Source organism: Pseudomonas sp. SK2 (assembly GCF_016772395.1).
GTDB classification, from domain to species: domain Bacteria; phylum Pseudomonadota; class Gammaproteobacteria; order Pseudomonadales; family Pseudomonadaceae; genus Aquipseudomonas; species Aquipseudomonas taiwanensis.
The window spans coordinates 3,483,510-3,541,180 of the sequence record NZ_CP061944.1 but is presented as its reverse complement, the minus strand read 5'-3'; the positions used below and the strand labels follow the sequence as shown (position 1 = coordinate 3,541,180).

The following is a 57,671-nucleotide window of genomic DNA, read 5'->3' as shown; positions in this document are numbered from 1 at the left end:
GGACCTTACCGCCAGCGGCGTTGGCCCTGACGTGCTGGTCGGCGTGGCTGCCGAACGCAGCCTGGAAATGGTCATCGCCCTGCTGGCCATCCTCAAGGCCGGCGGCGCCTACGTGCCGCTCGACCCCGAGTACCCCCAGCACCGCCTGGCCTACATGATCGAGGACAGCGGCATCGAGCTGCTGCTGACCCAGGCTCATCTGCTCGCCACCCTGCCGGTTGGCGATGCGTTGCGCGTGCTGACGCTGGAAGGGTGTGCCGAGCTGCACGAAGGCGTCGAGCTCGGCGACCCCCAAGTCGTGCTAAGCCCTGAGAACCTTGCCTATGTGATCTACACCTCCGGCTCCACCGGCAAGCCAAAAGGCGCCGGTAACCCCCACCGTGGCCTGGGCAACCGGCTGTACTGGATGCAGCAAGCCTACCCACTGACGGCCCAGGACTGCGTGTTGCAAAAGACCCCGTTCAGCTTCGACGTGTCGGTGTGGGAATTCTTCTGGCCGCTGATGACCGGCGCGCGCCTGGTAATGGCGGCGCCTGGCGATCATCGTGATCCTGCGCGTCTGGTAGCACTGATCGAGGCGCAGCAGGTCACCACCTTGCACTTCGTCCCCTCCATGCTCCAGGCCTTCATGCAGCATCCTGAGTTGTCCGGCTGCGCCAGCCTGCGACAGATCATGTGCAGTGGCGAAGCGTTGCAGGTCGATGCCCAGCAGCGGGTATTCGAGCGCCTGCCTCAGGTGGGGTTGTACAACCTCTATGGTCCGACCGAGGCGGCCATCGACGTCACTCACTGGACCTGCCGCGACGAAGGTGCCGACACCGTGCCCATCGGCCAGCCCATCGCCAACCTGGCCACCTATGTGCTCGACGGTGAACTGGCACCGGTGCCGGTTGGTGTGACTGGCGAGCTGTACCTGGCCGGTACTGGGCTTGCCCGTGGCTACCACCGCCGCCCGTCCCTGACCGCCGAGCGTTTCGTGGCCAGCCCGTTCGTGTCCGGTGCACGCCTTTATCGCACGGGCGACCTGTGCCGTCAGCGCGCTGATGGGGTCATCGAGTATCTGGGCCGCAGCGATCACCAGGTGAAAATGCGCGGTTTGCGCATCGAACTGGGCGAGATCGAATCGCGACTGCTGGAGCAACCGCAGGTTCGCGAGGCCGTGGTACTCGCCGTCGACCTCAATGGCAGCAAGCGTCTGGTCACCTACCTGGTGCCCAGCGACGCCAACCTGCTGAACGATGTGCAGGCACAGCTGGAGTTGCACGAGACGCTTAGCCAGGCGTTGGCGCGTGACCTGCCGGACTACATGGTGCCGACCCAGACCTTGGTGCTGGCGCGCATGCCGCTCAGCCCCAATGGCAAGCTCGACCGCAAGGCTTTGCCGCGCCCGGATTCCAGCGCAGGCGCTGCTGCCCAGGTGGCGCCGCGCAACGCTCTGGAAGCCAGCCTGGTGCAGATCTGGCAGGACGTATTGGGGCTGGAGCACGTCGGTGTCACCGACAATTTCTTTGCCCTGGGCGGCGACTCGATCATCTCCATCCAGTTGGTCAGCCGCGCGCGTCAGGCGGGTCTTGCCTTCAGCGCCAAGGACCTGTTCCAGCAGCAGACCATCGAGAAACTGGCGCTGTGCTGCGACTGCCGTGACCCGCTGGCGGACACGCAAGCCCCGGCGTTGGTGCTGCATGACCTGAGCGAGGCGCAAGTGGCGGCGTTGCCGATCGAGCATGGGCGAGTCGAGGCACTCTACAGCCTGTCGCCGATGCAGAAGGGCATGCTGTTCCTAGGCCTGAACACCCCAGAAGCTGACCTGTACGTCAATCAATTGAGCATCCCTGTGCAGGGTCTGGATGCCGAGCGATTCGCCGCCGCCTGGGCCGCCGTCAGCCAGCGTCACGCGGTGCTGCGCACGGGCTTCCTGTGGCAGGACCTGGAAGCGCCGCTACAGTTCGTCATGGCCGAGCTGCCGGTACCGTTGACCCGCTACGACTGGCGCAGCGAATACGACATCGAGACGCGAGTCCAGGCGCTGGCCGAGGCCGAGCGCAAGCGTGGCTTCGCCCTCGAGTCACCGCCGTTGCAGCGCCTGGTACTGGTGCGCACTGGCGAGGACAGCCATCAGTTGATCTGGACCTATCACCACATCCTCATCGACGGCTGGAGCACTTCGCAGCTGATGGGCGAGGTGCTGGCCCACTACGCTGGGAAGTCGCTCGAGCCGGTGGTCGCCTATGGCAACTACATCGCCTGGCTGCGCGCCCAGGACGCCGACGCTGCCGAAGGCTTCTGGCGCCATCAGTTGGCGCGACTGGACGAGCCGACCTACCTGGTCAACGGCTTCCCGGTGCAACCAGCAGGGCAGGGCCATCATGCGCTGTACACCCGCCTGGATGCCCCCGCCACCGAGCGGCTCAAGGCGTTCGCCAAGGCCCAGCAGGTCACCCTCAACACCCTGGTGCAGGGCGCCTGGCTGTTGCTGCTCAGCCGCTACAGCGGGCAGCGCACCGTGGCCTTCGGTGCCACCATGGCCGGTCGTCCGGCGAGCCTGGCACACAGCGAGCGTATCCTTGGCCTGTTCATCAACACCTTGCCGGTGATCCAGGAAATTGCGCCAGGCCAGTCGGTCGGCCAGTGGCTGCGCGCGTTGCAGGACTACAACCTGGAGATGCGCGAGTTCGAATACACACCGCTGAGCGACATCCAGCGCTGGTCGGGCCGTGGGGGCCAGTCGTTGTTCGACAGCATCATCGTGTTCGAGAACCAGCCGGTGGATCGCACCCTGCGCGAAGGGAGCGGCGAATCGCTGCGTTTCGGCGACCTGCAAAGCGCGGGTGTCACCAACTTCCCGATGGACCTGATGGTCACCCTCGAAGAAGGCCTGGTGATCGAATACATGTACATGCGCGAGCACTTCAGCGAGGCGGCAGTGGCGTCGATCCGGGCCAACATGCAGGGCTTGCTGACACGGCTGGCCAGCGACGCCGATCGCTTGCTTGGCGAGATCGGCCTGCCCGAAGGCACGGACCAGCTCGCTGCGACCCGCATGCCAGCGCCGTCGGACGAGCCGGCCTTCGTGCCTGTGCACCAGCGTATCGCCCAGTTGGCCCTGAGCCAGGGACAGCAGCCGGCGTTGCGAGTTGGCGAGCAGGTACTGAACTTCACCGAGCTCGACCGCCGTGCCAATGCCCTGGCCCATGCGCTGATTGCCCGTGGCGTTGGCTCCGAGATCCGCGTAGGCGTGGCGATGCCGCGCAACGCCGGGCAGGTGATCGCCTTGCTGGCGGTGCTCAAGGCTGGCGCGGCGTATGTGCCGCTGGATGCCAGCTATCCGCGTGAGCGCCTGGAGTACCTGATCCACGACTCGGGCATCGCCTTGCTGCTGAGCGAGTCGTCTTTGCTGCCGCGTTTGCCGGTGCCCGCGACGCTGCAGGTGCTGAGCCTCGATACCCTGGCACTGGACGCACAGCCGCACACGGCGCCGCAGGTCGAACTGCACGCCCATAGCCTGGCCTATGTGATCTATACCTCCGGCTCTACCGGCAAGCCCAAAGGCGTGGCGGTCAGCCATGGCCCGCTGGCCATGCATTGCCGGGCCATCGGCGAGCTGTACGAGATGAGCCCGCAGGACTGCGAGCTGCACTTCATGTCGTTTGCCTTCGACGGTGCCCATGAGCGATGGCTGACTACCCTGACCCATGGCGGCAGCCTGTTGTTGCGCGACGACGCGCTGTGGACGCCGGAGCAGACCTACCAGGCGATGCAACGCCACGGGGTCACCGTGGCTGCGTTCCCACCGGCCTACCTGCAACAGCTGGCAGATCATGCTGAGCAGGCCGGTCACCCGCCGGCGGTGCGGGTCTACTGCTTCGGTGGCGACGCCGTGCCACAGTCCAGTTACGACCAGGCGCGCCGCGCTTTGCAGCCGCGCTACATCATCAACGGCTATGGCCCGACCGAAACGGTGGTGACGCCACTGCTGTGGAAGGCGGCCGAAGGCCAGGCGTGCGACGCGGCCTATGCGCCGATCGGGCGCTGCGTCGGGGCGCGGGTCGGGTATGTGCTCGACCAGGACCTTAACCCATTGCCGGTCGGCGCTGCCGGTGAACTTTACCTGGGCGGCGAGGGCCTGGCCCGTGGTTACCTGGACCGTGCCGGACAAAGCGCCGAGCGTTTCGTCGCCGACCCGTTCGGTGGCCCCGGCGACCGTCTGTATCGCACCGGCGACCTGGTGCGCCAGCGCGCCGACGGCGTCTACGACTACCTGGGCCGTATCGACAACCAGGTGAAGATTCGCGGTTTCCGCATCGAGCTGGGCGAGATCGAGGCGTGCCTGCGCCAGGTGCCGACCGTGGCCGATGCCGTGGTGGTGGCCCGCGAGGGGGGAAGCGGCAAGCAACTGGTCGCCTACGTGGTGGCGGGCAGCGGTCAGGCAACGGGCCTGGGCGAGACACTGCGGGCGCAACTGCAGCGCAGCCTGCCGGACTACATGGTGCCTGCCCAATGGGTGGTGCTTGAGCGCTTGCCACTGACCCCCAACGGCAAGGTCGACCGCAAGGCGCTGCCAGCACCTGAATCCGTGCGCCAGGGTGATGACTTCGTCGCGCCACGGACTGAACTGCAAACGGCCCTGGCCGAGATCTGGCAAGCCGTGCTGAAAGTCGAGCGAGTCGGCCTGACGGACAACTTCTATGACCTGGGCGGTGATTCGATCCTGAGTTTGCAGGTGATCGCCAAGGCGCGGCGCCTGAAAGCGCTGGGGTTGAACCTGAAGCTGCGCGACCTGGTGCAGAAGCCGACCATCGGCCAGCTGACGGGGGCAGGCGACAGTGCCTCGGCGTCGCCGCTGCTGACCCTCAACAGTGCTGTCGAGCAGGTGCCGCCGTTGTTCTGCGTGCACGCAGGATTCGGCACTGTGTTCGACTACGAGCCGCTGGCCCGGCGCCTGAATGGCAAACGCACGCTGGTCGCCATCAGCAACCGCATGCTGCTCGATGCGCAGTGGCAGGACGACTCGCTGGAGAGCATGGCGCGGGACTACGTCACTTACCTGCGTCAGGCCCAGCCCCAGGGACCTTATCACTTGGCCGGTTGGTCGCTGGGTGGGACCCTGGCGTTGTTGATGGCGGCCGAGCTTCAAGCGCAGGGCCAGCAGGTGGCCTTCGTCGGTTTGCTCGACAGCTTCGTGCCGTCTGCCCGCCACGGCGAGCACGACGACTGGCTGGAGGACTTGCAGTCCTTCGCCGGGGTGATGCTGCCAGGTGTCACGGTACCGGCCACGGACGGGCCAGAAAGCCCGGAGACCATTCGCCGGCTGATGGCGCAGATGGTCGTCCAGCGCGACGGCAGTGAGGCGGCCCGGTCGGCCTATGCGGCGTTGGGCAGTGACGAGCTGGCCAATGTGTTCGTGGTGGCCCGCAAGCTCAAGCAGTTGTCGGTGCAGTTGCCGCGCTGCCGCGAAGTGGGGGTAGAACCCGTCAGCTGGTGGGTGCCGGGTCGCGATGCCGAGCGTCAGGCCCTGGCGCAGCAGATCGGTCAGCCGTTGGCCGGTGACGTGCTGCCGTGCGGGCATTTCGAGATCCCCCGTGAGGCAGCCTTGCTCACGGCGCTCGAAGATGCCCTGGATACCCTGACCTTGCCCGTTACGCTCTGCTGACCCTTTCCTTTTTCCTCTCAACCGCCGGTCGTGCCTTGCGCCGACCGGCCTGGAGCATTCCCATGTCCCTGAACCCTGATATCGCTGCCTACCTGCAGCTGGTCGAAGCCGGCCGCGCCGAAGGCAAGACGTTGGCGATGCACGCTGCCAGCCCTGAACAAGCCCGCGAAGCGTTCGACCAATCGTCATTGTTGATGAGTACGGGCGGCGACGACCTTGAGCACATCGAGGCGTTGCAGATTCCCGCCCGCGACGGCACACCGCTGCACGCGCGGTTGTACAGTGCCCACGGCATCGACCGTGAGCGCCTGCAGCCTGGAGTGTTGTATTTCCATGGTGGTGGCTACGTGGTCGGCAGCCTGGACTCCCACGATGCCCTGTGCCGCACCCTGGCAGCGCTGTCCGGGTGCGTGGTGCTGTCGGTGGCCTACCGGCTGGCGCCGCAGTGGCGTTTTCCAACCGCGGTGCACGACGCACTGGATGCCTGGCACTGGTTGCTGGACCAGGGCGCCAGTATCGGTATCGACGGGGAGCGCCTGGCCATCGCCGGTGACAGTGTCGGAGGCAGCCTGGCGGCGGTGGTGGCCAATCACGCGCCGGTGGCGCCATGCCTGCAGGTGATGATCTACCCGGTCACCGATGCCAGCCGCTGGCACGCTTCGGTTCAACGCTACGCCACTGGCCACTTGCTGGAGGCCGACACGTTGGAGTGGTTCTACCAGCAGTACCAGCGCAGCGCCGACGACCGCTTCGACCCACGCTTCTCGCCGCTACTGGAAGCACCTGAGCGGCTGCGCGTGCCGGCGTTGCTGTTGCTCGCCGAATGCGACCCGCTGTTCGATGAAGGCCGCGCCTATGCCGCGCACCTGCGCGCAGCGGGAGTCGAGGTGCAGGAGCGGGTGTACGAAGGCATGACCCATGACTTCATGCGCATGGATGCATTGGTGGACGAAGCGCAGGAGGCGCTGGAGGTGATCGCCGAGGCGTTGCAGCGGCGGTTGATGCATGTCGGTTAAGGTTCAAGAGGGCTGCTTTGCAGCCCATCGCTGGCCAAGCCTGCGATGGGCCGCAGGGCGGCCCCGAAGGGTTCAAGCGTTGATCAGAACTTGGCGCGCAGTGCCAGGTTGAAGTTGCGCGGTTCGCCGTAGAAGTTCCAGTAGTTCGGGTTACCGAGGGTCTGGTAGTACTTCTTGTCGAATACGTTATCCAGGTTGTACTGGACTTCGAGGTTCTTGTTGATCTCGTAGATCGCGTGCAAGTTGGTCAGGTGGTAGGCGTCCTGCTGGATCTTGTAGGTCTCGCCGACCTCGGTCTGGGTCATCTTGCTCTGCGCATAGAAGCTGCCGCCCACACGCAGGTGGTTGAGCGCGCCTGGCAGGCGGTAGTCGGTGGCCAGCTTGAACAGGTGACGTGGCGAGGCGGTGTTGAAGTCTTCGCCCTTCTGCTCGCCGCCGATGTACTTGGACTGGGTGTAGGTGTAGCCCGCGGACAGGTTCCAGTCCGGCAGGATCTCGCCGTTGAGCTCAAGCTCGATACCCTTGTTGCGGACCTTGTCGGAGGCGCGGTAGCAGCCGTCGGGGCAAATGGTTTCAGCGACCAGTTCGGCACGGCCGGTCTGGTCAGCCTGGAAGATTGCGATGGAAGTCTGCAGGCGCTTGTCGAAGAATTCGCCCTTCAGGCCGATCTCGTAGTTGCTGCCAGTCATCGGCTTGAGCATGCTTCCGTCGGCAGCCTGATTGTCTTGCGGCTTGAAGATTTCGGTATAGCTGGCGTAAGCCGACCAGTTTTCGTTCAGCTCCTGAATCAGGCCTGCGTATGGCGTGACTTCGCCACTTTTGGAGAAGTGGCCATGGTCACTGTCTTCGCGGATGCCATTGGTGTCGGTCAAGGTGTCGAAGCTGTACCAGCTCAGGCGGCTGCCGAGAATGAACTTCGTGGTGTCGGTCAGGCTGAAGCGGCTGGCGACATAAATACCTTTCTGTTCCTGGGTACGGTTGTACTTCCACTGGTTGACGTTGAGGTTTTCCGGCTTTGGCGGGTCGAACGCACCGAGGTTGTTCATGTCGACGATGTAGCGGTAGGTGGCATCGCGTCCACCATGGTAGTCGAAGTCGTCCTTGTTCCAGTTACCGCCGACGATCAGGTCATGCTGGCGACCAAGCAGCTGGAACGGACCGGTGAAGTAGCCGTCGATGCTGGTCTGGGTGTCGTCGTAACGAAACAGGCGAGGGTTGAGGGTATACAGGTCGGTGCCACCGCCAGGGAAGGTGTAGTTGCCCAGGAAGTCCGACTTGGCCCACATCTGGTTGACGGCGATCACGCCTTTCCAGCCGTTGTCGAAGGTGTGCTGGACATCGGCGAACAGGGTGGTGTTGCGCTTGTCCAGGTGGTTCCAGTCGCCGGTCAGCGAGGTGGAACGGGAGATTGGGTAGAACTCGCCGTTCTCCTTGGTCGGCAGGCCCGACCAGTCGTAACCGGAGTTGCGTTCTTTCTGGTAGGTGAAGCCGAAGGTGGCCACGGTCGACTCGTCCAGGTCAGCCTCCAGGATGCCGTAGAACAGCTGGTTTTCCTTCTGGGCGGTGTCCAAGTAGCTGTTGGCATTGTTGTACGAGATCACCGAGCGGCCACGCAGGGTACCGGCTTCGTTCAGTGGCGAGGACACATCGACCATGGTCTTGTAGTTGTCCCAGGAACCGACTGAGGTTTCGATCAGGGCCTGACGCTCGGCAGTCGGGCGCTTGCGGATCAGGTTGATGGAGGCCGAGGGGTTGCCCGCGCCTTCCATCAGGCCAGTGGCGCCGCGCACGATCTCCACGCGGTCGTAGATGTCGGTGTTTGGCTTGGATTGGGCATCCATCGAGTAGGCGTTGCCGATGTTGGTCGGTACGCCGTCGATCTGCAGGTTGTCCACCGACTGCCCGCGAGCCTGGTAGATCGAACGCTCACCGCCGTTCTTGACGATGGTGATGCCAGTGGCGTTCTTCATCACGTCGTCGAGGTTCTGCATGTTCTGGTCGTCCATGCGCTGGCGGGTGACGACGGTCACGGACTGCGGCGTTTCACGCAGGGACATCGGCAGCTTGGTGGCGGTGCTGGAGCGGCCGGTAGCGTAGGCGTGGGTGCCCTCGGTGGTCTCGCCCAGGGACGCGCCACTGATGTTGGTCGGTGCCAGTTCCAGATCGGCGCTGTTGCCCTTGCGCAGCAGGATCACCTGCGGGTTGCCCTGCAGGGTGAAGGTCATGCCGGTGCCGCCCAGCAACAGGGACAGGGCGCGGGCCGGTTCTGCGCGTTGTTTCACCGCCTGGCTGGTGAGTCCGCTGACGTCATCGGGGTTGAACAGGATCTGCATGTCGGCCTGGCGACCGAATGTTTGCAAGGCGCTGGCCAGTGACTGGGCCGGGATGTCGAAGCTGGCTTCCTGGGCCTGGACCTGGGCGGCAATGGGCAGTGCAAGGAGCAGGCCGAAGCGAGGCAGAGGCTTGAAGCGCAGGGTGCAGCGCATGACGAGGCTGGCGAGGCTGAAGGGTTTGTGGACGGGCGACATTTCAAATGCTCATGTAAGTGAACGGCAGATTTTTTGGTTGTTGATAAGAAGACGCATTCAGCGACAAATTCCGGAAAGAACCTGTCGCTGTTTTTTCTTGTCGTCTCAGGCCGGTACGGGGGATGAGCTCACTTTGCCGCTGTGCATCCTCACCAACTGGTCCGCTACATCGAAGTAGCGGTCGTCGTGAGAGATGACGATGATGGTCTTGCCCAGCCGTTTCAGGTCGGGCAGCAACTCGGTGTAGAAAATGCGGCGGAAGGTCGGGTCCTGGTCTGCCGCCCACTCGTCGAACACCAGTACCGGGCGCTCTTCTAGCCAGGCATTGATCAGGGCCAGGCGCTTGCGCTGGCCGGTCGACAGGTCGGTGGTGGTGAAGCTGCCGTCGCGCACGCTGACCTTGTGGCCGATCTCCAGGCGTTGCAGGTAGCGGTTGGCGTCGTCGGGGATGTGCAGGTCGCCTTCGACCACGTCGTCGAACAGGTAGTAGTCGGCGAAGATGGTGGTGAACAGCTGGCGGTATTCGTCGCGGTTGCTCGGGTCTATGGCCTTGCCGTTGAGGCGGATCTCGCCCTGGTGCGGGGCGTATAGGCCCAGTAGCAGTTTGATCAGGGTCGTCTTGCCGCAGCCGTTCTCGCCGACGATGAAAACGATGTCGCCTTGCTCGATGCGCAGGTTGACCGGACCCAGGCGGAACGGCTCGCTGCCTTCGACCGGCGGGAAGGCGTAGCCTACGTTGAACAGTTCCAGGCTGTGCACCGGCTCGGGCTTGCTGGCCTTGGCGTCGAGCAGCAGGTGCGGCTCGGGCGAGGAGAACTGCTCGGACAGCTGGGCGACGCGGGCGAAGGCGACCTTGGCGCGGCTGACGATGGGCAGGGTGCCGATCAGGTGTTCCAGCGGGCCTTTCATGTACAGCAGCACCAGCACGAAGCCGCTCATCACGGTCTTGTCGTCGCTGGGCCACAGCGACTGCAGCACCAAAGCCATGCCGATGACCACGAAGAACAGCATCGAACCGAAGGTCTTGGCCACCACGAAGGTGTTGATGGCTTTGATCTGGGTCTTGCAGATGAAGTCGGCGGTGGCCTGCACGCCCTGGCTGAACATGCGGTTGCGGCGAGGACGGTGGATGCGCAGTTCCTTGGCGCCTTCGGCGATGGCGCTGTAGTTCTTCTGCAGGGTGTCCTCGGCTTCACGGGCGGTGGCGAAGCCACGACCGCCGCTGGTCTGGGCGACGAACTGGGCGGCGCTGCCGATGGCGATGGCCACCACCATCAACAGGAACATTGGCCAGGACAGCATGGCCAGGTAGCCCAGGCAACCGAGCGTCACGGTCATCGAGATGGCCAGCGGGGCGAAGGCGAAGGCGAAGTCGCTGATGGTGTCGACATCGTGGGTCAGCACAGGGATCAGGCGATGGCTGCGGTAGCGCTCGATCTGCTCGATGGGGGCGGCGAGGGTTTTCTCGCCCAGCGTCTTGCGCAGCTTGGCGATGATGTTCTGGCCGACGTAGTTGGTGCCGATGTCGGCGCTGATCGAACAGGTCAGGGCCAGCAGGCACAGGCCGGCGAAGGCTGCGATGGCGGTGCTGGTGATGTTGCCGCCGCTATGCAGGGCGTTGTTGATGCTGGCGAGCAGCGCGGTGACGCTAAGGCCACCGACCATCCCCAGGACGATGGAGAGGGCAACGATGGGCCAGAAGGGTCTGAGCAGGGCGAACAGTTCGCTGAGGGCGCCGCGGGGAGGCTGAGTCATGGGGCAGGGTTCCGCTTTGGAAAATGGCTGTGGGCTCCCTGTAGGACGACTGGTGGGCAGGGGAATTTAGCGCGCCTCTGGGGGGGGCGCCTTGCGCCCCTTTGTCGTTCAGAGATCGCGTACTACACGAAAGCCGATCCAATCGCCGCGTTCGTTGGGGTAGAGGTCGTTGCGATTACCGGAGCGAGAGAACACCGGGGCCTCGCCATAGTCGTTGCCGCGAATGCTCTGGAACCTGCAGTCTTTCTCTTGCCATGGGCTGCCATCGCTCGGCGCGCCAACATAGTTGTCGTGCTTGCAGTCGGCGGTCCACTCATAGATGTTGCCGTGCATGTCGTACACGCCAAAGGCGTTGGCCGGGAAGCTACCGACCGGCGCGGTGTAGCTGTAGCCGTCGGCCGGCCCGTAGGTATTGGCGTGCTTGGCGATGCTGTACTCCTTGCCTTCGTCGAAGGGGAAGGGGAACGGGCCGGTGCTGCCAGCACGGGCGGCGTACTCGCGGACCGACTCGCTGGGCAGGCGGTAGGGCTTACCGGTCTTGTTCGACAGCCAGGCGACGTAGTCCTGGGCTTCCTTGAGGTTCATGCACACGGCAGGGTGGCGGCTGGTCACCGGGTAGTTGCCGCCATAGGTGGGGCGGCCACCCTGGGTGGCGGTGCCGGCCTGACACAGGCGGCCAGGGCGTTCGTCACCGCTGGGCATCATGTAGCCGGTGGCCTGGATGAAGGCGTCCCACTCGGCGAAGGTAATGGGGAAGCGGCTGATAGCGAAGGGCTTGGTGAAGGTGACCTTGTGCAGCGGGCCTTCATCGGCCTGGCGTCCGACTTCGTCATCGGGGGTGCCCATCATGAACGAGCCGGTGGGCAGGACCACCATCTCCGGGCAGTCTTTCTCGCAGTCCTTGAAGACAGTACCGGGCTTGGGCGTGCCCGCCTGAGCCCAGGCGCTGGCGGTGAGCAGGGCGAGCAGTGCCAGCGGCGCGAGGACCGGTAGGGTGCGGCGGTGGCGTACGTGGGGTTCAGGGTTCATGAGTCGTCTCGTGCGAAGGGAATTCGGGCGTCACAGCTGGGCGCTGAGCAGTGTCATGAAACGGTCGATCTGCGCTTCGTCGTTGAGCAGGCCGGGTGCGGTGCGGATGACCGGGCCGACGTCGCGGTACACCGCATCGACGATCGCCTTCTGCCGCAGCAAGGCGGCGGCAACCTTGTCGCTGTCGCGGTCCTTGACTCGGAAAAAGGTGAAGCCTGCGCTATGTTGCGCAGCCATCGGGGTGACCAGTTCGACCTGGCGGTGTTCGCCAAGGCGCTGCTTGAGGTAGCTGTTGAGCTGATGAATACGGCCCTGGACCTCGGCCTTGCCCAGTTGCAAGTGCAGCTTGAACGCCTCGTCCAATGCCCAGCGGTGCTCGAAGGCGTGGTAACCCCCAGGGGTGAGGCTGGTGGCGAAATCGGTGTCCTGGGAAAAGGTCGGGATCAGCGGCGTGATGTTTTTGAGTTGTTCGCTGCGCGCACAGACGATGCCGGTACCACGCGGGCCGAACATCCACTTGTGGGTGCCGGCGATGAAGTAGTCGCAGTTCATCTGCGGGAAGCTCAGGTCTTCCACGCCAAAACCATGCACGCCGTCGACCACATAGAGGATGCGATCGACCTCGGCGCGGTCGCGGTTGTGCCGGTCGACCACCGCGCCGATTTCCGCCAGGGGTAGCTTCACGCCGCTACCCGACTGTACCCAGGTCATGCCCAGCACCCGTGTGTTGGAGCGAATGGCGCGGTCGATGTTGCCGACGATCTCGTCGGTGCTGACCTTGGCCGGGTCCTTGAACAGGCGGATTCGGCGCACTTGGGTACCTTGACGCTGGGTGCGAAAGTCAAGCACCGCCTCGGCGGCGGAATGCTCGTGGACGGTGGTCAGGATCTCCTGGTCCGGGCGCACGTGCAGGCCACCGTAGATAATCGCCAGGCCTTCGGTGGTGCTGCCGGTCAGGGCGATCTGGCCGGGGCGTGCCTGCAGGTACTTGCCCGCCCACGCGCGAACCCGGGCCTCGTGCTGCCAGGGTTCCTGGCGGTCCCAGTCCATGACCAGGCCTGGGTTGCGATCGACGCTGGCGCGGTAGCGATCGATGGCGTCCTGCACCGGTTTAGGGTGCGAGGTGATCAGGAAGTTCGAAAGATGCAGGTAGTCCGGGTCCTGGTTGAACAGCTGACGCAACTGCGTCCATTGGTTACCCTGGGTCGATGGTTTTGCTGGATTGGCCAGGGCTTGGCCGAGGCCGCCGCCAAAGGGCAGGGCAACGGCGAGCAGGCTGGCCTGTTTGAGAAAAGTACGGCGGTCGCTCATGGTTGCGCTTACCGGGTAGAGGAAAGAGAAGGGCTGGCGGCCTTTTCAACCTGGGCCCAGACACGCAGGAAATTGCCGCCCCACAGCTTGGCGATATCGGCTTCGCTATAGCCACGCTGGATCAGTTCGGCGGTGACGTTGCGCACCTGGCTCACATCCTCCCAACCTCGCACGCCACCCCCTTCGTTGAAGTCCGAGGCGATGCCGACGTGGTCGATACCGATCTTGCGCACGGCGTAGTCGATGGCATCGCCCAGGTCCTTGAGGCTGGCCTTGGGTTCTTCGTCGAGAATGGCGTACAGCTGGCTGGCGTAGCTGCCGAAACGCTGCTCGGGCCAGGCGGCGATGATCGGGTCGCCGGGCATCAGGGCCATGGCCAGGTTGGGCAGCGGTGGCAGGTCGAACTTGGCGCGCAGGGCGTTGAGCTTGTCCTGGGTCTTTTGCGTGAGCGGGCGCAGGTAGCCGGAGAAGCCGACGATCTGCACTACGCCGCCGCTGTTCTTGATCAGTTGCATCTCGCGGTCGCTGAGGTTGCGTGGGATATCGACCATCGCCCGTGGCGCAGAGTGCGAGGCGACGATGGGCGCGCGGCTCAGGGCGCTGACTTGTTCCAAGGCCTGGGTGGACATCTGCGAGACATCGATGATCACCCCCAGGTCATTGAGCCGTTGCACGGCCTGCTTGCCGATGGGTGAGAGACCACCCAGGGCGTCGGGTGAGTCGTTGAAGAACGGCAGCGGGCGCGAGGAGTCGGCCCAGTCGTTGTTGCCGATGTAGCTGAAGCCGAACATGCGCATGCCCCGTGCGGCCCACTTGTCCAGCAGGTTCAAGTCGTTGCCCAACGGGTAGGCGTTGAGCATGCTGATGAAGATGGCGAACTTGCCCTCGCCGTGCAGGCGGCGGAAATCGTCGGGGGTATAGGCGATACCGACCTGGTTGGGGAAGTCGCGCACCAGGCCGGAGATGATCTTGTAGCGCACCTCCTGCTGATTACGGGCCTCCTCGACAAACCCTGCGGTCGGCCGGTGCGGTGCATCGGGGCCGTTCCAGATTTCCGGCCAGCCGAAGAGGGTCAAGGCGGCGCCGGACAATCGTCCTTTGGCGGCCTTGGCCAGGTCGAACTGGCCGTCGCCATCCTTGTCCGCCTCCTGGCCATGGGTACCGAAGTCCAGCGGCAGGGTGATGTGGCTGTCGAAGGAGATCAGCCGATCCTGCAGCTCGTCGGCCTGCTTGATCACCTCGCGCGGGTAGTGCGGGGCGGAGTTCAGCCATTGGTTCCAGGCCAGGTAGCCACCGGCACCGAGCAGCAGGGCCAGGGGCACACCGATGTACAAGGTTTTCTTCCAGCGAGGTTGTGTCATTGCCATCTCGTTTCAGGTCCGCGAATGCCGGGGCTTGGGCTGTCTGGGAGGGACGAGCGTGGCGGGGGGAAATTTAGCGAGGGGCAGCGACGACCTGGCTAAATTTCGCCGGGGAGCATACGTCCTTGCTGGGACAGCGCCTGCTTCATGGCGGACACAGGTAGGGTAATGACGATTTCTCGACGAGGTTTCATGACCGGTGTGGCCCTGGCGGGCGCGGCCCTGCCGGCGGTCCACTATGCGCACCGCGAGCTGACCAGGGATGAGTTTCCGGTCACCCCGGGGGAGGCCAGCGTGGAGCTTGCCGACACCGCCGGCCAACGCCTGGGCAACCGCCTGCGCGGTATCTGGGCTATCCGCTTCGAAGGGGCCGATGCCGGGCTTGCGGGTCTGCCGGCTCAGCAGCTTGAACTGTTCATCGACGTTGCCGCGCGAGGACGTGGCGTGCGCGGTTGCCTTGACACGGCACAACGGCTGCGCAGCGAAAAGGCGCCGCGTTACCAGTTGATCGGTGACCTGGCCGAGTCCGATTCCAATCGCCTTTACTGGCGCCTGATGCCAACGGATGCGAGCCATCGAGGTTATGAAATGGCGATCACCCTGGATCAGGTGTGGGGCGAGTTCGGCAATGCCGGCAGCGAGACCCTGAGTGGGCAGATTGCCGCGCTGGACCGGTCCCTGGCGCTGCCGTTGCAGGACAACCGCTTCGTCGCCATTGGCCAGCGCTTCCCCGAAGCGCGCCAGACCATTGGCCTTGAGCCGGCCTTGCTGGACTGGCTGATTTCCCCCGAGCACCGACTGTTCCACCAGTTGTGGCATGCCTCGCGTGACAAGTGGCACAACCTCTCGGAGGAAAAGCGCAATGCCCTGCGCGGCCTGGGGTGGCAACCTGGCCCTCGTGAGCGCGAGCGTGATGCGCGCGGCAAACTCAAGGACCGCAACGGCTCGGGCGAGGACTTTTTCTTCATGCACCGGCACATGCTCGCTGCGGCCCGTGCGCTGCAGCCGCTGCCGTCGTGGTCGAGCTTTCCGTTGCCGCAGCCGGAGCTTGAACGCGACCGCCTGGGTTTTGCCCGTTACTTCGATAACCTCGACGGCTGCTCGGTGCCGCCGACCTGGCTGGCGCCGGGGGACGATGCGTTCAGCGAGTGGGTCAACGGCATCAAGCGTGCCGAGACGTTCCATGGCAACTTCGCGGTATGGGAGTCTCGGTATCGCGACCCGCGTTACTTGTCGCGGATGACCTTGGGGCAATTGGGCTCGGAGATGGAGCTGGGCCTGCACGACTGGCTGCACATGCGCTGGGCGTCGGTGCCGCGCGACCCCTCCAACGGCGCGCCGGTGCCGCTGGCCCGCGAGCTGGATGACTTTGCGCCGCGTTGGTATGCAGCGGAAAACGACTTTTTGGGCGACCCGTTCTCGTCCCATGTGCACCCGGTGTTCTGGCGGTTTCATGGTTGGATCGACGATCGCGTGGAGGACTGGTTCGCCGCCCATGAGCGTTTTCACCCGGGCGAAGTCAGCCGGATGCAGGTCAACGGCGTGCCGTGGTTTGCGCCGGGGCGCTGGGTGGAGGTGGCTGACCCCTGGCTGGGGCCGGATACCCATGGCTGCAGTACAGTGCCTGGGGTAAGGCCGGGCAGGTCGGTGGAGATGGATGTCGAGACCATGAAGCTGGCATTGCGCATCATCTTTGGCGAGGACGAAGGCAAGTTGGCCGGGTTCATGCGCCAGGTGCCGAAACGGCCGTGGTATGCGCGGCATCTTTCATTGAAGGGATTGCTGGCCTGAGTGCGCCATGGGTTGGATTGATCTCCAACCTTCGTGGCATCGAACTATTCGTGGGAGCGGCCAGGCGTCGCGAAAGGGCTGCACAGCAGCCCCGTGTGTACTCACTGGGCTGTTTTCACGTGCCAGCCGCCACCCAGTGCCTTGTACAGGGCCACGCTCGCTTGCAATCGCGCCAAGCGCAACTGCGCCTGCTGATCCTGTGCCTCGTACAGCGTGCGCTGGGTTTCCAACACCGTCAGCAGCGTTTCGGCTCCGGCACCGTAACGTTGCTGGGCGAGGTCGAAGGCCAGGCGGGCCTGTTGCACTTGCTCATCCTGCCATTGCCGTTGCCGGTCGACGCCATGGATGGCGTTGAGCGCTTTCTCGACGTCGGCGAAGCTGGCCAGGATGCTGCTGCGATAGGCCTCGAGCAACTCCTCTTGCTCTGCCTCGGCCAATTCACGTGAGGCCCGCAGTCGGCCGTTGTTGAAGATCGGCGCGACCAGGCCGGAGGTCAGCGTGTAGTACGGGCTGTCGAAGACCTGGGGCAGGGTGCGGGCCCCCGAACCGAACTCGGCACCGAGGGTCAGCTTTGGTAGCAGGGCGGCCCGTGCGACCTGCACATTGGCGCTGGCGGCCGCCAGGCGCGCTTCGGCGGCTGCGATGTCTGGCCGGCGGGTCAGCAGGTCGCTGGGCATACCGCTGCCAATTGCCGGCCACTGCACCGTGTCGATGCGCTCGTCGCTGCCGGGCAAATGTTGCACGGGGTCGCCGAGCAGGGTGGCCAGCGTGACGCGGTTGTCCTGCTGGCGTTGCTCAAGCAGCGGCAGTTGGCGCTCCTGGGCGGCCACCAGGCTACGTTGTTGCGCCAACTCAAGGCGCGTGGCCGAGCCAGAGCGCTGCCGCACCTCGACCAGGCCCAGCACATCCCGCGCATTGCGCAGGTTCAGGCGGGCGATGCGCAGTTGCTCATCCAGTGCCAGCCCTTGCAGGTAGCTATCGGCAACGGCACTGACCAGGGTCAGTTCCACAGTCTGGCGGTCGAAGCGGCTGGCGTCCAGGCCATGCAGGCCGCTGTCGCGTGCGGCGCGCAGGCCGCCCCAGAAGTCGATCTCGTAGGTCGCGCTGAGCGTGGTGCCAAACGAGGTGCTGGTGCGTTCGCTGCTGCTGACATCGAGCTGGTCGCTGCCGTCGCCCCGCAGCAGGTGCTGTCGGCTGCCTTCAAACCCGAAGTTCAACGCCGGCAGCAGTGGCGCACCGGCGATCACGGCGCGGGCCTGGGCCTGGCGTACACGTGCGGTGGCAGCCGCCAGGTCGTAGCTGTTGCGCCGCGCACGTTCAACCAGACGGTCCAGTTCGGGGCTGGCGAAGGCTTTCCACCACTTCGTCTGTGGCAGGGTGAGCCCGGCAGCACCGGTCTCTCCTTGCCAGTTATCCGGTGGTGCGATGCCGCTTTCGGGCGGTGGCGGTGTGCTGCAGGCGGCGAGGCAAAGGCTCAGGGTCAGCAGGCTGATGCGGCTTGGCAATGTCATGGGTTATTCGCTGGTAAGGGCTTTGACCGGATCGAGACGCGCCGCCTTGCGGGCCGGCATGAAGCCGAACACGATGCCGGTGACTACGGCGCAGGCGAAGGCGCCGAGGATGGCGGGTAGGGCGAAGGCCACGGCGACCCCGGCAAGCATCAGGCCTGCGCCGATGCCCAAGGCCAGTGCGATGCCGGTCAGGCCGCCGACCATCGACAGCATCACCGCCTCACTGAGGAACTGGCGCAGGATGTCGCGCTGGCGGGCGCCGGTGGCCATGCGAATACCGATCTCGCGGGTGCGTTCGCGCACGGTCATCAGCATGATGTTCATCACCCCGATGCCGCCGACCAGCAGGGAGATCGCGGCGATCGCCCCCAGCATCAGCGACAGGCTGTTCTGGGTGCGGGCTTCGGCCTGGATCAGTGCGGCGTCGTTGGTCAGCTCGAAGTCTTGCTTGCCTTGGTGACGCTGGCGCATCAGGTGATCGATGGCTGCTTCGGTCTCGGCCACTCGTGCCGAATCTCGGGCGGCGATGATCACGTATTCCGGGTCCTGGGTACCGAACAGGCGAATGGACGCTGCCGAGTAGGGCACGACGATGCGTTCGTCGCTGTTCTGGTCGCCGGAGCTGGCGCCTTTTCCGGCCAGCACGCCGACGATCTGGAACGGTACGTTGCCGAGCAGCAGGTACTGGCCGATCGGGTCGCTGCCAGGTTCGAGCAGCGTGTCGCGTACCTTCTGGCCGATCACCGCGACGGCGGCGCCAGTGCGTTCGTCGCTGTCGCTGAAGAAGCTGCCCTGGACCACCGGCCAATTGAGGATGTAGGGGAACTCGATATTGTTGCCGCCGACGTAGAATTTCTGGTTGTTGTTGCCGTGGCGCACCATCACGTCGTCCCCGATCACCGGCATGATCCGCGTCACCTGGGGCAGTTCGGCAATCGCCGCAACATCGTCCAGGGTCACCACGCCGGCGGGCTCACGCAGGGTGGCGTGGCGACCGTTGAGGTAGAGGATGTTCGAGCCGAAGGCGGCCATCTGTGCCATGACCTGGCGTTTGCTGCCTTCGCCCACAGCCAGCATGACCACCACCGAGGCGACGCCGATGACGATGCCGAGCAGGGTCAGGGCAGTGCGAAAGCGATTGATCCACATGACCCGCCAGGCTGCCTGCAAGGCTTCGACCAGCTCGCCCTTCCAGGCGCCACGCTCAGTGGCGCCGCGATCCAGGCGTTCGCGCAGGTCTTCGGCCTGCAGGCCTCGGTGCGGATTGACCGGTGGCTGGTCGTCGGCCGAATCGCTGATCACCAAGCCGTCGCGAATCTCGATCACCCGGTGTGCGCGTGCCGCCACCTCGCGGTCGTGGGTGATAAGGATGATCACATGCCCCTGGCTGGCCAGTTCGTCGAGCAGGGCCATGACTTCGGCGCCGCTGTGGCTGTCGAGGGCTCCAGTGGGTTCGTCGGCGAGGATGATGTGGCCGCCGTTCATCAGCGCGCGGGCGATGGAAACGCGCTGTTGCTGACCGCCGGACAACTGGTGCGGGCGGTTGCCCGTGCGGCTGGCCAGGCCCAGGCGTTCGAGCAGGGCGGCGGCGCGGGCGTGGCGCTCGCTGGCCGGTAAGCCGGCATAGATGGCTGGCATTTCGACGTTTTCCTGGGCCGAGCCCGAAGGAATCAGGTGGTAGCCCTGGAACACGAAACCGAAGGCCTCGCGTCGCAGCCAGGCCAGCTCGTCGGTGTCCAGCTCGGCCACGTCCTTGCCGGCGAAGCGATAGCAGCCGGAACTGGGGCGGTCGAGGCAGCCGAGGATGTTCATCAGGGTCGATTTGCCAGACCCTGACGCGCCGACGATGGCGACAAATTCGCCGGGGTGCACGCGCAGGCTGATACCGCGCAGGACTTCGACCTTGGGTGTGTCGAGGCCGCCGTAGACTTTGCGGATGTCGCGAAGCTCGATCAGGGGGGCGGACATTCAACCTCCGCTGGCGGCAGGGGCGCCGATGAGCAGGCGTTCGCCTTCGCGGACACCGTCGAGGATCTGTACCCGCAGCCGGTCGCTCAGGCCGGTGCGCACTTGGCGCTGCTCGACCTTGCCGTCGCGGGTGAGTACCTGGGCCATGCGCAGGCCGTCACCATCGCTGTCGTCCAGCGCCGCCAGCGGTGCGGTCAGTACCTGGCTGGCCTGGCCGGCGACGAAGAACACCTGGGTGGTCATCTCGGCCATCAGTGCCCCGTCAGGGTTGTCCACGTCCAGCAGCACGGTGTACTGCACGACTTGGCTGCCGGTCGTGCCGGAGGTGGCGCTGGTCGGGCTGCCGCCGCCCTGGCTGGACTGCTCCAGCGGCTTGGGCGGAATCGGCAGTATCTGGCGCACGGTGCTGGTCCAGCGGCGCTTGCCACCGGCCAAGGTGGTGAAGTAAGCGCTCATGCCGGGCTTGACCTTGCCGATATCGGCCTCGGAGACCTGGGCCCAGACGGTCATCGGCGACAGCTTGGCGATGCGCAGGATCAGGGGCGTCTGTTGCTGGGCATTCAGGGTCTGGCCCTCGCGGGCGTCCACGGCAACCACGGTGCCGTCCATGGGCGCGTAGATGCGCGTGTAGCCAAGTTCGGCCTGGTCGCTGCGCAGGCTGGCCTGGGCCTGAAGGATCTGCGCCTGGTACATGTCGATGCGGGCCTGGGTGACCTTGAGCTGGGCGTCGGCAGCCTGCACGTCTTCCTCGCGGGTGGCACCAGCGGCGGCCAGGTCGCGCTGGCGTTTGAGCTGTTGCTGGGCCAAGCGGTACTGGGCGCGCTGCTCGGCCAACTGGGCCTTGAGGTTCTCGATCGAGTAGCGGCCGGCGTCGAGCCTGGCCTGCTGGGTTGACGGGTCGATCTCGACCAGCAACTGGCCCTGGTGAACCTGGTCGCCCGCTTCGACATGCAGGCGACGGATCTGCCCCGAGGCCTGGGCGCCGACATCGACGTAGCGACGAGGTTGCAAGGTGCCCAGGGCGGTGACGCTGCTTTCGATATCGGCGCGGGTGACGGTTACCGTGCTGGCCGGCTGGTTGTCGAATGGCAAGGTCTTCCAGGCCAGCAGGCTGCCCAGGCCAAGCAGGCCCAGGCCACCGAGGAGGATGCGGCGGCGAGTGTTGGGTAAGCGTCTCATGCGGACTTCCAGCCAGGGGTGATGGCCACACGCAGCCAGTCGAGGCGCGCAGGGAGGTCCCCGTTAGACGAAGATCAGCATGCGGGATTTACCCAGGTTGGGGGTACCGCTGTGTGTTGCTGAGAATAATTATAATTTGTAAGATTGCACGCTGATATCACATATTCCCGCGTCCCCGCACACCTGTGGCAGGGCAGGGCGACGCCAGGTGCCGCTGTGGAACATTACTATCGTGAACTGGTGAGTTTCCTTTCCGCACGCCTTGGCAGTCGCCAGGCGGCGGAGGACGTTGCCCACGATGCCTACCTGCGGGTACTGGAGCGCACCGACGCGCAGCAGATCGAGCATCCGCGCGCCTTCCTGTACCGGACCGCGCTCAACCTGGTGGTAGACCGTCATCGGCGTCAGCGTGTGCGCCAGGCCGAACCCTTGGACGTGCTGGACAGCGACGAGCGCTGGCACATTCAGGCACCGTCCCAGGAAATGCAGCTCGATCAGCGCCTGGCACTGATGCAAAGGGCCCTGGACGAATTGAGCAAGCCTTGCCGCGACAGCTTCCTGTTGCGCAAGCTCGAGGGCCTTTCACACCAGCAGATCGCCGAGCGGCTGGGCGTTTCCCGAAGCATGGTGGAAAAACATATCGTCAACGCCATGAAGCATTGCCGCTTGCGCATGCGGCAATGGGAATAGTGAAAAGCCGGTGAAACACGAATGAAAATTCTGTACGCGGCAACTTGATTTCTGGAAAGTTCCCGACAACTATCAATGAAGACCCTGCCGAATTCATGGTTTCGGCAGTTGCCTCGTCGGCGCAGTTTGGTCAGGGAGTTTCCCTTAACTAGCTAACTGCCCAGGTCCGATGATGCCCAACAAAACGATGCGCATCCTTATCGCCGACGAGCACCCCAGCCAGCGCTTGCACCTTGAGCGACTGCTCAATGGCCTGGGCTATTTCCGGATCGCGCCGGTGCAAAGCTTCGAAGAGCTGCAGCGCCTGGTGCAGTGCGCGCTGCAACCTTTCAACCTGTTGGTCGGCAATATCGAGTTGGGTAGTCACTGCGGGGTCGACCTTGAGCGCTTTTGCCGGGTCAACGCACAGATTCAGCACGCCTTGCTCTATCACTCACAGTCTGTGACGGTTCCAGACGTGCCGCCGGCCGAGCGCCAGGCGGTCAGCATCAGCCTGCCCCAGGTGCCGGACGACGAAGCGCTGGGTTCTTTCATGGCGATCATCGATGCGCCAGTGTTGGTCGGCAAGCTTGGCCTGCCTTCGAGCGTCGCCAGCCATCTGGCGTTTCCGCGCGCTCGCCAGCATTTCCCGTCGACCGTATTCAGCCGGACCCATTGAACCTGAAGGGGTACCCAAGGGTAAGCATTTGCTATCCTCTTGCCCTTTGCCGATTTGCGGACCCCTGCCATGACTGCCAACCACACCGCTCCTGCGCCCCGGTTCAGCCGCAGCGACCACCGGACCCTGGGTCTGGCGGCACTGGGCGGCGCCCTGGAGATCTACGATTTCATCATCTTCGTGTTCTTCGCGTTGACCCTGAGCCAGCTGTTCTTCCCACCGGAAATGCCGCAATGGCTGCGCTTGCTGCAAAGCTTCGGGATCTTCGTGACCGGTTACCTGGCCCGCCCGCTGGGTGGGATTCTCATGGCGCATTTTGCCGACCATCTGGGCCGCAAGCGGGTGTTCAGCCTGAGCATCCTGATGATGGCCCTGCCGTGCCTGTTGATCGGTGTGATGCCGACCTACGCCGACATCGGCTACGCCGCCCCACTCATTCTGCTGGCGCTGCGCATCCTGCAGGGGGCCGCGGTGGGAGGCGAGGTGCCCAGTGCCTGGACTTTCGTCGCCGAGCACGCCCCGCCAGGGCGACGGGGATATGCACTGGGCTTCCTGCAGGCCGGGCTGACCTTTGGCTACCTGCTGGGTGCCTTGACCGCAACCTTGCTGGCGCAGGTCTTCACCGCGCAGGAAATCCTCGATTACGCCTGGCGTTATCCGTTCCTGCTGGGTGGCGTGTTCGGTGTGATCGGCGTGTGGCTGCGTCGCTGGCTGAGTGAAACCCCGGTGTTTCTGGCCCTGCGCGAGCGCCAGGAGCAGCCAGTGGCCTTCCCGCTGCGACGGGTGCTGGCAGAGCATAGCCGTGCGCTGATCCCGGCGGCATTGCTGACCTGCGTGCTGACCTCGGCGGTGGTGGTGCTGGTGGTGATCACCCCGACCGTGATGCAGCAGCGTTTCGGCATGAGTGCCGGGCATACCTTCGCCTTGAGCAGCGTGGGCATCGTCTTTCTCAATATAGGCTGCGTGATGGCGGGGCTGTTGGTCGACCGGTTGGGTGGCTGGCGTGCGCTGATGGTCTACAGCCTGTTGCTGCCATTGGGTGTCGGCGTGCTGTACGCAAGCCTGGTGGGGCAATGGGGCGCGGTGTGGGCCGCCTATGCGCTGGCAGGGCTTTGCTGTGGCGTGGTGGGGGTGGTGCCGTCGATCATGGTCGGATTATTCCCGGCGCAGATCCGCGTGTCGGGTATTTCCTTCACCTATAACGTCGCCTATGCCCTGTGGGCCAGTACCACGCCGCTGGCATTGATCGCGCTGATGCCGTGGAGCCCGTGGGTGTGTGTCGGCTTTTGTCTGATCATGGGCACCGTCGGATTGCTCACCGCGTTGTATTTCGGGCGTCGCGAGCCCTTGGCGTTCGCCGTCGAGCCTATGCCGGTCATGTGCGCTGACAAATGAGCCTAGAGGAGCAGGGGCATCGAGGCAGAATCCACGGTCATTCCTGATTTGTTCAGCGATGACTGCACACGCGGTCTAGGGTGGCGGGTGCACGCATTTTCCCGTTGGGAAAATGGCAAGATGCGGCCACCGGTTGCACTCATCGAGCTATTCAAACTGCTCGATCGTCGCCCAGAATTGTTCGAAGAGATAAGGACACCCTGAGTCGGCCTGCAACAGCCTACAGCCGGTGCCAACGGTTCACGCAAATCAAGGCTACAAGGCGCACAGAAGGCGACTGTACATGAATGTAGATTGCTCCCGCATCCACATTTCAGGAAACAGGCGCCATGTACGGATTTCATGTGAAATGGCTGACGCGCCGTCAGCTGCCGCCCATTCCGGCGACCATGCTCTTTTCAGGAACGCACCATGATGCCCCGGGGCCTGATGGCGACTTCGAGCAAGCCGTTACGCCCGTAATCACCTGGGGCAACAACAGCCTTGGCTGCGTGTTCGACGACAACGAGCATCACGACGCTGCCTGGCTGGTTGTCTACGGTGACGGGGAGCAACTGACCGGCGCGCATCCGTTGCCTCATTTTCGGCATGTCATGGACATTCAAGCGGCGCCAAGCGGTGTTGCCTGGGTGCTGGTCGATGAGAAAGCGCGCAAGGTCGAGATCTCGCATCTTCTGCTCGACGGACTCGATGGCAGAGTAGGCCGTGAGACCTCACTGGAAGGAATGCCGGTTGGCATTCCTTTCTGTCTGCGCAATGGGCGCGATTTTCTGATGGCGGACGAGTCAGGGGTTCGCGTTGCCGCCTTGCCCGATCCGCTGGCGATGCAGTGGATGTATCAGGATGGCGAGCTGACCCATGTTGCCACCCAACAGGTACTGGGCCTGGGCGTGCGCTGCAAACCTGCCGCGCAGGACGGAGACCGCTGGCACTTGTCCGCCCGAGGCGTGTTGTTCTATGGCGAAGAGAAACGCGCTTTGTGCGCCGACCCCGGCAATGGCGATGTATGGCTTCAGGCACACGTGGCAGAGTCACCAGAGGGGCTATGGCAGGTGCAAATGCCGGGGCAGACGAGGCGTAACAGGGGCAGCGCGTTGCGTATCAGCACGCTGGCCATTCATGTGCAGGTCTCCAATGACTTGAGGTCCGGGACCAGTGATGCTGTGTATTTTTCCGTCAACGGCAGCGCGCACCGGCAATTGCTGGCACGCAACTTCGATCGTGGCTCATTGCTTCAGGTCGATGTCGATCTGTCGAGCATGTTCGCGGGGCGTCAGCTGGTTGCCGATGAGCTCCACAGTGTCGAGCTGTACCAAGTGAGCGGCGAAGGGTACGGGCCTGCGTGGCGCATGCAATCTCTGGATCTGGTGGTCAACGATGAACTGTCCAACCGGCTACTGGTTGCCGAAAGCCCTTGGCTGCTGCCGGCGAGAGGGGCGAGTTGGAAGGGCGTCGTGAACTGGTTGGACTGGCGCTTGAAGGGCAAGGAGACACCGCTGGATTTTACCGGGCGTACGTACCCGGTCACTTGGCGACCCCTGCTGAGCGACTGGCTGTACTGGCGCAGCTACGACGTCTCGAACATCGAAGGAGTTTGCCAGTTGATCGGTGAGCAGGACGGTAGGGTGCTGGGGTTCGAGCTGGTCGGCCAGCGTCCTGTTTATCTTGAGCCCAACACGGCAAACGACTCCTACACCTGGGTGTACACGCCACAGGGGAGCATTATCGTAAAGCGCTGGGACAAGGCGGCGCCTCGGGCTCATTACATCACTCACAGCCAGCTGGGTATGGGCGCCCCCGTGGTATGCGCGGGTGAAATGACGATCGTCCGCATGGGGGCGGGCGTGGCGGTCCACGATATCCTGGGAATGATCAACGATGCGTCGGGGCACTATGTGCCGGATGGCGGTGCATGCCTCGCCCATGTGCGCGAGCGACTTGCCCAATTGGGGCTGGATACCACGCGGACGACGGTCGCGTTCCACAGCGGCAAGCAGGCGGAATGATTGCCTCCGGGCACAACGAAAAAGCCCCCGGGCCACGCGGCCAGGGGGCTTTTTCCTGCCTCGGGGGCAGGGCTTACATGTTCGGGTAGTTCGGCCCGCCAGCGCCTTCAGGCGTGACCCAAGTGATGTTCTGGGCCGGGTCCTTGATGTCGCAGGTCTTGCAGTGCACGCAGTTCTGCGCGTTGATCTGGAAGCGCTTGTTGCCGTCTTCCTGGGTGACCACTTCGTATACGCCGGCCGGGCAGTAGCGCTGCGCCGGTTCGTCGTACAGTGGCAGGTTGTTGGCGATCGGTACGTTCGGATCGGTCAGCTTCAGGTGGCAAGGTTGCTCCTCTTCATGGTTGGTGCTGGAGAGGAATACCGAGCTGAGCTTGTCGAAGCTGAGCTTGCCGTCGGGTTTCGGATAGTCGATCTTCTGCGAATCGGCGGCGAGCTTGAGGCAGGCGTAGTCCGGCTTGGTGTCGTGCAGGGTGAACGGCAGCTTGCCGCCGAACCAGTTCTGATCGACATAGTTGAACGCCGCGCCCAGGATCGGCCCGAACTTGTGCATGGCCGGGCCGAAGTTGCGGCTGGCGAACAGCTCTTCGTAGAGCCAGCTGGCTTTGAAGGCGCTGACATAACCGTTGAGCTGGTCACCGCCTTCACTGCCGGCGATCAGTGCGTCGGCAACTGCCTCGGCAGCGAGCATGCCCGACTTCATGGCGGTGTGGCTGCCCTTGATCTTGGCGAAGTTCAGGGTGCCCAGGTCGCAGCCGATCAGCGCGCCACCGTTGAACACCATCTTGGGCAGCGAGTTGAAGCCGCCTTTGCAGATGGCGCGGGCGCCGTAGCTGATGCGTTTGCCGCCTTCGAGATATTGGCTCATCACCGGGTGATGCTTCAGGCGCTGGAACTCATCGAACGGCGAGAGGTACGGGTTGGCGTAGGACAGGTCGACGATCAGGCCGACCACCACCTGGTTGTTTTCCAGGTGATAGAGGAACGAGCCGCCGGTGTTGTCCTTGCTCATCACGTCCAGCGGCCAGCCGGCGGTGTGCACCACCAGGCCCTGCTCGTGCTTGGCGGGGTCGATTTCCCAGATTTCCTTCAAGCCGATGCCGTAATGCTGCACGTCGGACTCGCTGTCCAGGTCGAAGCGCTTGATCAGCTGCTTGCCGATATGGCCGCGGCAACCTTCGGCGAACAGGGTGTACTTGGCGCGCAGTTCCATGCCTGGGGTGTACAGGCCGTCCTTGGGGTTGCCTTCGCGGTCGACGCCCAGGTCGCCAGTGATGATGCCGCGTACCACACCGTTTTCGTCGAACAGCGCTTCCTGTGCGGCGAAGCCTGGGTAGATTTCCACGCCCAGGTTCTCTGCCTGCTGGGCCAGCCAGCGGCACAGGTTGCCCAGGGAGATGATGTAGTTGCCCTGGTTGTGCATGGTTTTAGGCACGAACAGGTCAGGGACCTTGGTCGAGCTGCCGGCATCTTTGAGCACATAGATATCGTCACGCTTCACTTCGGTGTTCAGTGGCGCGCCGAGTGCTTTCCAGTCGGGGAACAGCTCGTTCAGGGCGCGGGGTTCGAAGACCGCGCCGGAGAGGATGTGGGCGCCGACTTCGGAGCCTTTCTCGACCACGCAGACGCTGATCTCGCTACCGGCTTCGGCGGCCTTCTGCTTCAGGCGGCAGGCGGCGGACAGGCCCGCCGGGCCGGCGCCGACGATGACCACGTCGAATTCCATGTATTCGCGTTCCACTGGTACTCTCCTACTCATCAAGGCTCGTGCTGTTGCTTTGTCTTATTGGGTGCGGGGGTGGTCACGGGAGGCTGTTCAGGTGTCTGTAGCCCTGTAGCCGCGTGAATGACGAACTACACCGTTTTGTCTTGGCCGCGCATTATATCTACACCACTTGGCGGGTCCAATACAAACGTTTGTTTGAATTTGCCGCAGGCCAGTAAAATCACAGGAACGCGGCTTGAGGGTGGCCGATTTGCCGTATTGACCGGATTGGGTGTTACGGTCAAGATACGAGCGGTTTTACGCTCGCCGTAGGCTGACCGTCGGGCGCAGGTGCACCCCTAAAGGCCAGGCGTAGAGCAAGGTTTTCGGGCCGAAACCCGTTTTGTAGTGGAGTCTACACGCCACGACAGAAAATGACCCGCGGGTTTTGCCGAAACAGTCTGAACAGGACTGATTGGTCACTGTGAAGTTCGCTCGAGCCGGAACGTTTTTAGAGGTGCCCTTGTACCCACGCGCAATCGCCGGGCAAGCCCCAGGCGACATTCTATTCACCGGAGAGTAACGAGGAATCCATGAAGGTTCTTGTAGCTGTCAAACGAGTGGTCGACTACAACGTCAAGGTTCGCGTCAAAGCGGACAACTCCGGCGTCGACCTTGCAAACGTCAAGATGTCCATGAACCCCTTCTGCGAAATCGCCGTGGAAGAAGCCGTGCGCCTGAAAGAAAAGGGCGTTGCGAGCGAGATCGTCGTCGTCTCCGTCGGCCCGAGCACTGCTCAGGAGCAACTGCGTACCGCCCTGGCCCTGGGTGCCGACCGTGCCATCCTGGTCGAAGCAGCTGACGAACTGAACTCCTTGGCCGTGGCCAAGGCACTGAAAGCCGTTGTCGACAAAGAGCAGCCACAGCTGGTCATTCTCGGCAAACAGGCCATCGACAGTGACAACAACCAGACCGGCCAGATGCTGGCCGCGCTGACCGGTTTCGCGCAGGGCACCTTCGCCTCCAAGGTGGAAGTGGCTGGCGACAAGCTGAACGTCACCCGCGAAATCGACGGCGGCCTGCAGACCGTCGCGTTGAACCTGCCGGCGATCGTCACCACCGACCTGCGCCTGAACGAGCCACGTTACGCGTCGCTGCCGAACATCATGAAGGCCAAGAAGAAGCCGCTGGAGACCGTTACTCCAGACGCGCTGGGCGTCTCCATCGCCTCCACCAACAAGACCCTGAAGGTCGAAGCGCCTGCTGCCCGCAGCGCGGGTATCAAGGTCAAATCGGTGGCCGAACTGGTCGAGAAGCTGAAGAACGAAGCGAAGGTAATCTAAATGACTATCCTGGTTGTCGCTGAATACGAAAACGGTGCCGTAGCCCCGGCCACCCTGAACACTGTCGCCGCAGCCGCCAAGATCGGTGGCGATATCCACGTACTGGTCGCTGGCCAGAATGTCGGTGGCGTTGCCGAGTCCGCCGCCAAGATCGCTGGCGTGGCCAAGGTGCTGGTTGCTGACAACGCAGCCTACGCCCACGTCCTGCCGGAGAACGTCGCGCCGCTGATCGTCGAGCTGGCCAAAGGCTATAGCCACGTGCTGGCCCCAGCCACCACCAACGGCAAGAACATCCTGCCGCGCGTTGCCGCGCTGCTGGACGTCGACCAGATCTCCGAGATCATCTCGGTCGAGTCCGCCGACACCTTCAAGCGTCCGATCTACGCCGGTAACGCCATTGCCACCGTGCAATCGAGCGCTGCTGTAAAAGTCATCACCGTGCGTACCACCGGCTTCGACGCCGTCGCCGCCGAAGGCGGCTCGGCTGCCGTTGAGGCGGTGGGGGCTGCTCACAATGCCGGTATCTCGGCCTTCGTCGGCGAAGAGCTGGCCAAGTCCGATCGTCCAGAGCTGACCGCTGCCAAGATCGTCGTATCCGGCGGCCGTGGCATGGGCAACGGTGACAACTTCAAGCACCTGTACGCCCTGGCCGACAAGCTTGGCGCCGCTGTCGGTGCTTCGCGCGCCGCGGTCGACGCAGGCTTCGTGCCGAACGACATGCAGGTCGGCCAGACCGGCAAGATCGTCGCGCCGCAGCTGTACATCGCCGTCGGTATCTCCGGTGCCATCCAGCACCTGGCCGGTATGAAAGACTCCAAGGTGATCGTTGCGATCAACAAGGACGAAGAAGCGCCGATCTTCCAGGTGGCCGACTACGGCCTGGTCGCTGACCTGTTCGAAGCGGTACCAGAGCTGGAAAAGCTGGTCTGATCCGGCTGCTTCACTTATAAAGAAGCCCGGCCCTCGTTGAGGGGGTCGGGCTTTTTCATGCCCGTTGCGGGCTTATCGCCGGCCGGCGCCTGCAGGGGGCGCGTGCCGGTGGTGCGGGCAAGTGGGCCCTCAAGAACAAGGCAAGGAGAGAGGATGAGGCTTCGCGGAGCGCGCGCGATACTGGCATGCATGGTTGCGATGCTGTCGCCGATGGCGATGGCGGCAGGCAAGTGCGAGCGCCTGGTGGCGACCGGCAGCCCTGATGCGCCGCCGTATTCCTGGCAGGACCCAAAGGACCCTGAACACCTGATCGGTGCCAACGTCGACCTGTTGCGCCAGGTGGCCAGCGAACTCGGCGTGAAACTCGAGGTGCTGTATGCCGGCAAGCGCGACCAGGCTCTGGAGGAGGTGCGCAGTGGCCGGATGGACCTGTTGCTCGACACGCCGATGCAGGTCGGCCAGCTGACAGCGCTCGACTACATCCACCCCCCTTTGCAGCTCAATGAGTACCTGGTCTGGACCCGCCATGATGCCAGCCTGGTGTTTGACGGCCCGGCCGACCTTGCTCAGTACCAGGGTGGTCTGTCGGAGCGGGCGCGGCTTACGCCGGCCTTCGAAGCCTTCGCCAAGGCGCAACTGAAGCTGCTGCCCGCGCAGAACCTGACCCAGGCATTCCAGAAGTTGGTGCTGGGGCAGGTGGACTATGTGCTGGCGGGTCGCTACGCGGGAATGGCCATGGCCCAGAGCCTGGGCATGAGCAATGACCTGATCGCACGCGGGCTGCCGGTGGACCGCCCGGGGCTGTATCTGGCCGTGTCTCACAACTCGGCCTGCAATGACGCGTGGCTGCGTGGGCAATTAGCGAAAAAACTGACAGAATTGCCGATCTCCGGTGCGTCCGAGGCCGTGCTACAGCGTAATGTCGAGCGCTGGAAGGTACAGATGCAGGCGCCGCTGGATGCCCCCAAACAGTAGGAAGATTGCGTGAGAACCCAACCACTGATCCTTGCCCTGGCCATGCTTGGCTTGGCCGGCTGCGCCAACGATCCGGCGCCCAATGAGCAGATGCGTCTGTCCGAGCAAGCGCTGGAGCAGGCCAAGGCCGTTGGCGCTACCGAGCAGGTGCCAGAGTTCAAGATGGCCGAAGACAAGTTGGCTCGCGCCAAGACCAACATGCTGACCGAGGATTATCGCGATGCACGCATGCGCGCCGAACAATCCGAGCTGGATGCGCGTTTGGCCGAGGCGCGGGTGCTGAACCAGAAAAGCGATGAGCAACTCGAACGCTTGCAGTCGCGCGTCAAGCGCCTGCGCAAGCAGTTGGAGGTGCAGCCATGATGCGCCTCAAGCCCGTGTCCGTCCTGATGGTGCTGGCGTTGTCTGCTGGCTTGCAAGGTTGTGCCAGCCATCGCAGCGAGGTTGCGCTGGATGAAGCCAGTTCGGCATTCCAGAAGGTCAAGGATGACTCCGACGTACTGCGCAGTGCACCGCGTGACGTGATCCGAGCCGGTGAATCGTTGGCCCGCGCCGAACGGCTGTCCAGCTACATCGGCACCGGTGCCGATGTGCGTCACTACGCTTACCTGAGCCAGCGCTATAGCGAAATCGCCCGCGAGCACACCAAGCTTGCACTGAACCAGGAGCGCATCGCCAAGCTCGACCTGGAGCGTCAGCGCCTTCAGTTGGCCCTGCGCGAAGCCAAGCTCGCCAGCGTTCAGCAGCAGGGCAAGTGGGTCGAGGCGCAGATTGCCGCAATGGCGTCCGAGCAGGCCGACCGTGGCCTGGTGATGACGTTGGGCGACGTGCTGTTCGATACCGGCCGTGCCGACCTGAAGAACTCCGCCAGCCGCACGGTGCTCAAGCTGGTCCAGTTCCTGCAGCTGAACCCGCGGCGCGTGGTGCGCATCGAAGGTTACACCGACAGCACCGGAGCGCCGGAAGACAATCTCAAGCTGTCACGCGATCGTGCCCAGGCGGTGGCCGACATGCTGGTCGATCTGGGCATCGACGAGAAGCGCCTCGAAGTGCTGGGCTACGGCGACCAGTATCCGATCGAGGCTAACGCGTCGGAGCGGGGTAGGGCGCAGAACCGCCGCGTCGAGATCGTGTTCTCCGATGACAAAGGCAAGTTGGCACCCGCCCGTTGACCCTTTGATCTGATCGCTGGCACGTCGACCCTCATGTGGGGGCGGCTTGCCGGCGATCAGGGGCACTGTCACACCGCAGTAATGTTGGCTATTCTGCAATCTGTCCCAGTACACTTGGCAACTGTTACGGTATGCTCTGCTGCCAGATTGCAGCATAAGAACAACGAGCCCGTCCGAGCGTCGAGATATCGCCATGACCAACCTGCTGCTGTATCAGCGTATCGCCCAGCAACTGGCCGATGACATCCGTCGCGGTGTCTATCAACCGGGTGAGCGCGTGCCGTCCGTGCGCAAGATGAGCGCCCAGCTCAACGTCAGTCACGCCACGGTGCTGCAGGCTTATGCCAATCTCGAAGACCAGGGCCTGATTCGTGCCCGGCCGCAGTCGGGCTACTATGTCCACCAGACCCCCGCACTGACGGCGCAGACCCCAGACATTGCACGGGTCGAGCGTCCGGGGCTGGTTACCCGTGCCAGTATCATCCAGCAGGTGCTGACCGAGGCGCGTCGTGATGGCGTGTTCCCCTTCGGGGCAGCGGTGCCCCATGTCGACTACCTGCCGGTTCGGGCCCTGCATCAGCAGATCGCCAAGGTCACCCGCTTCCACAGTCCCCGGGCGTTCAGCTACATGTTCAGCCCAGGGTTCGAGCCGCTGCGTCGGCAGATCGCCATTCGCATGCGTGATGCCGGTGTGCTGGTCGACCCGCGCGAGATCATCGTCACCCATGGTTGCGTGGATGCGCTGCAGATGTCGCTGCGGGTACTGACGCGGCCTGGCGACCTGATCGCGGCCGAGTCGCCGACCTACTATGGTCTGTTGCAGCTGGCGGACCTGCTGGGGTTGAAGGTCATCGAAATTCCCAGCGACCCCTCGACTGGCATCAGCCTCGAGGCGCTGCAACTGGCGGCCAACCAATGGTCGATCAAGGCCTTGGTGCTGACCGCACGCTTGAGCAATCCCCTGGGCGGAACGGTGCCCGAGGAGCGGCAGAAACAGCTCCTGCGCCTGGCGTCCGATTTCGATATCCAGATCGTCGAAGATGACATCTATGGCGAACTCATGTTCGAGCAGGGGCGAACCAAGGCGCTCAAGGCATTCGATAGGCTTGATCGGGTTATCTACTGTTCGAGTTTCTCCAAGACGCTGTCGCCGGGTGTGCGGGTTGGCTGGATGGTGGCGGGGCGTTATCAGGACGAGATCCAGCGCCTGCAAACCTTCACCACGCACTCGGCCTGCAGCGTGACCCAGATGGGTGTGGCGGCCTACCTCGAAAACGGCGGGTACGACAGGCACCTGCGCTATATCCGCCAGGAGTATCGCAAGAACCTCAGTGCCTACCAACTGGCGGTGCAGCAGCACTTCCCCGAAGGCACCCAGATGACCCGTCCGACAGGCGGCTTCATTCTGTGGGTGAGCTTGCCGGGGCGGGTCAATACCCAGGAGTTGCATGTGCGAGCGCTGGAGCAGGGCATCAGTATCGCGCCAGGCCTTATCTTCAGTAATACCGAGCAGTTCAACCACTGTATCCGGCTCAATTGCGGCATTCCGTGGAACAAGGAGGCCGAGCGGGCAGTGATCACGCTCGGGTTGTTGGCCCAGCAATTGTGCAGGGAGACGACGAGCGCGCTTTTGTAGGCTTGTCAGGCGCTCGCGGAACAGAGAGCATACGCACCTTTCCGGCCTGCCTGTCGAATCCATGAAACTGTTGCGCTGCTTTGCCCTGTCGTTGTGCGTTCTGCCGCTTTTTCTGCCTGTCGGTGGGGTCGAGGCTGCACAGCCGGCAAGTCAGGCGCCGGCGGTGAAGGGCAAGGTCAGTCACAAGCCGGTGGCGAACAAGTCGGCCAAGCCTGCCGTCAAGCGCGAAGCGCAGGCCAAGTCCAAGGCCAGGTCGGCTCACAAACCGATCAGCAAAGCGGTTCGCCAGCCGCTGCCGGAGACCAAGCTGGACTTGAGTTTGCCTGCCGACATGGTCAAGAACCTCGAGCCGGATGTCGGCAAGGCGCCGGTCAGGCGCAAACCTTTGCTGCCAGCAATGTTCAGCGAGAAGCCCCAGGACGATGACAGCCCTTTCCAGCTCAATGGTCGGCTGATCAACAACGAAATGCAGCTTCAGTTGCGCAACGACAGCCGCCGCGATGTAGAAGGGGCGGCGATCGACTTCGAGTTTCGTCAGTAGCTTCGTGTAACTGACTGCCGGGTCATCGCAGATTTCATCCGGCCAGCAATTTCAAACGTCTGTTTGAGCGGTTACTATCCAGGGACGTTCGTCCCGTTTTGTTCCAGGGAGTCCTGATGTCGGTGAATAGCCATGAATTGCCGTGAGGGTTGCGGTGCCTGCTGCATCGCGCCATCCATCAGTTCGCCGATGCCGCGCATGCCTGAAGGCAAGCCGGCAGGCGAGCGCTGCCTGCACCTGACCACGGAAAATCTCTGCGACCTGTTCGGCAAGCCCGAGCGTCCGGCAGTTTGCGGTGGCTTCCGGGCAGAACCCGAGGTATGTGGGCAGAGTCGTGACGAAGCGATCAGGATTCTGGGCTGGCTGGAGCAAATGACGGCGGCGTGACAAGCGGGATCTTCGACAACAAGGATAAGCATGATGAGATCATTGAAGCGTATTGCACTGCTGTGTGGCGTGAGTGTTCTGTTGGCGCCGGTTGCCTGGGCTGAAGACTGGCAGGTGGCCAAGGACGAGGAGGGGATCAAGGTGTCCCTGAGCGAAGTGGCAGGCTCCAAGTACAAGGCCTATCGTGGCGTGACCCTGATCAAGGCGCCGTTGGCCAAGGTGCAGGCGCTGCAGGAAGATGTGGTAGGCGCCTGTGCCTGGGTGCATGAGTGCAAGTTGCAGAAGCTGCTCAAGCAGGAAGGTGGCGAGATCTGGACCTACACCCAGTTCAATACTCCCTGGCCGGTGACGCCGCGCGATTCGGTGCTGCATGTGACCACCGCCAAGGAGGCTGATGGCAGTGTGGTGCGCAAACTGGTGGGAGAGCCGACCTACGTGCCCGAGGAGAAGGGCTTCGTGCGGGTGGCGAAGGTCGAGGGCTTCTGGAAGCTGGTGCCCAAGGGAGACAGCACAGAAGTGACCTACCAGGTGCACACTGAGCCGGGTGGTAGTGTGCCTGCAATGGTGGCCAACAAGTTCGTGGTGGAGGCGCCGTTCAATACGCTGAAGAACTTGCGCGAGCGGGCTGAGAAGCACTGAGGCTTTGGTGCCGCCTCTGTGAGGTGGTCGCAGGATCTGCAATGAAAAAGGCTGCCCGAGGGCAGCCTTTTTGCGTTCGGCCAGGGGGCTTACTTGCGGTCTTTCAGGTCGACGATGTCGCGCTTCTCGTGGCCGGTGTACAGCTGGCGCGGACGGCCGATCTTGTACGGGCTGGAGAGCATTTCCTTCCAGTGCGAGATCCAGCCAACGGTACGTGCCAGGGCGAAGATCACGGTGAACATGCTGGTCGGAATGCCGATCGCCTTCAGGATGATACCCGAGTAGAAGTCGACGTTCGGGTACAGCGAGCGCTCGATGAAGTACGGATCGGTCAGGGCGATCTCTTCCAGGCGCATGGCCAGTTCCAGCTGCGGGTCGTTCTTGATGCCGAGTTCGCTCAGCACTTCGTCGCAGGTCTGCTTCATCACGGTGGCGCGCGGGTCGCGGTTCTTGTAGACGCGGTGACCGAAGCCCATCAGCTTGAACGGATCGTTCTTGTCCTTGGCCTTGGCGATGTACTTGTCGATGTTCGAAACATCGCCAATTTCATCGAGCATGGTCAGTACGGCTTCGTTGGCGCCGCCGTGCGCCGGGCCCCACAGCGCGGCAATGCCGGCGGCGATACAGGCGAACGGGTTGGCGCCGGAAGAGCCGGCCAGACGGACGGTGGAAGTGGAAGCGTTCTGCTCATGGTCGGCGTGGAGGATGAAGATCCGGTCCATTGCCTTGGCCAGCACCGGGCTGATCGGTTTGATCTCGCACGGGGTGTTGAACATCATGTGCAGGAAGTTTTCTGCGTACGACAGGTCGTTGCGTGGGTACATCATGGGCTGGCCCATGGAGTACTTGTAAACCATCGCGGCCAGGGTCGGCATCTTGGCGACCAGGCGCACCGCGGAAATTTCGCGGTGTTGCGGGTTATTGATGTCCAGCGAGTCGTGATAGAACGCCGACAGGGCGCCTACCACGCCGCACATCACCGCCATCGGGTGAGCGTCGCGACGGAAGCCGTTGAAGAAGGACTTCAGCTGCTCGTGAACCATGGTGTGGTTCTTGACGGTGCTGACGAACTGGGCCTTCTGCTCGGCGTTGGGCAATTCGCCGTTGAGCAGCAGGTAGCAGGTTTCCAGGTAGTCGGATTTCTCGGCGAGCTGTTCGATCGGGTAGCCGCGGTGCAGCAGCACGCCCTTGTCGCCATCGATGTAGGTGATCTTCGACTCGCACGAGGCAGTCGCCATGAAACCAGGGTCGAAGGTGAAGTGACCAGTGGCCCCCAACCCGCGGACGTCGATTACATCAGGACCAACGGTGCCGGTTAAAATGGGCAGCTCGACGGGGGCAGCGCCCTCGATGACCAACTGCGCTTTTTTGTCAGCCATGTGGCCTCCTATTAATGCTTGAAATCATCAGACAGACCCCCCACGCAGGGCCCGCACCACTATAGAGGGATAAATTCGAATGTCAATTTGCCTAAAGGCTGGTTGAAAGCGGCTCTGAGGCCTGATTTTTCTCGAAATTCTCGCCCATTTACGCCTTTTGCTCGCTAAAGGCAATGCGCTATTTGGGCTACCCCGTCACGTTGTCATAAGCAGCCTAACTGTCTATACTCGGCACCCGACCGCCAAGGGCTTGCAAGCCTGATTTGCTGGGGGTCGCCGTTCCCTGGGTGGTGGGTACCTGACCAGTACACTTACCAACAACTTTGCCCTGATTCGCTAGGGGCTCTTCAGTGTGAAAAAAGCCGTGAAAAGCCAACGACCTGTAAACCTAGACCTAAGGACCATCAAGCTCCCAATCACCGCGTACACGTCCATTCTGCACCGTATCTCCGGCGTCATCCTGTTCCTGGGCCTTGCCATCATGCTTTATGCATTGGGCAAGTCGCTGGGTTCGGAGGAAGGCTTCGGCGAGGTGAAGGCGTGTCTGACCAGCCCGCTGGCCAAACTGGTGACCTGGGCCCTGCTGTCCGCCCTGCTGTATCACCTGGTGGCAGGCGTACGCCACCTGATCATGGACATGGGCATCGGTGAGACGCTGGAAGGCGGCAAGCTGGGCTCGAAAATCGTGATTGTCATCTCCGTGGTGGTGATCGTTCTGGTGGGAGTTTGGGTATGGTAACCAATGTCACGAACCTGTCGCGTTCGGGCCTCTATGACTGGATGGCGCAGCGCGTCTCGGCGGTCGTTCTCGCGGCTTACTTCCTGTTCCTGATCGGGTACATCGTTGTTCACCCAGGCATGGACTATGCCCAGTGGCACGGTCTGTTCTCCAACAACGCGATGCGGATCTTCAGTCTGCTGGCCCTCGTTGCCCTGGGCGCTCACGCCTGGGTCGGCATGTGGACCATCGCCACCGACTACCTGACGCCGATGTCGTTCGGCAAGTCGGCGACTGCGATTCGTTTCCTGTTCCAGGCGGTATGCGGCGTTGCGATGTTCGCTTACTTCGTCTGGGGTGTGCAGATTCTCTGGGGTATCTGATCCATGGCTAGCATTCCTACTATTTCCTTCGACGCCATCATCATCGGTGGCGGCGGTGCCGGCATGCGCGCAGCGCTGCAGCTGGCGCAAGGCGGTCACAAGACTGCCGTGGTCACCAAGGTGTTCCCGACCCGTTCGCACACCGTTTCCGCCCAGGGTGGCATCACCTGCGCGATCGCTTCGGCCGACCCGAACGACGACTGGCGCTGGCACATGTACGATACCGTCAAGGGCTCCGACTACATCGGTGACCAGGACGCTATCGAATACATGTGTCAGGAAGGCCCGGCTGCGGTCTTCGAGCTGGACCACATGGGTCTGCCGTTCTCGCGTACCGAAACCGGCCGTATCTACCAGCGTCCGTTCGGTGGCCAGTCCAAGGACTTCGGCAAGGGTGGCCAGGCTGCCCGTACCTGCGCCGCTTCCGACCGTACCGGTCACGCGCTGCTGCACACCCTGTACCAGGGCAACCTGAAAGCGGGTACCACCTTCCTCAACGAATACTACGCCGTTGACCTGGTGAAGAACCAAGACGGCGCGTTCGTGGGTGTGATCGCGATCTGCATCGAAACCGGCGAAACCCTGTACATCAAGTCCAAGGCCACCGTACTGGCCACTGGCGGTGCGGGCCGTATCTATGCCTCCACCACCAATGCCCTGATCAACACCGGTGACGGCGTGGGCATGGCTCTGCGTGCTGGCGTGCCGGTGCAGGACATCGAAATGTGGCAGTTCCACCCGACCGGCATCGCCGGTGCCGGTGTACTGGTCACCGAGGGTTGCCGCGGTGAGGGTGGTTACCTGATCAACGCCCACGGCGAACGCTTCATGGAGCGTTATGCGCCGAACGCCAAAGACCTGGCTGGCCGCGACGTGGTCGCCCGTTCCATGGTCAAGGAAATCATCGCCGGCAATGGCGTGGGCCCGAACAAGGACCACGTACTGCTGAAGCTGGACCACCTGGGCGAGGAGGTGCTGCACAGCCGCCTGCCAGGTATCTGCGAACTGTCCAAGACCTTCGCCCACGTCGACCCTGTGGTCGCGCCGGTACCGGTCATCCCGACCTGCCACTACATGATGGGCGGCATCGCCACCAACATCCACGGCCAGGCCATCACCATGGATGCCGAAGGCAACGACCAGATCATCCCAGGTCTGTTCGCCGTAGGTGAAGTGGCGTGCGTATCGGTTCACGGTGCCAACCGTCTGGGCGGCAACTCGCTGCTCGACCTGGTGGTATTCGGCCGCGCTGCCGGTCTGCACCTGGAGAAGGCGCTGACCGAAGGCGTCGAGTACCGCGATGCCAGCGACACCGACGTCGATGTTGCACTGAACCGCCTGAGCAAGCTGAACGAGCGCACCACCGGTGAAGACGTCGCCAGCCTCAAGCGCGAGCTGCAGAGCTGCATGCAGAACTACTTCGGTGTGTTCCGTACTGGCGAATACATGCAGAAGGGTATCGAGCAGCTGGCCGGTCTGCGTGACCGCATCGCCAACGTCAAGATCAACGACAAGTCCCAGGCCTTCAACACCGCGCGTATCGAAGCGCTGGAGCTGCAGAACCTGCTGGAAGTTGCTGAAGCTACCGCCATCGCGGCCGAAGCCCGTAAAGAGTCCCGCGGCGCTCACGCCCGTGAAGACTTCGAAGACCGTGACGACGAGAACTGGCTGTGCCACACCCTGTACTACCCGGGTGAGAAGCGCGTTGCCAAGCGTGCAGTCAACTTCGCGCCGAAGACCGTACCGGCCTTCGAACCAAAAGTCCGGACTTACTAAGGGTGGCCGCCATGTTGCAAGTTGAAGTTTATCGTTACAACCCGGACACCGATTCGGCACCGAAGATGCAGACCTTCCAGGTCGACACCGGTGGCAAGGATCTGATGGTCCTGGACGTACTGGCACTGATCAAGGAGCAGGACGAAGGTTTCTCCTATCGTCGCTCCTGCCGTGAAGGCGTTTGCGGTTCCGACGGCATGAACATCAACGGCAAGAACGGCCTGGCGTGCATCACGCCGCTGTCCTCTGTCGTAAAAGGTAACAAGCTGGTTCTGCGTCCGCTGCCAGGTCTGCCGGTTATCCGTGACCTGGTCGTCGATATGAGCATCTTCTACAAGCAGTACGAGAAGGTGAAACCGTTCCTGCAGAACGATACTCCGGCTCCGGCCATCGAGCGTCTGCAGTCGCCGGAAGAGCGTGACAAGCTGGACGGTCTGTACGAGTGCATCCTGTGCGCGTGCTGCTCGACCTCCTGTCCTTCGTTCTGGTGGAACCCGGACAAGTTCCTGGGTCCCGCCGCTTTGCTGCAGGCCTATCGCTTCCTGGCTGACAGCCGTGACACCAAGACTCAGGAGCGCCTGGCGTCCCTGGATGACCCGTTCAGCGTATTCCGCTGCCGCGGGATCATGAACTGCGTAAACGTTTGCCCGAAGGGTCTGAACCCAACCAAGGCGATCGGTCACGTACGTAACATGCTGCTGCAAAGCGGCACCTGATCCAAACGTTGTACCTGCAGTAAGCCGAGGTGCGGGTGGTGAGCCCGCACTGAGGTAAAACCCGAGCAAGGGCTCAAAAAGCCCGCGCTCATTACCTATGAAGATATGAGACCAGCAGGGGCTTCCGGGCTGGTACCCGGAAAATCAGCAGGATCCAGGTGGCGTGGTTCAGTCGCTGTGTTCGGACTTTTCCAGGTTTGCTGTGGCTCTCGCCGATCAGTCCCCTAACCGAGGGTGACCAAGCATGCAAGAAAGCGTGATGCAGCGCATGTGGGAAAGCGCCCACCTTTCAGGTGGTAACGCTGCATATGTGGAAGAGCTTTATGAGCTCTACCTGCACGACCCTAACGCTGTGCCAGAAGAGTGGCGCACTTACTTCCAGAAGTTGCCCGCCGACGGCAGCACCGCTACTGATGTATCGCACTCGACAATCCGCGACCATTTCGTACTGCTGGCAAAGAACCAGCGCCGCGCCCAACCGGTGTCCGCCGGGAGCGTGAGCAGTGAACACGAGAAGAAGCAGGTTGAAGTTCTGCGACTGATCCAGGCCTATCGTATGCGCGGCCATCAGGCTGCCAAGCTCGACCCCTTGGGGTTGTGGCAGCGCCCTGCGCCCGTAGACCTGTCGATCAATCACTACGGCTTGACCAATGCCGATCTTGATACGACCTTCCGTGCCGGCGACCTGTTCATCGGCAAAGAGGAAGCGAGCCTACGTGAAATTTTCGAGGCGCTCCAGAAGACATATTGTCGCACCATTGGCGCCGAGTTCACCCACATCGTCGATTCCGAGCAGCGCAGCTGGTTCCAGCAGCGCCTGGAAAGCGTCCGCGGTCGTCCGGAATTCTCCGCCGACGTGCAGGCTCACCTGCTCGAGCGCGTGACCGCCGGTGAAGGCCTTGAGAAGTACCTGGGCACCAAGTACCCGGGCACCAAGCGTTTCGGCCTCGAAGGTGGTGAAAGCCTGATCCCGATGCTGGACGAAATGATCCAGCGTTCCGGCTCCTACGGCACCAAGGAAGTTGTGATCGGCATGGCCCACCGTGGCCGTCTGAACGTCCTGGTGAACACCTTCGGCAAGAACCCGCGCGAGTTGTTCGACGAGTTCGAAGGCAAGAAGATGAACGAGCTGGGCTCCGGTGACGTGAAGTATCACCAGGGCTTCTCCTCCAACGTGATGACCCCCGGTGGCGAAGTTCACCTGGCCATGGCGTTCAACCCGTCCCACCTGGAAATCGTCTCGCCAGTGGTGGAAGGTTCGGTGCGCGCCCGTCAGGACCGTCGTAACGACACCGTGGGCGACAAGGTTCTGCCGATCTCGATCCACGGTGACGCTGCGTTCGCCGGTCAGGGCGTGGTCATGGAAACCTTCCAGATGTCGCAGACCCGCGGTTTCAAGACTGGCGGTACCGTGCACATCGTGATCAACAACCAGGTCGGTTTCACCATCAGCAACCCGCTGGACTCGCGTTCCACCGAGTACGCCACCGACGTCGCCAAGATGATCCAGGCGCCGATCCTGCACGTGAACGGTGACGATCCGGAAGCCGTGCTGTTCGTGACCCAGCTGGCCATCGACTACCGCATGCAGTTCAAGCGTGACGTGGTCATCGACCTGGTCTGCTACCGTCGTCGCGGCCACAACGAGGCCGACGAGCCGAACGGTACCCAGCCGCTGATGTATCAGCAGATCAGCAAGCAGCGCACCACTCGTGAGCTGTATGCGGATGCCCTGATTCAGGCTGGTCGCATCGACGCCGAGCGCGCTCAGGCCAAGGTCGACGAGTACCGCAACGCCCTGGACAACGGTCTGCACGTGGTCAAGAGCCTGGTCAAGGAGCCGAACCGCGAGCTGTTCGTCGACTGGCGTCCGTACCTGGGCCACGCCTGGACCGCGCGTCACGACACCCGCTTCGACCTCAAGACCCTGCAGGAGCTGTCGGCCAAGTTGCTGGAGCTGCCGGAAGGCTTCGTGGTTCAGCGTCAGGTAGCGAAGATCTACGAAGATCGCCAGAAGATGCAGGCCGGTGGCTTGCCGATCAACTGGGGTTACGCAGAGACCATGGCGTACGCCACCCTGCAGTTCGAAGGTCACCCAATCCGTATGACCGGCCAGGACATCGGCCGTGGCACCTTCTCGCACCGCCATGCAGTGCTGCACAACCAGAAGGACGCCAGCACCTACGTACCGCTGAAGAACCTGTTCCCAGGCCAGCCGAAGTTCGAGCTGTACGACTCCTTCCTTTCGGAAGAAGCCGTTCTGGCCTTCGAATACGGCTACTCGACCACCACGCCGAACGCGTTGGTGATCTGGGAAGCCCAGTTCGGTGACTTCGCCAACGGTGCGCAAGTGGTGATCGACCAGTTCATCACCAGTGGCGAGCACAAGTGGGGCCGTCTGTGCGGTCTGACCATGCTGCTGCCACACGGCTATGAAGGGCAGGGCCCGGAGCACTCCTCCGCGCGTCTGGAGCGTTACCTGCAGCTGTGCGCCGAGCACAACATCCAGGTTTGCGTACCGACCACTCCAGCCCAGATCTACCACCTGCTGCGTCGTCAGGTCATTCGTCCGCTGCGCAAGCCGCTGATCGTGCTGACACCGAAGTCGCTGCTGCGCCACAAGCTGGCCGTGTCGACCTTGGAAGACCTGGCCGAAGGCTCGTTCCAGACCGTGATCCCGGAAATCGACAACCTCGATCCGGCCAAGGTCGAGCGCCTGATTCTGTGCGGTGGCAAGGTTTACTACGACCTGCTGGAAAAACGCCGTGCCGAAGGCCGCGAAGACATCGCCATCGTGCGTATCGAGCAGCTGTATCCGTTCCCTGAGGATGACCTGGTGGAAATCCTGGCGCCGTACACCAACCTCAAGCATGCGGTCTGGTGCCAGGAAGAACCGATGAACCAGGGCGCCTGGTACAGCAGCCAGCACCACATGCGCCGTATCCTGGGCCGCCACAACAAGGCACTGGTTCTGGAATACGCAGGTCGCGACGCTTCCGCCGCACCCGCTTGTGGTTACGCATCGAAGCACGCCGAACAGCAGGAAAAACTGCTGCAAGACGCCTTCACTGTCTAACGCCATCGCGCACACGAAACCGAATTTAAGGAAACACTGATAATGGCTATCGAGATCAAAGCCCCAACCTTCCCGGAATCGGTCGCCGACGGCACCGTTGCTACCTGGCACAAGCAGCCGGGCGACGCCGTCAAGCGTGACGAGCTGATCGTCGACATCGAAACCGACAAGGTGGTCCTGGAAGTCCTGGCCACCGCCGACGGCGTGCTGGGTGCCATCGTCAAGGGCGAGGGCGACACCGTCCTGTCCGACGAAGTGCTGGGTTCGATCGTTGAAGGTGGCGCTGCCGCCGCCGCTCCGGCTGCTGCTCCGGCCGCCGCCGCTGCCCCTGCCGCCGCTGCAGCCGATGCGGGTGAAGACGACCCGGTCGCCGCACCTGCCGCACGCAAGCTGGCTGAAGAGAACGGCATCGACCTGGCTACCGTTGCCGGCACCGGCAAAGGCGGTCGCATCACCAAGGAAGACGTAGTTGCCGCAGTTGCCAACAAGAAGTCGGCTCCTGCCGCTGCTCCGGCTGCCAAGCCGGCTGCCGCTGCCGCTGCTCCGGTCGTCGTCGCTGCTGGCGACCGCACCGAGAAGCGTGTACCGATGACCCGCCTGCGTGCCAAGATCGCCGAGCGTCTGGTCGAAGCCCAGTCGAGCATGGCCATGCTGACCACCTTCAACGAAGTCGACATGACCGAAGTCATGGCCCTGCGTTCGAAGTACAAGGACCTGTTCGAGAAGACCCACAACGGCGTGCGCCTGGGCTTCATGTCCTTCTTCGTCAAGGCTGCCACCGAGGCCCTGAAGCGCTTCCCGGCCGTCAACGCCTCGATCGACGGCAACGACATCGTCTACCACGGCTATGCTGACGTCGGCGTTGCCGTCTCCAGCGACCGTGGTCTGGTGGTTCCGGTCCTGCGTAACGCCGAGTCGATGAGCCTGGCTGAAATCGAGAACGGCATCGCCACCTTCGGCAAGAAAGCCCGTGACGGCAAGCTGGCCATCGAAGAGATGACCGGCGGCACCTTCACCATCACCAACGGTGGTACTTTCGGCTCGATGATGTCGACCCCGATCGTCAACCCGCCGCAGGCCGCGATTCTCGGCATGCACAACATCATCCAGCGTCCGATGGCCATCAACGGCCAAGTGGTCATTCGCCCGATGATGTACCTGGCACTGTCCTACGATCACCGCCTGATCGACGGCAAGGAAGCGGTCACCTTCCTGGTGACCATCAAGAACCTGCTGGAAGATCCGTCTCGCCTGCTGCTGGACATCTAACCCTCTGGCTGCTTACCGTTCGGCCCCGGCTTCGAGAGAAGCAGGGCCGCGCGGTTCGCGGCTTGTAGCTTGTAGCTGATAAGGAATCTTTTATGACCCAGAAATTTGACGTAGTGGTAATTGGTGCAGGTCCTGGCGGCTATGTGGCTGCCATCAAGGCCGCACAACTTGGTCTGAAGACTGCCTGTATCGAGAAGTACACCGACGCCGAGGGCAAGCTGGCCCTGGGCGGCACCTGCCTGAACGTAGGTTGCATTCCTTCCAAGGCGCTGCTGGACAGCTCCTGGAAATACAAGGAAGCCAAAGAGAGCTTCAACGTCCACGGTATCTCCACGGGTGAAGTGAAGATGGACGTCGCCGCGATGGTTGGCCGCAAGGCTGGCATCGTCAAGAACCTGACCGGTGGCGTTGCCACGCTGTTCAAGGCCAATGGCGTCACTTCGATCCAGGGCCACGGCAAGCTGCTGGCTGGCAAGAAAGTCGAAGTCACCAAGGCTGACGGCACCACCGAAGTCATCGAAGCCGAAAACGTGATCCTGGCCTCTGGCTCGCGTCCGATCGACATTCCGCCGGCTCCGGTCGACCAGAACGTCATCGTCGACTCCACCGGCGCCCTGGAATTCCAAGTTGTGCCTAAGCGCCTGGGCGTGATCGGCGCCGGTGTCATCGGTTTGGAACTGGGTTCGGTCTGGGCTCGCCTGGGCGCTGAAGTCACCGTCCTGGAAGCCCTGGACACCTTCCTGATGGCTGCCGACACCGCCGTCTCGAAAGAAGCCCAGAAGACCCTGACCAAGCAAGGCCTGGACATCAAGCTGGGCGCTCGCGTCACCGGCTCGAAAGTCAACGGCAACGAAGTCGAAGTGACCTACACCGACGCCAACGGCGAGCAGAAGATCACCTTCGACAAGCTGATCGTCGCGGTCGGCCGTCGTCCTGTGACCACCGACCTGCTGTCGGCTGACTGCGGTGTGAACATCGACGAGCGTGGCTACATCTTCGTCGACGACTACTGCGCCACCAGCGTTCCTGGCGTCTATGCCATCGGTGACGTGGTGCGCGGCATGATGCTGGCACACAAGGCCTCGGAAGAGGGCATCATGGTCGTCGAGCGCATCAAGGGCCACAAAGCCCAGATGAATTACGACCTGATTCCATCGGTCATCTACACCCACCCGGAAATCGCTTGGGTCGGCAAGACCGAACAAGCCTTGAAGGCCGAGGGTGTTGAGGTTAACGTAGGCACCTTCCCGTTCGCGGCCAGCGGCCGTGCAATGGCAGCCAACGACACCGGTGGTTTCGTCAAGGTCATCGCCGATGCCAAGACCGACCGCGTCCTGGGCGTGCACGTGATTGGCCCATCGGCTGCCGAACTGGTACAGCAGGGCGCAATCGCGATGGAATTCGGCACCAGTGCCGAGGATCTGGGCATGATGGTCTTCAGCCATCCGACCCTGTCCGAAGCGCTGCATGAAGCAGCGCTGGCAGTGAATGGCGGCGCCATTCACGTGGCCAACCGTAAGAAGCGTTAATTATAAGAAACCACGGCGGGCTGCCCGTCGTGAGTCTTGCGTGCATGACTCACCGCGGAACGTCCGCCGGACCGAACTACATGGGATAACCCGGGGTTAACGGTCACAGGTGGTGCGGCGCCAGCAATGGCGCAGCGCCGAAGCGCAGTACCTAACGAAGACGGTAAAAAGCATGAATCTTCACGAGTATCAGGGTAAGCAGCTGTTCGCTGAATACGGCCTGCCAGTTTCCAAGGGTTTCGCTGTCGACACCCCTGAAGAAGCTGCAGAAGCCTGCGACAAGATCGGCGGTTCGGAGTGGGTCGTCAAAGCCCAGGTCCACGCTGGCGGTCGCGGTAAAGCGGGCGGCGTAAAGCTGGTTCGCAGCAAGGAAGACGCCAAGGCGTTCGCTGCGCAGTGGTTGGGCAAGAATCTGGTGACCTACCAGACTGACGCCAACGGTCAACCAGTTTCCAAGATCCTGGTCGAATCCTGCACTGACATCGCCAAAGAGCTGTACCTGGGCGCTGTCGTCGATCGCTCGAGCCGTCGTATCGTGTTCATGGCCTCCACCGAAGGTGGCGTGGACATCGAGAAAGTCGCTCACGAAACTCCTGAGAAGATCCTCAAGGCTACCATCGATCCGCTGGTCGGCGCTCAGCCGTTCCAGGGTCGTGAGCTGGCGTTCCAGCTGGGTCTGGAAGGCAAGCAAGTTCAACAGTTCGCCAAGATCTTCGTCGGTCTGGCCAAGCTGTTCAAGGATCACGACCTCGCCCTGCTGGAAGTGAACCCGCTGGTCATCAAGGCCGACGGCGACCTGCACTGCCTCGATGCCAAGATCAACATCGATGCCAACGCCATGTACCGTCAGCCTAAGCTGAAGACCTTCCACGACCCGTCGCAAGACGACGCCCGTGAAGCCCACGCTGCCAAGTTCGAACTGAACTACGTAGCCCTGGAAGGCAACATTGGCTGCATGGTCAACGGTGCCGGTCTGGCCATGGGTACCATGGACATCGTCAACCTGCACGGTGGCAAGCCAGCCAACTTCCTGGACGTTGGCGGCGGCGCCACCAAAGAGCGCGTGACCGAAGCGTTCAAGATCATTCTGTCGGACAGCAATGTCGCGGCCGTTCTGGTCAACATCTTCGGCGGCATCGTTCGCTGCGACATGATTGCCGAAGGCATCATCGGTGCAGTGAAAGAAGTAGGCGTTAAGGTTCCGGTCGTCGTTCGCCTCGAAGGCAACAACGCCGAACTGGGCGCTAAAGTACTGGCAGAAAGCGGTTTGAACATCATTGCGGCCACCAGCCTGACCGACGCTGCTCAACAAGTTGTCAAAGCTGCGGAGGGCAAGTAATGAGCGTCCTGATCAATAAAGACACCAAAGTCATCTGCCAGGGCTTCACTGGCTCGCAGGGTACTTTCCACTCCGAACAAGCCATCGCCTACGGCACCAAGATGGTTGGCGGCGTTACTCCGGGCAAGGGTGGCACTACCCACCTGGGCCTGCCGGTGTTCAACACCGTCAAGGACGCTGTCGAAGCCACTGGCGCCGAAGCCTCGGTGATCTACGTTCCGGCTCCGTTCTGCAAAGACTCGATCCTGGAAGCTGCCTTCGCCGGCATCAAGCTGATCGTCTGCATCACCGAGGGTATCCCTACCCTCGACATGCTGGACGCCAAGGTCAAGTGCGACGAGCTGGGCGTACGTCTGATCGGCCCTAACTGCCCAGGTGTCATCACCCCGGGCGAGTGCAAGATCGGCATCATGCCAGGCCACATCCACCTGCCAGGCAAGGTTGGTATCGTTTCCCGTTCCGGCACCCTGACCTATGAAGCGGTCAAGCAGACCACCGACGCCGGCTTCGGCCAGTCGACCTGCGTCGGTATCGGCGGCGACCCGATCCCAGGCTCGAACTTCATCGACATCCTGAAGCTGTTCCAGGAAGACCCGCAGACCGAAGCGATCGTCATGATCGGTGAGATCGGCGGTTCGGCTGAAGAAGAGGCTGCTGCCTACATCAAGGCCAACGTCACCAAGCCTGTCGTTTCCTACATCGCTGGTGTTACCGCTCCTGCGGGCAAGCGCATGGGTCACGCTGGCGCCATCATTTCCGGCGGCAAGGGCACTGCGGACGAGAAGTTCGCCGCCCTGCAGGACGCAGGTGTGAAAACCGTGCGTTCCCTGGCTGACATCGGCAAGGCCCTGGCCGAGCTGACTGGCTGGGAAATGAAGAAGTAATACGCTTTACCCCCCACGCGCACAGAGGCCACCTTCGGGTGGCCTTTGTCGTTATGAGGGGGAGGTCTTTTCTCGGTGCGGAAAATTCGATCGCCTCGATCAGGTTTTTCCACCAGACATTTGCCCGATTCAGCAATAAATTATCGCCTGAGACAGATATCCAGACGACAAACACATACGCACATCGGACAAGCAGCACTGTATCAGTGCGTTTGCCCGGTAAAACGGTTAATCTACGCGCTCACTCTGTGCCCGTACCCCAAAAGGGAACGACACGCTAAACGGGTCTGGCCTACCAAGCCGGGCAGCATTTCCCTCACCCATTGGGAAATCCCCTCTCGAATCCCGATTTCAGCAGTGTGGTACTTCCTTAAAATGAAAGTGTTAAAAGGCCAGGATATCCTGGCGCTTGGCTTTATGACGTTTGCGCTTTTCGTAGGCGCCGGCAATATCATCTTCCCGCCCATCGTCGGCCTGCAGTCGGGTCCGCATGTATGGATGGCGGCCCTGGGCTTCCTGGTTACAGCGGTTGGCCTGCCGGTGATCACCGTGGTTGCCCTGGCCAAGGTCGGTGGTGGCATGGACGCGCTGAGCAGCCCGATCGGCAAGTTCTTCGGTGGCTTGCTGGCAGCCGTCTGCTACCTGTCGGTCGGCCCGCTGTTCGCCACCCCGCGCACCGCGACCGTGTCGTTCGAAGTAGGCGTGGCGCCGCTGACCGGTGAAAGCCCCATGGCGCTGTTCATCTACAGCCTGGTGTACTTCGTGGTGGTACTGGCCGTGTCCATGTACCCTGGCAAGTTGCTCGACACGGTCGGCCGCTTCCTCGCCCCGCTGAAGATCATTGCCCTGGCGGTGCTGGGCATCGCCGCGTTCGCGCTGCCGGCCGGCACCATCGGTGAGGCGCAGCCCGCCTATGCCGCTGCCGCGTTCTCCAAAGGCTTCTCCGATGGCTACCTGACCATGGATACCCTCGGTGCGTTGGTGTTCGGTATCGTGATCGTCAACGCCATTCGCTCGCGTGGTGTCGAGTCGCCTAAGTTGATCACTCGCTATGCCATCATTGCGGGCCTTATCGCCGGTGTCGGCCTGGCGTTGGTCTACGTCAGCCTGTTCCGCCTGGGTGCGGGCAGTCATGAGATCGCGGCGGGCGCCACCAACGGTGCGGCGGTACTGCACGCCTATGTGCAGCACACCTTCGGCTCGCTGGGCAGCGGTTTCCTGGCCGTGTTGATCGCCTTGGCGTGCCTGGTGACCGCGGTCGGCCTGACCTGTGCGTGTGCCGAGTACTTCAGCCAGATTCTGCCGTTGTCGTACCGTGCATTGGTGGTGATCCTGGCGGGCTTCTCGCTGCTGATCTCCAACCTTGGCCTGACCAAGCTGATCATGTTCTCGATCCCGGTGCTGACCGCGATCTACCCACCGTGCATCGTGGTGGTAGGCCTGAGCTTCGTGAAGGATCTGTGGAATTCGCCGACTCGCATCCTGGCGCCGGTCATGCTGGTATCGCTGGTGTTCGGTATCGTCGATGCAATCAAAGGCAGCAGCATCGCCCACGTACTGCCGGACTTCATGGCTCACCTGCCGTTCAGCGACGAGGGCATGGCCTGGCTGGTGCCTTCGGTCCTGACCCTGGCAGGCGCCGTGGTCTGCGACCGTATGCTGGGCAAGCCGCGCGAGGCGCTGGCCTGATGTGTTGAAGCCTGATCGCGGCACCGGCCACAAGCCATAGGGTGTTGCCAGAGGCCCAGACCTGAAGCCCCGTGTCCGAGAGGATGCGGGGCTTTTGTTTGCATCGAGTGGCATCGGCAGAAAAACATTTTGACCCGACGGTGTGCCTTTCCGGGCTTGCAGGCGTCGAAATGCCGTCTCTATTCTTTGTGCACCTGGCGTTCGGGAACTCTGCATGAACTTCATTCAAAGCAACATCTACAACCTGCTGGCCATCGGCTGGTTTGCCCTGTGTTGGGGAGGCTATACCCGTTACGCCATCTGGAAGGGCCGTGATACGGCGTGCCTGGCCAGTGTCCTGCATTTGTATCGCGAGGACTGGATGCGCCGCATGCTGCTGCGTGACAACCGTATCGCGGACGCCAGTGTGATCGGCAATCTTGAGCGCAATGCCTCGTTCTTCGCCTCCAGTACGCTGATCATCCTGGCCGGCATCCTTACGGTGCTCGGGGCGTCGGATCGGGCGCTGTCGTTGCTGGCCGACCTGCCGTTGGTCCAGCAGACATCGCAAGGCATGTCGGAAATCAAACTGTTATGCCTGGCGATGGTGTTCGTCTATGCATTCTTCACGTTCAGTTGGTGCATGCGCCAGTACAACTTTGCCGCCGTACTCGTCGGCTCGGCACCGATGATCGGTGAGCGCCTGGTCAACGAGTTGGAGCGAAAGGCGTTTGCTTCGCGTGCCGCACGCGTGCTGTCGCTGGCGGCCAACCAGTTCAACTTTGGTCTGCGCTCTTACTACTTCGGCATGGCCATGCTCAGCTGGTTCATCAGCCCGTGGTTATTCATGGTCATGAGTGTGGGGGTTGTGTTGATTCTGTACCGTCGAGAGTTTCATTCCGATGTATTGGAAGTGATGGTATTCACGCCGACGGAAAGCGCCCCGGTAGAAGTGGGTAAAGAAAGTTCCAATACCAGTGCCTGAAACGTTTAATCCATAAAAGATACATACAAAAAAACCCGACAGTGTCGGGTTTTTTTGTTGGGACCGATTACTGCTTGGCAGGTTCGGCCGGGGTAGCAGGCGCAGCTTCTGGAGCCGGGGTGGCAGGAGCGGCTTCTTCAGCAGCTTTCTGCTCAGCTTCGGCCTGATCTTTGGCGGCTTCGGCGTTTTCCTTGGCAGCCTCGTTCATCTTATCCTGAGCTTCGCCCATTTTTTCCTGGGCTTGCTCGGCGTGTTGCTGTGCGTCCTGGGCTTTGTCTTCGCTCGCTTTATCGCAAGCAGCCAGGCCCATGGCAGCAGCCAGCATCAGAGCAAAAGCAAAAGGTTTACGCATGGGGGTGTTTCTCCTTGGTGGAATAAGTGACTTGTTCCTTCGAGTTCAACGGTGCGGAATAAGTTCCGCAAAGGTTACAGATATATAAAAGTTTGTTCCATATAGACTTTTTACCGATTTTATGCCGCTGCGGCATTGATCATGGACTGCGCCTATGAGCGATACAACCTTGATGGCCATGGCCGAGCGATTTCTTTCGGCGTTGAAACATTGCCAGGTTTTACAGATGCGGGTTGCGCATGCCGACAGCGACGGCATCACCTTGGTATTACCCTGGTCGAAGGCCATCGTCGGCAATCCGCAGACCGGCGCCGTACACGGTGGCGCGCTGACCACCCTGATGGATACCACGTGCGGCATGGCCACGCTGTGCGTCCTTCCGCGCTTCGAAGTCTGTCCGACCCTGGACCTGCGAATCGACTACATGCACCCAGCCGCGGCGGGCAAGGACATCCATGGTCATGCCCAGTGCTACCGCGTGACCCGTGACGTGATCTTCACCCGGGGCACTGCCTACCAGGATGATCCCGACCGACCTATCTGCCAGGTGGTGGGTACCTTCATGCGCCTTGGGCAGGACATAAAAGGCGGGCTTCATTTCGGTAACAGCCTCAGGGAGAAAGACGCATGATTCCACGGGATGTCCGCCAGCGGTTGAACGAGGCCCATGCCGTGGGTGACTACCGGCCATTGCTGGCCCTGATCCCCTACGCTGGCCTGATCGGCATCGAATGCCAGCGCGACGGCGAGGACCTGCTGTTTCGCCTGCCAGCCAATCCGGACAACATCGGGAACCCCTTGCTGCCAGCCATTCATGGTGGGGTGATCGCAGGTTTCATGGAGCTGTCCGCGGCACTTTACCTGCTGATCTACAGCGAGAGCGCGAGCATTCCCAAGATCATCGATTTCTCCATCGACTACCTGCGTGCCGGGCATTTTCGCGATACCTATGCGCAGTGTCAGTTGTGGCGCCAGGGCCGTCGCGTGACCAATGTCGCCATCACCGCCTGGCAGGGCGATCGCCAGTCGCCGATTGCCACGGCTCGTGCGCATTTCAAGATCGAACCGGAAAAGCCCTTGAAATCATCCGGGCAGCCCCCATCTGCATGACATCCGCCGTTAATGCAGGCCGATTCGGCTGCCAGGCGCCAACTGCCATCAGATCGGAGTTTTGAAGACCATGACTGTGGAAACACAAAAGGAAACCCTGGGCTTCCAGACCGAGGTAAAGCAGCTGCTGCACCTCATGATTCACTCGCTGTACTCGAACAAGGAGATCTTCCTCCGTGAACTGATCTCCAACGCCTCCGATGCCGCCGACAAGCTGCGTTTCGAAGCGCTGGCCACGCCTGATTTGCTCGAAGGTGACGCCGATCTGAAGATTCGCCTGAGCTTCGACAAGGACGCTCACACCATTACCCTGGAAGACAACGGTATCGGCATGAGCCGTGAAGATGTCATCGCGCATCTGGGGACCATTGCCAAGTCGGGCACCGCCGACTTCATGAAGAACCTTAGTGGTGACCAGAAGAAGGACTCGCACCTGATCGGTCAGTTCGGCGTGGGCTTCTACTCCGCATTCATCGTCGCCGACAAGGTCGATGTGTTCAGCCGTCGCGCTGGCCAACCGGCTTCCGAGGGCGTGCATTGGTCCTCCAAGGGCGAAGGCTCGTTCGAAGTCGCTACCGTGGACAAGGCCGAGCGCGGTACGCGCATTGTCCTGCACCTGAAAAAAGGTGAGGAAGAGTTCGCCGATGGCTGGCGCCTGCGCAACCTGGTCAAGAAGTACTCCGACCACATTGCCTTGCCGATCGAACTGCCTAAGGAGCAGGCTGGCGCCGAAGGCGAGGAGAAGCCAGCTGTCGAGTGGGAAACCGTCAACCGCGCCAGCGCCCTGTGGACCCGTCCGCGTACCGAGATCAAGGACGAGGAATACCAGGAGTTCTACAAGCACATCGGCCACGATTTCGAGAATCCGCTGGCCTGGAGCCACAACAAGGTCGAAGGCAAGCTGGAGTACAACTCGCTGTTGTACGTGCCGGCCCGCGCACCGTTCGACCTGTACCAGCGTGAAGCGCCACGCGGCCTGAAACTGTACGTGCAGCGCGTGTTCATCATGGACCAGGCTGAGTCGTTCCTGCCGTTGTACCTGCGCTTCATCAAGGGCGTGGTCGACTCCAACGACCTGTCGCTTAACGTTTCGCGGGAAATCCTGCAGAAGGACCCGATCATCGACTCGATGAAGTCGGCGCTGACCAAGCGTGCGCTGGACATGCTGGAGAAGCTGGCCAAGAACGAGCCCGAGCAGTACAAGAGCTTCTGGAAAAACTTCGGCCAGGTGCTCAAGGAAGGCCCGGCCGAGGACTTCGCCAACAAGGAGAAGATCGCCGGCCTGCTGCGCTTTGCCTCCACCCAGGACGACAGCGGCGAACAGACCGTTGCCCTGGCCGACTACCTGGCGCGCGCCAAGGAAGGTCAGGACAAGATCTACTACCTCACCGGCGAGTCCTACGCGCAGGTCAAGAACAGCCCGCACCTGGAAGTCTTCCGCAAGAAAGGCATCGAAGTGCTGCTGTTGACCGATCGCATCGATGAATGGCTGATGAGCTACCTCAGCGAGTTCGATGGCAAAGCCTTCATCGACATCGCCCGTGGCGACCTGGACCTTGGCAAGCTGGATTCGGAAGAAGACAAGAAAGCCCAGGAAGAAGTCGCCAAGGAAAAAGAAGGTCTGGTCGAGCGCCTGAAGGGTGCGCTGGGTGACAGTGTGGCCGAGGTGCGTGTTTCCCACCGCCTGACCGACTCGCCGGCCATCCTGGCCATTGGTGAGCAGGACCTGGGTCTGCAGATGCGCCAGATCCTTGAGGCAAGCGGGCAGAAGGTGCCTGAGTCCAAGCCGATCTTCGAGTTCAACCCGACCCACCCGCTAATCGAGAAGCTGGACAACGAACAGAGCGAGGACCGCTTCGCCGAGCTGTCGCATATCCTGTTCGACCAGGCCGCGCTTGCAGCCGGTGACAGCTTGAAGGATCCGGCGGCTTACGTTCGTCGCCTGAACAAGCTGTTGGTCGAACTGTCTGCTTGAGTTGATGCAAAGGAAAGCCCGCTTCGGCGGGCTTTTTTAATGGTGCAAGGAGGAATTTGATGAGCAAGGTAATCGTCGAGTCGTTGGTTTATCACCTGTCCGGCAAGGCGTACGAGAGCCGCCTGGTGTATGAACCGGGCTCGTTGCCCAAGCCTGGCCTGGTCATGGCGCCGAACTGGATGGGTATTGGCGAGGGGGCCGAGCGGATCGCCAAGGAGGTGGCCGAGAAGGGCTACGTGGTGCTGATTGCCGACCTGTATGGGCAGTCGGTGCGTCCTTCCAATGCCGATGAGGCAGGGGCGGCGATGATGCCCCTGAAGAATGACCGGGCCGAGCTGCGCAAGCGTATGCAGGAGGCGCTGGCCCAACTGCTGGGCCAGTCGAAGGCGTTGCTGGAGCCTGGCCAGGTGGCCACCTTCGGCTTCTGCTTCGGCGGTTGCTGTGCCCTTGAGCTGGCCCGCTCAGGGGCTGACCTGAAGGCGGCGGTGTCGTTCCATGGCACGCTCGATACGCCGAATCCGGAAGATGCCAAGCGCATCAAGGGTTCGGTGCTGGTGCTGCATGGTGCTTCCGACCCGCTGGTGCCGAAGGAGCAACTGCCGGCCTTCGAGGACGAAATGAACGCAGCGAAGGTCGACTGGCAATTGGTCAGCTATGGCGCGGCGGTGCATTCGTTCACTGACCCCAATGCCAATGTGCCGGGCAAGATGCAATACGATCGGCGGACCTCCGAGCGGGCTTTCCGTGCGATGCACAATCTGCTGACCGAAGTGTTCCCGCGCTGATCGCCTGTAGGAGCGGGCTTACTCGCGAAGAACTCGATGCGGTAGAGGGCACGGGCTTTGCCCGTGCTCGCGGGTATACCCGCTCCAGCAGGGGGATCGGCCGTCAGGCGGCCCTCTGTCAGCGAGGCAGTTCAATTCGCGAACTCTCCCCCGGCACCGTGGGCCAATCACCTGCAGCCCATTTGGCCCTTGCCTGTTCGATCAACTGCGGATCGCTTGCCACGAAATTCCAGTTCATCCGCCGCGGCCCATCCAGCGCAGCGCCGCCGATCAAAACGAGCTGGCAATCACCCTCGGCGTAAAGGGTGACCTCTTCACCTTCCGGTAGCACCACCAGGCTGCGCGGCTCGACTTCTGTATCCTCCATCAGCAATTCGCCTTCCAGCAGGTAAAGCGCCCGCTGCGCATGCTCGTTCGGTACCTGCAAGGTTGTGGCCGGCTGCATGTGCACATGGGCATAGAGGGTAGGGGAGAGCACTGGTACCGGCGACTCCAGGCAGAAGCCCTGGCCGGCAATCATGCAGATCCGAACCCCCATGCTATCGCTCACTGGTAGGCTGGCCGCTGGATGATGGCTATAGCTCGCCGGACCTTGCTCAAGCTCGCGGGGCGATGCGAGCCAAACCTGCAGGCCATGCAGTCGGGAGCCGTCGGTGAAGGCCTCGGCTGGGGTGCGTTCGACATGCGCAACGCCGCTGCCAGCGGTCATCCAGCTCACATCGCCGGGCTGTACGCGCTGTTCGGAGCCGAGGCTGTCCTTGTGCAGGATTTCACCCTCGAACAGGTAGGTCAGGGTAGACAGGCCGATGTGCGGGTGTTGGCGGATGTCCATGCCGCTGCCGGGTGCATACTCGGTCTCCAGCATGTGGTCGAAGAAGACGAAGGGGCCGACGCTTCGGCATTGTGCCGATGGCAAGGGGCGCAGTATCGGCTGGCCCTCGACCGATTCGGCGCGCGGGCGGATGACCAGGGGGCTGCTCATGTTGGGCTCCAGGCTGGATGGAAATGCCCCAAGCATAGCGGTTCGCCAGGCGTTGCTGAACCGCCGGGCAAGCTTGCCGGTCTACCGTGTTCGTAACGGGACAAGGAATACAGCGATGATGGTCAGAGTGCTGGGTTGCTTACTATTGTCTGCCTGGATAGGCCATGCGGCGCAAGCACGTGATTACGCTTACAGCGACGCCCACCTGCACTACGTCGATTTCTTCCAGGAGACCGAGGGCATGCCTGCATTGATCGAGGCCATGGACAGGGCAGGCATCGAGCACTCGATGATTTCCGGCATTCCGGTGGCCAAGAAGTGGCATGAGGACGAGCCCAAGCGGCCGCGCTACTATGCAGGCGACGATGCTGATGCCTATTGGTACAGCGCCACCGACCTGTATGTGGCGGCAGCTCTCGAAAAGCTGCCTGCCGAGCAGCGACGCAGGTTCCATCCCTTTCTCACTGGCTTCAACCCAGTGGACAAGAATGCCGTCAGCCACATCGAGCGCATGCTTGAGCTGTACCCAGGGCTTTGGCAGGGGATCGGTGAAGTGTTCACCCGTCATGACGACCTGACCGCGCTCACCAGTGGCGATACGCCTCGCGCCAACAACGAGGCCATGACGCGTATCTACCACTTGGCGGCCGAGCGCGACCTGCCGGTGCTGTTGCACTCGAACATCACCTCGAAGCGCGAACGCAACCCGCTGTATCTGGCGGAGATCGAAGAGCCATTGCGCAATCATCCACATACCCGTTTCATTTGGGCCCACGCCGGCACCAGCATGGAAATTCACCGGCATCAGACGCAGATGGACTTCCTGTTGCCGGTGTTGACGCGGCTGCTGGAGGATTACCCGAATTTGTATGTGGATCTTTCCTGGAGTGTGCTTACGCCCTACCTGCTGGATGAGCGAGGCGTGCCGCGCAAGGCGTGGATCGATGTGGTCGTCAAGCATCCACAGCGCTTCATGCTGGGCTCGGATGTGGTGGGCAAATTTGGCGGCCTGGGAGAACAGTTGCACGGTTTCAGGCCATTTCTCGATGCCTTGCCTGAGGAGGTGGCGAACAAGGTAGCGCGGGATAACTTCCTGGCGGTGTTGCCCAGGCGGTAGTGCCTCGGAAGGGTTGGCCTCATCCCGAGTGCGCCCAATCCCACAGGGTTGCACGCCACACATGAAAACGCCCCGAACCAGTCGGGGCGTTTTCAATTACCGCATCAGCGTCTTACTTGCCAGTCCAGCGCTTGAGCACCAGGGTGGCGTTGGTGCCGCCGAAGCCGAAGCTGTTGCTCATGACCGTGTCGATCTTGGCGTTCTCTTCGGTTTTGCGCAGGATCGGCATGTCAGCGACTTCCGGATCCAGCTCGTCGATGTTGGCGGAGCCGGCGATGAAGTTGTTTTCCATCATCAGCAGGCAGTAGATCGCCTCGTGCACGCCAGCGGCGCCCAGCGAGTGGCCCGACAGGCTCTTGGTCGAGCTGATCTTCGGCGCTTTGTCACCGAACACTTCACGCACGCCCTTGATTTCTGCAACGTCACCGACCGGCGTCGAGGTGCCGTGGGTGTTC

General features: G+C 62.4%; 46 protein-coding genes (2 of these 46 cut by a window edge). 33 read left to right on the top strand and 13 right to left on the bottom strand.

The annotated features are described in order from the left end of the window. Together IF103_RS15950 and IF103_RS15945 are read left to right on the top strand one after the other, a co-directional pair. Nucleotides 1-5,650, top strand: partial view of a non-ribosomal peptide synthetase gene (locus IF103_RS15950; protein WP_202676174.1) — the 3' portion only. The gene continues 6,188 nt to the left of window position 1, outside the view; 5,650 of the gene's 11,838 nt are visible here — the last part of the coding sequence; the start codon falls outside the window, past its left edge; its stop codon occupies nucleotides 5,648-5,650. Between the two features lie 62 nt (nucleotides 5,651-5,712). After that, a complete protein-coding gene (locus IF103_RS15945) occupies nucleotides 5,713-6,666 on the top strand; it encodes an alpha/beta hydrolase (protein WP_023381383.1) in 954 nt (317 codons plus the stop codon). An 83-nt stretch (nucleotides 6,667-6,749) separates the two neighbouring features. Here IF103_RS15945 and IF103_RS15940 read toward each other — a convergent pair whose 3' ends face one another. From IF103_RS15940 to pvdM, 5 genes are all read right to left on the bottom strand, one after another. Then, a complete protein-coding gene (locus tag IF103_RS15940) occupies nucleotides 6,750-9,194 on the bottom strand; it encodes a TonB-dependent siderophore receptor (protein WP_252189406.1) in 2,445 nt (814 codons plus the stop codon). A gap of 105 nt (nucleotides 9,195-9,299) precedes the next feature. Then, entirely contained in the window at nucleotides 9,300-10,949 is a 1,650-nt protein-coding gene (locus tag IF103_RS15935) for a cyclic peptide export ABC transporter (protein WP_202675468.1), read from the bottom strand. Nucleotides 10,950-11,057: 108 nt separating this feature from the next. Next, nucleotides 11,058-11,978 carry a formylglycine-generating enzyme family protein gene (locus IF103_RS15930; protein ID WP_023381380.1) on the bottom strand — a complete coding sequence of 307 codons (921 nt, stop codon included), beginning with the start codon at nucleotides 11,976-11,978 and terminating at the stop codon, nucleotides 11,058-11,060. Nucleotides 11,979-12,008: 30 nt separating this feature from the next. After that, on the bottom strand, nucleotides 12,009-13,289 hold the full coding sequence (pvdN, locus tag IF103_RS15925; protein WP_202675467.1) for a pyoverdine-tailoring periplasmic protein PvdN: 1,281 nt from the start codon (nucleotides 13,287-13,289) through the stop codon (nucleotides 12,009-12,011). An 8-nt stretch (nucleotides 13,290-13,297) separates the two neighbouring features. Then, nucleotides 13,298-14,650 (bottom strand): pyoverdine-tailoring dipeptidase-like protein PvdM, encoded by a 1,353-nt coding sequence (pvdM, locus tag IF103_RS15920; RefSeq protein ID WP_104881456.1) that lies wholly within the window; start codon nucleotides 14,648-14,650, stop codon nucleotides 13,298-13,300. Between the two features lie 168 nt (nucleotides 14,651-14,818). Here pvdM and pvdP point away from each other — a divergent pair, with 168 nt between their 5' ends. Next, entirely contained in the window at nucleotides 14,819-16,441 is a 1,623-nt protein-coding gene (pvdP, locus tag IF103_RS15915) for a pyoverdine maturation tyrosinase PvdP (protein WP_027908208.1), read from the top strand. Between the two features lie 101 nt (nucleotides 16,442-16,542). On the opposite strand, the gene IF103_RS15910 is transcribed toward pvdP, so the two are convergent. Genes IF103_RS15910 through IF103_RS15900 form a run of 3 tightly spaced genes read right to left on the bottom strand, consistent with a single transcriptional unit; the run spans nucleotide 16,543 to nucleotide 21,099 of the window. Next, on the bottom strand, nucleotides 16,543-17,952 hold the full coding sequence (locus IF103_RS15910) for an efflux transporter outer membrane subunit (RefSeq protein WP_186598119.1): 1,410 nt from the start codon (nucleotides 17,950-17,952) through the stop codon (nucleotides 16,543-16,545). Nucleotides 17,953-17,955: 3 nt separating this feature from the next. After that, the gene (locus IF103_RS15905) at nucleotides 17,956-19,920 is read right to left on the bottom strand and encodes a MacB family efflux pump subunit (RefSeq protein ID WP_104881458.1); all 1,965 of its coding nucleotides are present in this window, start codon (nucleotides 19,918-19,920) and stop codon (nucleotides 17,956-17,958) included. Next, nucleotides 19,921-21,099, bottom strand: a complete 1,179-nt coding sequence (locus IF103_RS15900; RefSeq protein WP_023381374.1) for an efflux RND transporter periplasmic adaptor subunit — start codon at nucleotides 21,097-21,099, stop codon at nucleotides 19,921-19,923. Between the two features lie 216 nt (nucleotides 21,100-21,315). On the opposite strand from IF103_RS15900, the gene IF103_RS15895 reads away from it, so the two are divergent. The 5 genes from IF103_RS15895 to IF103_RS15875 all read left to right on the top strand — a co-directional run bounded on the left by IF103_RS15895 (nucleotide 21,316) and on the right by IF103_RS15875 (nucleotide 25,848). Further along, nucleotides 21,316-21,789 (top strand): sigma-70 family RNA polymerase sigma factor, encoded by a 474-nt coding sequence (locus IF103_RS15895; RefSeq protein ID WP_023381373.1) that lies wholly within the window; start codon nucleotides 21,316-21,318, stop codon nucleotides 21,787-21,789. Nucleotides 21,790-21,961: 172 nt separating this feature from the next. Next, a complete protein-coding gene (locus IF103_RS15890; RefSeq protein ID WP_023381372.1) occupies nucleotides 21,962-22,447 on the top strand; it encodes a response regulator in 486 nt (161 codons plus the stop codon). Nucleotides 22,448-22,516: 69 nt separating this feature from the next. Then, nucleotides 22,517-23,842 (top strand): MFS transporter, encoded by a 1,326-nt coding sequence (locus IF103_RS15885; RefSeq protein ID WP_023381371.1) that lies wholly within the window; start codon nucleotides 22,517-22,519, stop codon nucleotides 23,840-23,842. A 120-nt stretch (nucleotides 23,843-23,962) separates the two neighbouring features. After that, entirely contained in the window at nucleotides 23,963-24,046 is an 84-nt protein-coding gene (locus IF103_RS24930) for a type II toxin-antitoxin system MqsA family antitoxin (RefSeq protein ID WP_252189445.1), read from the top strand. A 125-nt stretch (nucleotides 24,047-24,171) separates the two neighbouring features. After that, nucleotides 24,172-25,848: a hypothetical protein gene (locus IF103_RS15875; RefSeq protein ID WP_023381370.1), complete on the top strand. Its 1,677-nt coding sequence runs from the start codon at nucleotides 24,172-24,174 to the stop codon at nucleotides 25,846-25,848. A 73-nt stretch (nucleotides 25,849-25,921) separates the two neighbouring features. Here IF103_RS15875 and IF103_RS15870 read toward each other — a convergent pair whose 3' ends face one another. Further along, the gene (locus IF103_RS15870; protein WP_023381369.1) at nucleotides 25,922-27,586 is read right to left on the bottom strand and encodes an electron transfer flavoprotein-ubiquinone oxidoreductase; all 1,665 of its coding nucleotides are present in this window, start codon (nucleotides 27,584-27,586) and stop codon (nucleotides 25,922-25,924) included. A gap of 557 nt (nucleotides 27,587-28,143) precedes the next feature. On the opposite strand from IF103_RS15870, the gene IF103_RS15865 reads away from it, so the two are divergent. The 9 genes from IF103_RS15865 to IF103_RS15825 all read left to right on the top strand — a co-directional run bounded on the left by IF103_RS15865 (nucleotide 28,144) and on the right by IF103_RS15825 (nucleotide 35,173). Then, a complete protein-coding gene (locus IF103_RS15865; protein ID WP_023381368.1) occupies nucleotides 28,144-28,893 on the top strand; it encodes an electron transfer flavoprotein subunit beta/FixA family protein in 750 nt (249 codons plus the stop codon). Further along, nucleotides 28,894-29,823 carry an electron transfer flavoprotein subunit alpha/FixB family protein gene (locus IF103_RS15860; protein WP_023381367.1) on the top strand — a complete coding sequence of 310 codons (930 nt, stop codon included), beginning with the start codon at nucleotides 28,894-28,896 and terminating at the stop codon, nucleotides 29,821-29,823. Between the two features lie 153 nt (nucleotides 29,824-29,976). After that, nucleotides 29,977-30,798, top strand: coding sequence for a substrate-binding periplasmic protein (locus IF103_RS15855; RefSeq protein WP_027908203.1), 822 nt, complete (start codon nucleotides 29,977-29,979; stop codon nucleotides 30,796-30,798). A gap of 9 nt (nucleotides 30,799-30,807) precedes the next feature. Beyond that, nucleotides 30,808-31,161 (top strand): DUF4398 domain-containing protein, encoded by a 354-nt coding sequence (locus tag IF103_RS15850; RefSeq protein WP_023381365.1) that lies wholly within the window; start codon nucleotides 30,808-30,810, stop codon nucleotides 31,159-31,161. Further along, nucleotides 31,158-31,970 carry an OmpA family protein gene (locus IF103_RS15845; protein ID WP_023381364.1) on the top strand — a complete coding sequence of 271 codons (813 nt, stop codon included), beginning with the start codon at nucleotides 31,158-31,160 and terminating at the stop codon, nucleotides 31,968-31,970. The genes IF103_RS15850 and IF103_RS15845 overlap by 4 nt, the downstream gene beginning before the upstream one ends. Before the next feature lie 193 nt (nucleotides 31,971-32,163). After that, nucleotides 32,164-33,606, top strand: a complete 1,443-nt coding sequence (locus IF103_RS15840; protein ID WP_023381363.1) for an aminotransferase-like domain-containing protein — start codon at nucleotides 32,164-32,166, stop codon at nucleotides 33,604-33,606. 61 nt (nucleotides 33,607-33,667) lie between these two features. Beyond that, complete coding sequence (locus tag IF103_RS15835; protein ID WP_023381362.1) at nucleotides 33,668-34,147, top strand: hypothetical protein; 480 nt, start codon at nucleotides 33,668-33,670, stop codon at nucleotides 34,145-34,147. 132 nt (nucleotides 34,148-34,279) lie between these two features. Next, entirely contained in the window at nucleotides 34,280-34,534 is a 255-nt protein-coding gene (locus tag IF103_RS15830; RefSeq protein ID WP_023381361.1) for a YkgJ family cysteine cluster protein, read from the top strand. Between the two features lie 33 nt (nucleotides 34,535-34,567). Beyond that, on the top strand, nucleotides 34,568-35,173 hold the full coding sequence (locus IF103_RS15825; protein WP_023381360.1) for an START domain-containing protein: 606 nt from the start codon (nucleotides 34,568-34,570) through the stop codon (nucleotides 35,171-35,173). Nucleotides 35,174-35,262: 89 nt separating this feature from the next. Here IF103_RS15825 and gltA read toward each other — a convergent pair whose 3' ends face one another. Next, nucleotides 35,263-36,552, bottom strand: a complete 1,290-nt coding sequence (gltA, locus tag IF103_RS15820) for a citrate synthase (protein ID WP_023381359.1) — start codon at nucleotides 36,550-36,552, stop codon at nucleotides 35,263-35,265. A 352-nt stretch (nucleotides 36,553-36,904) separates the two neighbouring features. Between gltA and sdhC the strand changes: the two genes are divergently transcribed. The 11 genes from sdhC (at nucleotide 36,905) to IF103_RS15765 (ending at nucleotide 50,895) form a co-directional block, all read left to right on the top strand. Further along, the gene (gene sdhC / locus IF103_RS15815; RefSeq protein ID WP_077068487.1) at nucleotides 36,905-37,291 is read left to right on the top strand and encodes a succinate dehydrogenase, cytochrome b556 subunit; all 387 of its coding nucleotides are present in this window, start codon (nucleotides 36,905-36,907) and stop codon (nucleotides 37,289-37,291) included. Continuing rightward, the gene (gene sdhD, locus IF103_RS15810) at nucleotides 37,285-37,653 is read left to right on the top strand and encodes a succinate dehydrogenase, hydrophobic membrane anchor protein (RefSeq protein WP_023381357.1); all 369 of its coding nucleotides are present in this window, start codon (nucleotides 37,285-37,287) and stop codon (nucleotides 37,651-37,653) included. The genes sdhC and sdhD overlap by 7 nt, the downstream gene beginning before the upstream one ends. A gap of 3 nt (nucleotides 37,654-37,656) precedes the next feature. Next, entirely contained in the window at nucleotides 37,657-39,429 is a 1,773-nt protein-coding gene (gene sdhA, locus IF103_RS15805) for a succinate dehydrogenase flavoprotein subunit (protein ID WP_023381356.1), read from the top strand. Nucleotides 39,430-39,440: 11 nt separating this feature from the next. Beyond that, nucleotides 39,441-40,145 carry a succinate dehydrogenase iron-sulfur subunit gene (locus tag IF103_RS15800; RefSeq protein WP_023381355.1) on the top strand — a complete coding sequence of 235 codons (705 nt, stop codon included), beginning with the start codon at nucleotides 39,441-39,443 and terminating at the stop codon, nucleotides 40,143-40,145. 244 nt (nucleotides 40,146-40,389) lie between these two features. Then, nucleotides 40,390-43,221: a 2-oxoglutarate dehydrogenase E1 component gene (locus IF103_RS15795; protein ID WP_023381354.1), complete on the top strand. Its 2,832-nt coding sequence runs from the start codon at nucleotides 40,390-40,392 to the stop codon at nucleotides 43,219-43,221. A 42-nt stretch (nucleotides 43,222-43,263) separates the two neighbouring features. Then, nucleotides 43,264-44,490, top strand: a complete 1,227-nt coding sequence (odhB, locus tag IF103_RS15790) for a 2-oxoglutarate dehydrogenase complex dihydrolipoyllysine-residue succinyltransferase (protein ID WP_027908202.1) — start codon at nucleotides 43,264-43,266, stop codon at nucleotides 44,488-44,490. Nucleotides 44,491-44,582: 92 nt separating this feature from the next. Continuing rightward, a complete protein-coding gene (gene lpdA / locus IF103_RS15785; protein WP_186598121.1) occupies nucleotides 44,583-46,019 on the top strand; it encodes a dihydrolipoyl dehydrogenase in 1,437 nt (478 codons plus the stop codon). Nucleotides 46,020-46,191: 172 nt separating this feature from the next. After that, nucleotides 46,192-47,358, top strand: a complete 1,167-nt coding sequence (gene sucC, locus IF103_RS15780) for an ADP-forming succinate--CoA ligase subunit beta (protein ID WP_023381351.1) — start codon at nucleotides 46,192-46,194, stop codon at nucleotides 47,356-47,358. Then, nucleotides 47,358-48,242 (top strand): succinate--CoA ligase subunit alpha, encoded by an 885-nt coding sequence (gene sucD, locus IF103_RS15775; RefSeq protein ID WP_023381350.1) that lies wholly within the window; start codon nucleotides 47,358-47,360, stop codon nucleotides 48,240-48,242. Before sucC ends, sucD begins: the two co-directional genes overlap by 1 nt. A 375-nt stretch (nucleotides 48,243-48,617) precedes the next feature. Next, the gene (brnQ, locus tag IF103_RS15770) at nucleotides 48,618-49,931 is read left to right on the top strand and encodes a branched-chain amino acid transport system II carrier protein (protein ID WP_023381349.1); all 1,314 of its coding nucleotides are present in this window, start codon (nucleotides 48,618-48,620) and stop codon (nucleotides 49,929-49,931) included. Nucleotides 49,932-50,145: 214 nt separating this feature from the next. Continuing rightward, nucleotides 50,146-50,895, top strand: coding sequence for a DUF599 domain-containing protein (locus IF103_RS15765; RefSeq protein ID WP_202675466.1), 750 nt, complete (start codon nucleotides 50,146-50,148; stop codon nucleotides 50,893-50,895). Nucleotides 50,896-50,962: 67 nt separating this feature from the next. On the opposite strand, the gene IF103_RS15760 is transcribed toward IF103_RS15765, so the two are convergent. Further along, on the bottom strand, nucleotides 50,963-51,247 hold the full coding sequence (locus IF103_RS15760) for a hypothetical protein (RefSeq protein ID WP_023381347.1): 285 nt from the start codon (nucleotides 51,245-51,247) through the stop codon (nucleotides 50,963-50,965). A gap of 154 nt (nucleotides 51,248-51,401) precedes the next feature. Between IF103_RS15760 and IF103_RS15755 the strand changes: the two genes are divergently transcribed. The 4 genes from IF103_RS15755 (at nucleotide 51,402) to IF103_RS15740 (ending at nucleotide 55,117) form a co-directional block, all read left to right on the top strand. Continuing rightward, a complete protein-coding gene (locus tag IF103_RS15755; protein WP_023381346.1) occupies nucleotides 51,402-51,878 on the top strand; it encodes a PaaI family thioesterase in 477 nt (158 codons plus the stop codon). Then, entirely contained in the window at nucleotides 51,875-52,357 is a 483-nt protein-coding gene (locus tag IF103_RS15750; RefSeq protein ID WP_023381345.1) for a PaaI family thioesterase, read from the top strand. The genes IF103_RS15755 and IF103_RS15750 overlap by 4 nt, the downstream gene beginning before the upstream one ends. A 70-nt stretch (nucleotides 52,358-52,427) precedes the next feature. Beyond that, nucleotides 52,428-54,332 carry a molecular chaperone HtpG gene (gene htpG / locus IF103_RS15745; RefSeq protein WP_023381344.1) on the top strand — a complete coding sequence of 635 codons (1,905 nt, stop codon included), beginning with the start codon at nucleotides 52,428-52,430 and terminating at the stop codon, nucleotides 54,330-54,332. A gap of 59 nt (nucleotides 54,333-54,391) precedes the next feature. Then, nucleotides 54,392-55,117, top strand: a complete 726-nt coding sequence (locus IF103_RS15740) for a dienelactone hydrolase family protein (RefSeq protein WP_023381343.1) — start codon at nucleotides 54,392-54,394, stop codon at nucleotides 55,115-55,117. A gap of 118 nt (nucleotides 55,118-55,235) precedes the next feature. On the opposite strand, the gene IF103_RS15735 is transcribed toward IF103_RS15740, so the two are convergent. Continuing rightward, nucleotides 55,236-56,099, bottom strand: a complete 864-nt coding sequence (locus IF103_RS15735; protein ID WP_027908199.1) for a pirin family protein — start codon at nucleotides 56,097-56,099, stop codon at nucleotides 55,236-55,238. 115 nt (nucleotides 56,100-56,214) lie between these two features. Here IF103_RS15735 and IF103_RS15730 point away from each other — a divergent pair, with 115 nt between their 5' ends. Then, nucleotides 56,215-57,216, top strand: coding sequence for an amidohydrolase family protein (locus tag IF103_RS15730; RefSeq protein ID WP_027908198.1), 1,002 nt, complete (start codon nucleotides 56,215-56,217; stop codon nucleotides 57,214-57,216). A gap of 112 nt (nucleotides 57,217-57,328) precedes the next feature. On the opposite strand, the gene fabB is transcribed toward IF103_RS15730, so the two are convergent. Beyond that, nucleotides 57,329-57,671, bottom strand: the 3' end of a protein-coding gene (gene fabB / locus IF103_RS15725) for a beta-ketoacyl-ACP synthase I (protein ID WP_023381340.1). 878 nt of this gene lie beyond the right edge of the window; only the last 343 of its 1,221 coding nucleotides appear in the window; its start codon lies beyond the right edge, outside the window — the gene reads right to left on this strand; its stop codon occupies nucleotides 57,329-57,331.

Excerpts from the sequence above, each read along its gene's own strand:
- IF103_RS15945 (WP_023381383.1), top strand. The coding sequence starts at position 5,713 with ATGTCCCTGAACCCTGATATCGCTGCCTACCTGCAGCTGGTCGAAGCC.
- IF103_RS15940 (WP_252189406.1), bottom strand. The coding sequence starts at position 9,194 with ATGTCGCCCGTCCACAAACCCTTCAGCCTCGCCAGCCTCGTCATGCGC.
- IF103_RS15935 (WP_202675468.1), bottom strand. The coding sequence starts at position 10,949 with ATGACTCAGCCTCCCCGCGGCGCCCTCAGCGAACTGTTCGCCCTGCTC.
- IF103_RS15930 (WP_023381380.1), bottom strand. The coding sequence starts at position 11,978 with ATGAACCCTGAACCCCACGTACGCCACCGCCGCACCCTACCGGTCCTC.
- pvdN (WP_202675467.1), bottom strand. The coding sequence starts at position 13,289 with ATGAGCGACCGCCGTACTTTTCTCAAACAGGCCAGCCTGCTCGCCGTT.
- pvdM (WP_104881456.1), bottom strand. The coding sequence starts at position 14,650 with ATGACACAACCTCGCTGGAAGAAAACCTTGTACATCGGTGTGCCCCTG.
- pvdP (WP_027908208.1), top strand. The coding sequence starts at position 14,819 with ATGACGATTTCTCGACGAGGTTTCATGACCGGTGTGGCCCTGGCGGGC.
- IF103_RS15910 (WP_186598119.1), bottom strand. The coding sequence starts at position 17,952 with ATGACATTGCCAAGCCGCATCAGCCTGCTGACCCTGAGCCTTTGCCTC.
- IF103_RS15905 (WP_104881458.1), bottom strand. The coding sequence starts at position 19,920 with ATGTCCGCCCCCCTGATCGAGCTTCGCGACATCCGCAAAGTCTACGGC.
- IF103_RS15900 (WP_023381374.1), bottom strand. The coding sequence starts at position 21,099 with ATGAGACGCTTACCCAACACTCGCCGCCGCATCCTCCTCGGTGGCCTG.
- IF103_RS15890 (WP_023381372.1), top strand. The coding sequence starts at position 21,962 with ATGCCCAACAAAACGATGCGCATCCTTATCGCCGACGAGCACCCCAGC.
- IF103_RS15885 (WP_023381371.1), top strand. The coding sequence starts at position 22,517 with ATGACTGCCAACCACACCGCTCCTGCGCCCCGGTTCAGCCGCAGCGAC.
- IF103_RS24930 (WP_252189445.1), top strand. The coding sequence starts at position 23,963 with ATGCGGCCACCGGTTGCACTCATCGAGCTATTCAAACTGCTCGATCGT.
- IF103_RS15875 (WP_023381370.1), top strand. The coding sequence starts at position 24,172 with ATGTACGGATTTCATGTGAAATGGCTGACGCGCCGTCAGCTGCCGCCC.
- IF103_RS15865 (WP_023381368.1), top strand. The coding sequence starts at position 28,144 with ATGAAGGTTCTTGTAGCTGTCAAACGAGTGGTCGACTACAACGTCAAG.
- IF103_RS15860 (WP_023381367.1), top strand. The coding sequence starts at position 28,894 with ATGACTATCCTGGTTGTCGCTGAATACGAAAACGGTGCCGTAGCCCCG.
- IF103_RS15855 (WP_027908203.1), top strand. The coding sequence starts at position 29,977 with ATGAGGCTTCGCGGAGCGCGCGCGATACTGGCATGCATGGTTGCGATG.
- IF103_RS15845 (WP_023381364.1), top strand. The coding sequence starts at position 31,158 with ATGATGCGCCTCAAGCCCGTGTCCGTCCTGATGGTGCTGGCGTTGTCT.
- IF103_RS15840 (WP_023381363.1), top strand. The coding sequence starts at position 32,164 with ATGACCAACCTGCTGCTGTATCAGCGTATCGCCCAGCAACTGGCCGAT.
- IF103_RS15835 (WP_023381362.1), top strand. The coding sequence starts at position 33,668 with ATGAAACTGTTGCGCTGCTTTGCCCTGTCGTTGTGCGTTCTGCCGCTT.
- IF103_RS15830 (WP_023381361.1), top strand. The coding sequence starts at position 34,280 with ATGAATTGCCGTGAGGGTTGCGGTGCCTGCTGCATCGCGCCATCCATC.
- IF103_RS15825 (WP_023381360.1), top strand. The coding sequence starts at position 34,568 with ATGAGATCATTGAAGCGTATTGCACTGCTGTGTGGCGTGAGTGTTCTG.
- gltA (WP_023381359.1), bottom strand. The coding sequence starts at position 36,552 with ATGGCTGACAAAAAAGCGCAGTTGGTCATCGAGGGCGCTGCCCCCGTC.
- sdhD (WP_023381357.1), top strand. The coding sequence starts at position 37,285 with ATGGTAACCAATGTCACGAACCTGTCGCGTTCGGGCCTCTATGACTGG.
- sdhA (WP_023381356.1), top strand. The coding sequence starts at position 37,657 with ATGGCTAGCATTCCTACTATTTCCTTCGACGCCATCATCATCGGTGGC.
- IF103_RS15800 (WP_023381355.1), top strand. The coding sequence starts at position 39,441 with ATGTTGCAAGTTGAAGTTTATCGTTACAACCCGGACACCGATTCGGCA.
- IF103_RS15795 (WP_023381354.1), top strand. The coding sequence starts at position 40,390 with ATGCAAGAAAGCGTGATGCAGCGCATGTGGGAAAGCGCCCACCTTTCA.
- odhB (WP_027908202.1), top strand. The coding sequence starts at position 43,264 with ATGGCTATCGAGATCAAAGCCCCAACCTTCCCGGAATCGGTCGCCGAC.
- lpdA (WP_186598121.1), top strand. The coding sequence starts at position 44,583 with ATGACCCAGAAATTTGACGTAGTGGTAATTGGTGCAGGTCCTGGCGGC.
- sucC (WP_023381351.1), top strand. The coding sequence starts at position 46,192 with ATGAATCTTCACGAGTATCAGGGTAAGCAGCTGTTCGCTGAATACGGC.
- sucD (WP_023381350.1), top strand. The coding sequence starts at position 47,358 with ATGAGCGTCCTGATCAATAAAGACACCAAAGTCATCTGCCAGGGCTTC.
- brnQ (WP_023381349.1), top strand. The coding sequence starts at position 48,618 with ATGAAAGTGTTAAAAGGCCAGGATATCCTGGCGCTTGGCTTTATGACG.
- IF103_RS15765 (WP_202675466.1), top strand. The coding sequence starts at position 50,146 with ATGAACTTCATTCAAAGCAACATCTACAACCTGCTGGCCATCGGCTGG.
- IF103_RS15760 (WP_023381347.1), bottom strand. The coding sequence starts at position 51,247 with ATGCGTAAACCTTTTGCTTTTGCTCTGATGCTGGCTGCTGCCATGGGC.
- IF103_RS15755 (WP_023381346.1), top strand. The coding sequence starts at position 51,402 with ATGAGCGATACAACCTTGATGGCCATGGCCGAGCGATTTCTTTCGGCG.
- IF103_RS15750 (WP_023381345.1), top strand. The coding sequence starts at position 51,875 with ATGATTCCACGGGATGTCCGCCAGCGGTTGAACGAGGCCCATGCCGTG.
- htpG (WP_023381344.1), top strand. The coding sequence starts at position 52,428 with ATGACTGTGGAAACACAAAAGGAAACCCTGGGCTTCCAGACCGAGGTA.
- IF103_RS15740 (WP_023381343.1), top strand. The coding sequence starts at position 54,392 with ATGAGCAAGGTAATCGTCGAGTCGTTGGTTTATCACCTGTCCGGCAAG.
- IF103_RS15735 (WP_027908199.1), bottom strand. The coding sequence starts at position 56,099 with ATGAGCAGCCCCCTGGTCATCCGCCCGCGCGCCGAATCGGTCGAGGGC.
- IF103_RS15730 (WP_027908198.1), top strand. The coding sequence starts at position 56,215 with ATGATGGTCAGAGTGCTGGGTTGCTTACTATTGTCTGCCTGGATAGGC.